This is a genomic window from Xanthomonas sp. PPL134, from assembly GCF_040595915.1.
Taxonomy (GTDB): domain Bacteria; phylum Pseudomonadota; class Gammaproteobacteria; order Xanthomonadales; family Xanthomonadaceae; genus Xanthomonas_A; species Xanthomonas_A indica.
The window spans coordinates 1-47226 of sequence record NZ_JAMDLL010000022.1 but is presented as its reverse complement, the minus strand read 5'-3'; the positions used below and the strand labels follow the sequence as shown (position 1 = coordinate 47226).

Below are 47226 nucleotides of genomic sequence, written 5' to 3'. Positions count from 1 at the left end.
GGCGAGTCACTTTTCTTTGCTTGTGCAAAGAAAAGTAACCAAAAGAAAGCACACCCTGCCTCGCGCCCTCCGCGCTAACGCGCTCCGGGTCCGCGTCCAGCCCGGGGATTCGCGGAAGGGGCATCCTGCCCCTGCCGCGAACGGCGCACGTCCTTGTGCGCCGCCCCTTCGGGGTTTTTCCCCGGGCTGGCCGCCGCTTCGGAAGGGAACCCGGCAAGTCAAAAGCGACAGCAACAGCCAAAGCCAAAGCCAAAGCAACAGCCGGAGCAACGGCGACGGCATGGGTCGTCTTGCCCGGTTTCGGAACCAGGCCATCACGCGACAAGACTGCTCGCACCGACCATGCGTCCTCAGCACGCACATCACTGCCAACCACTTCATCGGTCGAGCAGTCGGCCGAGATGGCGGCACCAGCGCACGCCATCCGCCTCGCAACTGCGCTACCTTGCACCCAAGGCGCGCCCTCGCGCCCATGCCGCCACCGGAGATGCCCATGCCCCTGCTCCATCGGTCCCCTGCCACGCCACTGCATGCCGGCCACCACCGCGCCTGGCGCATCGGCCTGGCCCTGCTGTGCGTCCTGATCGCCGCACCGAGCATAGCCGCCGACAGCGCCGCCGTGCCCGCCTTGCAGCGCGCGCAGCAGCTGATCCTGGTGCTGGCGCCGGACTGGGACAGCCCGCAGGGGCAGCTGCAGGCGTTCGAGCGCGACACGCAGGGGTGGCGCGCGCATGGCAAGGCCTTCGACGTGAGCCTCGGCCGCCACGGCAGTGCCTGGGGCCTGGGCCTGCATCCGGCACAAGACGACGGCCCGCAGAAACGCGAAGGCGACGGCCGTAGCCCGGCGGGCGTGTTCACCATCGGCGAGGCCTTCGGCTATGCGCCGCGCATCGACAGCGCCATGCCCTACCAGGCGATGCAGGAAAGCAACTACTGCATCGACGTGCCCACCTCGCCGCTGTACAACCGCATCGTCGATGCCAAGGAGGTCGGCAGCGCCGCGGTGGCCGGGTCCACCGAGCCGATGCGCCTGGACCTGCGCCACGCCGGCGACACGCGCTACCGCGAGGGCTTCGTCATCCAGCACAACGCGCAGGGCACGCCGGGGGCCGGCAGCTGCATCTTCGCCCACCTGTGGCGTGCGCCGGGCGCGCCCACCGCCGGCTGCACCGCGATGCAGCCGGCCGACATGCAGGGGCTGCTGGCATGGCTGCGGCCATCGGCCGCGCCGCTGTTCGTGCTGCTGCCGCGCGACGCCTACCGGCGCCTGCAGGCCGACTGGGCGCTGCCGGCCTTGGAGCCGGCATCGTGAGCCAGGCGCCCGCGCCCGGGCTGGTCCGTGCGGTCAGCCGCTGGCAGATCGTCGGGCTGTCGATCAACGACGTGATCGGCAGCGGCATCTACCTGCTGCCGGCGGCCACCGCCGCCCTGCTCGGGCCGCTGAGCCTGTGGGCGGTGCTGCTGGCCGGCGTCGCGGTGGCCCTGCTGGTGCTGTGCTACGCGCAGGCGGCCAGCTACTTCGACGAGCCCGGCGGCAGTTATCTGTATGCGCGCGAGGCGTTCGGCCGCTTCGCCGGTTTCGAGATCGGCTGGATGATCTGGCTGACCCGGATCAGTTCGGCGGCGGCGCTGAGCAACGGCCTGGCCGATGCGGTGGTGCGCTTCTGGCCGGCCGCGGCCGGTGGCGGCGCACGCCTGGGCATCGTGGTCGGCTCGCTCGGCCTGCTCACCGCGATCAACGTGATCGGCGTGAAGTCGGCCGCGCGCACCGGCGTGGCGCTGGTGATCGGCAAACTGGTGCCGCTGCTGCTGTTCGTGGCCATCGGCGTGTTCTACGTGGACTGGTCGTGGGCGTTCTCGGGCAGGACCCCGGACCCGCGCGATGTCGGCAACCTTGGCGAAGCGGCCTTGCTGCTGCTGTTCGCCTACGCCGGGTTCGAGAACATCCCGGCCGCTGCCGGCGAATACCGCAATCCGCGCCGCGACGTGCCGTTCGCGCTGATCACCATGATCGTCACCGTCACCCTGATCTATGCCGCGGTGCAGGTGGTGGCGCAGGGCACGCTGCCCAACGTGGCGCAATCGGCGACGCCGCTGGCCGACGCCGCCAGCGGCGTCGGCGGCGAGGCGCTGGCACTGATTCTGACCGTCGGCGCCACCATCTCCATCCTCGGCACCACCAGCAACACGGTGATGCTGGGGCCGCGCTTCCTGTTCGCGCTGGCCAAGGACGGCTATGGCCCGGCGTTCCTGGCACGGGTACATCCGCGCTTCCGCACGCCGGCCGCGGCGATCCTGCTGCAGGGCGTGCTGTCGCTGGCGCTGGCCCTGTCCGGCTCGTTCGTGCAGTTGGCCCTGCTGTCGATGGTCACCCGCCTGTTCGCCTACATCGGCACCGCCGCGGCGGTGCTGGTGCTGGCACGGCGCTACCGCGACCGGCCCGGTGCGCTGCGGCTGCCGGGCGGGCCGCTGATTCCGCTGGCGGCGCTGCTGCTGGCGCTGGCGCTGCTGCTCAGCGCCAGTTGGCAGAACCTGGCCGCCGCGGGCGTAGCGCTGCTGGTCGGCGCGCTGTTCTATCGCTTCCCGCGCAAGGACGCGGCCTGAACGCCTTCACGCCGCCTTGCGCGCAGGTCACGCGCGGATAACTCCAGCGCCCGGAGGCTGGACGCCCGCCAGCAAGGGCCGCCCGCCATGAAACGACGCCGCGTCTACAGTGCCCCGGATCTGCCCACCGCCACCCGTGCGCTGCAGGCCGCGCGCAGCGCCGGTGTCGACAACGACGACCTGTCGTTGGTCGCCCGCGGCGACATCGAACTGGAAGCCATCCCCGACGACCGCAAGGAAGGCAAGACCGACACCGTGCCGGCCGCCGCACGCGGCGCCCTGGGTGGTGGCGCGGCGGGCCTGCTGGCCGGGCTGGCGGCGATCGCGGTGCCGCCACTGGGCATCACCCTGGCCGGCGCCGGCGTGATGGCCATTGCCGGCGCGCTGGTCGGCAGTTGGTCCTCGGCCCTGGTCGGGTCGACTGTGCCGGACCCGGTGCGGCGCAACTTCGAAGAGGAAATCGAGGCCGGCCGCATCCTGGTGGTGATCGAAGGCGAGCCGGAACAACTGGACGCCGCCGACGCCCCGCTGCGCGCGGCCGGCACCACGGCCTTGCCGTACGAAGCGGCGGCAGCCGCGCACTGACGCGGCGCCACGGAGCGAACACCAGATCGGCTTGCGGCCGATCTCGCGCGCGAGGCGCGGCGCTCGATGGTCTGCGCAGCCTGGAGACCGACCACGACGGCGCCGCAACCGGCGCGCGCTGGCCATCAGGCGGTCGTCGACGCCCGCATGCGCACGAGCAGCCCAGCGGCGTACACCAGCCCATAGGCGATCAACGCCGCGGCGATGCTCATGGTCAGCGGGCTGGCGTTCTGCAGGGTCTGCGCACTGCCGCCGGCAAACGCCCCGCTGGCCCAGCGCCAGGCCAGGCGGCCCAGCAACAGCACGCTCAGCGCGGCGCCGATCCAGGGATTGGGTGTATACCAGCGCGCGCCGTCCTGCACCTCGATGCGGGTGTGGTGCAGGGCGAAGGCGCCCAGCGCGGCACCGCCCACGGCACCCAGCGCCATGCCCAGGCGCACGGCGGGCAATTGCGCAGCCAGCCAAGTCAGCAGGACCGCGACCAGCAGCAGGAACCCGAGCCGCACGCCGGTGCGCCGCGGTTGCCAGGGCTGGCGGCCGAAGTAGCGGCGGATCCGCCGGTAATACAACCAGCCGACGCCGGCCGTGGCCAGGTACGGGGTCAGCAAGGCGATGCCGTTGGCGGCCATGGGGTCTGCCGGAAAGCGAGGGTGTAGCGGCGGATCGTAAGCCACCGCGCGCGCGGGCGCAGCCTGCCAGAAGGCATGAATGTTTCATACCGCGATCACGCCGCGCAGGGACAGGATTAACGAGCGCCTGACTAGCGTGGAGCGTATTCACCGCAACGGAGACCCACGATGAGCGTTCCGTATCAGATTCCCGGCCGCGCCCCCAACGACGAGGACCGCAGCAGCGTCTCGCAGTATTGGCGCGATCGCTTCGCGGACGAGCCCTACTACAGCGAAGGCGAGCGCTTCGAAGACTACGAGCCCGCCTACCACGCCGGCCACGAGGCACGCATCCGCGACTTCAACCGCGCCTACGAGCAGGTGGAAGCGGAGTTGCACCGCGACTGGGACAACAACAAAGGCTCGCAGACCCTGAGCTGGAGCAAGGCCCGCCACGCGGTGCGCCGCGCCTGGGAGCGTGCCGGCAACGGCGACTGAGGCGGACGCGCCACATCCCGATCGTAGGAGCGGCTTCAGCCGCGACGGGCTTTACCGAGCAAGCGCGTCGCGGCTGAAGCCGCTCCTACGAGGGAAGCACGGCGTTGTTCCTAACGGCACTACGCGCCGGCGAAACCGACGCATCGCCAGCGCACGCTCATGCCGCTCACCCGGCAGCGGCGCAACCGCCACTGCCGGGTGCGTGCTTCAACTCTCCAGCGGCTGCAACTTCAGCAAGCGCCCGCCGGCGCCGTCTTCCAGCAGCCACAGCGCGCCGTCCGGGCCCTGCTCCACTTCGCGGATGCGCTTGCCCATGTCGTAGCGCGCGGCCTCGCGTGCCGTCTCGCCGTTGAACTCGATCCGCACCAGCGACTGCGAGGACAGGCCGCCGATGAAGCCGTTGCCGCGCCACTGGGGGAAGCGGCTGCCGTTGTAGATGACGAAGCCGGCCGGCGAGATCACCGGCGTCCAGCTCACCTTGGGCGCGGCGAATTCCGGCCGCGTGCTGTGGTCGGGGATCGGGCGACCGTCGTAATGGTCGCCATTGGATACGATCGGGTAGCCGTAGTTGGCGCCGCGCTGGATCAGGTTGAGTTCGTCGCCGCCGGCCGGGCCCATTTCGTGCTCCCACAGCCGGCCGTTGGCGTCGAAGGCCAGGCCGAGCACGTTGCGGTGGCCGAGCGACCACACCTGCGCGGCGACGCCGCCGCGGTTGGCGAACGGGTTGTCGGCCGGCACGCTGCCGTCGTCGTTGAGGCGCACGATCTTGCCCAGGTTGCCGCTCATGTCCTGCGCCGGGTCGAACTTCTGCCGCTCGCTGGAACTGATCCACAGCTTGCCGTCCGGGCCGAACGCCAGGCGGTGGCCAAAGTGGCCGTTGCCGGACACCTTCGGTTGCTGCCGCCAGATCACCTGCTGCTGCGACAGAGCGCCGCCGCCGTTGCTGTCCAGCGTCAGCTTGGCCCGCATGACCGCGCCACCGCGGGTATCGCCGCTGCCGGGTTCGGCGTAGCTCAGGTAGACCCAGCCGTTCTTGGCGAAGCCCGAATGCGGCAGCACATCGCCCAGGCCGCCCTGGCCGCCGTACGCCACGGTGGGTACGCCGGTCACCGCGCCGGTGTGGCCGCTGACCGGGTCGATGCGCTTGAGCGTGCCACCCTTCTCGCTGACCAGCGCGCTGCCATCGGGCAGGAAACTCATCGCCCAGGGTTCGTTGAAGGTGGCGACCGGCGTCGCCGAGAACGGCCAGTCGCCGCGCCGCTCGGCCGCCTTGTCGGCGGGCGCGGCGTGTGCCGCGGACATCGCCAGGCCCATGGCCAGCGCGCAAGCCAAACCCAGGGGAGTACGTTGCATGACGTGCACCTATCGGTTGGGGTCGAATCCCGAACCTAGCAGACCCCATGTGCACGGCAAGCATGCCGCGGCCAGGGCGTGGCCGCGGTCACGCCACGGCGACGGGTCCGGTAGACACGTCGCCTATTCAAGAACGTCGCCGCGGCGGCGGCAGGCCCTGCCGCGACGCCGCGACGCCGCAATCAGCCCTGCGGCAGCAGCTCGAAGGCCACGGGCTCGCCACTGGCCGAGGACGCGCACACCCAGAGGTCGAACATGCCCGGCTCGGCCGTGCACTGTCCGTCGCGGCCGGTGAAGGCCAGCGCGTGGCGGTCGAGGGTGAAGCTGACCTCCATGCCCTCGCCCGCCGCCAGCCGCACCTTGCGGAACGCCTTCAGCTCGCGCACCGGGCGCACCCGGCTGGCGACACGGTCGTGGATGTACAGCTGCACCACTTCCTCGCCCTCGCGCTCGCCGACGTTGTCGATGCGCGTGGTCACGGTCAGGGTGTCGTCCCAACCGACCTGGGTGCGGTCGAGTTGCGGCGCGCCGTAGGCGAACTGGGTGTAGCCGAGGCCATGGCCGAACGGATACAGCGGCGCGTTCGGCACCTCGCGCCAGCGCGATTTGAACTCGCTCATCGTCGGCAATTCCGGCCGGCCGGTGCGCGGGTGGTTGTAGAAGTACGGCTGCTGCCCGGCATCGAGCGGGAAGCTCACCGGCAGGCGCGCGGACGGGTTGTAGTCGCCGAACAGCACGTCGGCCACCGCCGGACCGGTCTGCGTGCCCAGGTACCAGGTCACCGCGATCGCCGCGGCGTCGCGCACCGCGCCCTGCAGGGCCAGCGCGCGGCCGTTGCGCAGCAGCACCACCAGCGGCGTGCCGGTGGCGGCCACCGCTTCGGCCAGCGCCTGCTGCGCCGGCGGCAGCACGATCTGCGTGCGCGACTGCGCCTCGCCGCTGTAGCGCTGCGGCTCGCCCAGCGCCAGCACCACCACGTCGGCGGCGCGCGCAGCGGCCACCGCCGCCTCGATGCCGCCGTCCAGCGGCGCTTCCAGCGCGCAACCGGGCACCACGGTCAGCGCCTGCGCGTCGTCCAGCGCGGCGCGTACGCCGGCCTCGAGGGTCACGTAGCGGCTCTTGTCGCCGAACAGGGTCCAGCAGCCCTCGATGTTGTCGCGGTCCTGCACGAACGGGCCGATCAGCGCGATCTTCTGTCCCTGCTTGCGCAGCGGCAGCACCGGGCCGTCGTTCTTCAGCAGCACGATCGAGCGCCGCGCCGCGTCGCGCGCCAGCGCATCGTGCGCGGCGATGTGCGACTGGTCGGCCTCGCGCGCCGGGTCCAGCGAGCGGTACGGATCGTCCAGCAGGCCAATGGCCTCCTTCAGTTCCAGCACGCGGCGCACCGCCGCATCCAGCAGCGCCATCGGCACCTCGCCGTCCTCCACCAGCGACGGCAGGTGCGCGGCGTAGAAGCCGCTCTGCATGCTCATGTCCATGCCGGCCAGGAACGCCTTCTTGGTCGCGTCGCGCTCGTCGGCGGCATAGCCGTGCGCGATCAGCTCCATGTCGGCGGTGTAGTCGGAGATCACCACGCCGGGGAACTTCCATTCGCCGCGCAGGATCTCGGTCAGCAACTCGTGGTTGGCGCTGGCCGGCACGCCGTTGATGTCGTTGAAGGAGGTCATCACGCTCAGCGCGCCGGCGCCGAGGGCGGCCTGGAACGGCGGCAGGTGCACGTCGCGCAGGGTCTGCGGGGCGATGTCGACGCTGGCGTACTCCATGCCGGCGGCGACCGCGCCATAGGCGGCGAAGTGCTTGGGCGTGGCCAGCAGCGCATCGTCGGCGCGCAGGTCCGGCCCGTGGAAGCCGCGCACGCGTGCGGCGGCGAAGGCGCAGCCCAGCACCACGTCTTCGCCGGCGCCCTCGGCGCCGCGGCCCCAGCGCTGGTCGCGGGCGATGTCCACCGCCGGCGCATAGGTCCAATGGATGCCGGCGGCGGTGGCCTCGACCGCGGTGGCGCGCGCGGTGCGCTCGGCCAGGTCCGGCTCGAAGCTGGCGGCCTCGCCCAGCGGGATCGGGAACACCGTGCGCATGCCATGGATCACGTCCGCGGCCAGGATCACCGGGATGCCCAGCCGGCTCTCCTCCAGCGCCACCTGCTGGATGCGCCGTCCCAGCTCCGCGCCGACGCCGTTGAACAGCGAGCCGACCCGGCCGGCGCGCACCTGCTGCAGCACCTCGTCGGCATTGCGGACGTTGGCTTCCGGATTCACGTCCGGGGCGAACGGGCGCACCATGTCGGCGAAGACGCCGAGCTGGCCGACCTTCTCCTCGACGGTCATGCGGGCGATGAGCGATTCGATACGATCCGAAGCCATGGGGTCCTTTGAGAAAACGTTTACATAGCCGCCAATTCTAGCTCTGCGGCCAGTCGATGGGGCAAGTTCCGGCGCCGGAATCGCCTATTCAGAAAACTGTCTACCGACCGGGTGCGCCCCGGCCGCCGCGCACCATACGCCTGCGGACGGATGCCGCATAGGGGGAGCAACGGGATGGCACGGCCGAGATGCCCCGCCTCACAAGGGCCGCATCGCGGCCGCCGGCCACAGGCACGGCGGCGCCCGCGGCGACTCAGGAGCTGAAGTAGGCCTCGGCGATGGCGTTGTGCAGGTGGCCGAGGTGGGTCTGGATCTCGTCCATGAACCCGGCCGGGTTGTGCGCGGCCAGGTAGGCCGGGTCGGCATTGCGCACCAGCCCGCTGATCCGCATCAGCGCGCGCTCCACCGGCGGCCGCGGCGGCATGGTCGGCAGGATGTGCTGGGCGCGGACCAGGCAGAACTGCACGCTGCGCGGGAAATCGTTGTTCTGCAGCAGGAAGCGCAGCGCCTGCTCGCCGGTGACGCGCTGCCGCACGTGGCGGCGGTACATCTGGTAGGCGGCCTGGGCGCGCAGCACGCTCATCCACTGCATGGCCTGGTAGGCCTCGCGGTCGTCGGCCTGGCGCGGGGTGATCAGGCCCGAGGCGCCGGCATCGATGATGCGCGTGGTCATGTCGGCCTGCTCGATCGCCGTGCCCAGGCGCAGGAACTGGAAGCCGATGTCGCGGCTGACGTTGGCGGTCAGCAGCCCGGACACCTTCAGGCAGGCATCGGTGACATGGGACAGGAACTCCATGCGGTAGCGGCGGCCGACGCTGCGCTCGCCGTTGGCGTCGATGTGCAGGTGCAGGTCGTTGACCGCTTCCCAGATCTCCTGCGGCAGCGTGTCGCGGATGCTGCGCAGCAGTTCGCGGGCGTAGCGCACCGAGCTGCGCAGCGAGGACGGATTGCGCTCGTCCAGCAGCAGGAAGCGCACCACGTCGGCATCGCCGACGTCGTCGCCGGCATTGGGGAACCACAGCGCGAAGATCTCGCCGGCGCCGACCGTGTCGATCATCGGCCGCCAGGCGAAACGCACCGAGCGCGGCAGGTCCAGCTGCAGCAGGCTGCCCACCCCGACCAGCCGCGCGGTGGTCTCGGCGCGGCGCACGTAGCGGCTGAACCAGTAGAGGTTGTCGGCGACGCGCGAGAGCATCAGTCCAGCTCCTCGTCCAGGTCCACCACCCAGGTGTCCTTGGCGCCGCCGCCCTGCGAGGAATTGACCACCAGCGAGCCCTCCTCCATCGCCACCCGGGTCAGCCCGCCGGTGGTCACGTAGACGTCCTCGCGGGAGAGGATGAACGGGCGCAGGTCCAGGTGCCGCGGCGCCGGCCCGGCCTCGGTCACGATCGGCGCGGTGGACAGGCCCAGGGTCGGCTGCGCCATGTAGTTGCGCGGGTCGGCCAGGATCAGCTTGCGGAACTGCTCGCGCTGGCGCGTGGTCGAGCGCGGGCCGATCAGCATGCCGTAGCCGCCGGACTCGTTGGCCGGCTTCACCACCAGTTCGTCCAGGTGCTCGAGCACGTACTGGCGGTCCTTGTCGTCGTGGCACAGGTAGCTGGGCACGTTGGGCAGGATCGGCTCCTCGTCCAGGTAGTAGCGGATCATCTTCGGCACGTAGGCGAACACCACCTTGTCGTCGGCCACGCCGGCGCCCGGCGCATTGGCCAGCGCCACCTTGCCGGCGCGCCAGCTGCGGATCAGCCCGGCCACGCCCAGCACCGAATCGGCGCGGAACGCCTCCGGGTCCAGGAACAGGTCGTCGACCCGGCGGTAGATCACGTCGACCCGGCGCGGCCCGTACACGGTGCGCATGTAGGTGCAGTCGTCGTCGGCCACGAACAGGTCGTCGCCCTCGACCAGTTCGATGCCCATCGCCTGCGCCAGGTAGGCGTGCTCGAAGTAGGCGCTGTTGAAGATGCCCGGGGTCAGCAACGCGATCACCGGCTGGTCGCCGGGGCGCGGCGACAGCGCCGCCAGGGTGTCGTAGAGCTGCGCCGGGTAGTCGTCCACCGGCAGGATCGCGCTGGTCTCGAACAGCTCCGGGAACACCCGCTTGGCGACCATGCGGTTCTCGAGCATGTACGACACGCCGCTGGGGATGCGCAGGTTGTCCTCCAGCGCGTACAGGGTGCCGTCGGCGTCGCGCACCAGGTCCGAGCCGCATACGTGCGCCCACACGCTCAGTGCCGGGGTGATGCCCACGCATTGCGGGCGGAAGTTGACCGAGTGCTCCAGCAGCATCGCCGGGAACACCTTGTCCTTGACGATGCGCTGGGCGCCGTAGATGTCGCCGATGAACAGGTTGAGCGCGCGCATGCGCTGCTTCAGCCCGGCCTCGGTGCGCTGCCATTCGTGCAGCGGGATCACCCGCGGGATCAGGTCGAACGGCAGCGTGCGGTCGACGTTGCGGCCGTCGGAGTAGACGGTGAAGGTGATGCCCATGACCCGCGCGGCGACATCGGCGGCGAGCTGGCGTTCGGACAATTCGCGTCCACTGAGGCTGGACAGGTACTCGATGACCCGGCGCGCGGCCGGACGTGGCTGCCCATCGGACTGGATCAGCTCGTCGAAGGTGGCCGTGCGGTACTTGCTCCAGTCCATCGCGCCCCTTGTTGCTGTGGGCCGGCGGCGAAAGGCGCCGGCATGTTGTCCCGCAACATGCCCGCAGTCGTGACGGCCGTCAAGCCGCCGGCGGCGGGACGGTGTCCGGGGCGCGGCGGATGCGCGCGCTGTCCATGAACATCGCGTCGCTGGAGGCCTGGAACACGCGCAGGTCGAAGTTGGGCAGGATCGCCAGCAGGTGGTCGAACAGGTCCGCCTGGATCTGCTCGTACATCGCCCAGCGGGTGTCGTTGGCGAAGCAGTACACCTCCAGCGGCAGGCCGTTGGCGCCCGGCTCCAGTTGCCGCACCAGCAGGGTCATGTCCTGGCGCACGTGCGGGCTGGCGCGCAGGTAGTGCTCGACGTAGGCGCGGAAGGTGCCGAGGTTGGTGATCCGGCGGCCGTTGATCGGCGCCACCCCGCGCTCGGCCAGCGCGCCGTTCCAGGCGTCGAGCTCGGTGCGCTTGCGGTCGATGTACTCGCGCAGCACGGTCAACTGCCGCATCTGCTCGATCTCGGCGGCGTCGAGGAAGCGCACGCTGTGCTGGTCCAGGTACAGCGCGCGCTTGATCCGGCGCCCGCCGGCCTCGCTCATCCCGCGCCAGTTCTTGAACGAGTCGCTGATCAGTTTCTTGGTCGGGATGGTGGTGATGGTCTTGTCCCAGTTCTGGACCTTGACCGTATGCAGCGCGATGTCGATCACGTCGCCGTCGGCGTTCTGCTGCGGCATCTCGATCCAGTCGCCGACGCGGACCATGTCGTTGGAACTGATGGTGACGCTGGCCACCAGCGACAGCAGGGTGTCCTGGAACACCAGGATCAGCACCGCCATCATCGCGCCCACACCCGACAGCAGGATCACCGGCGACTTGTCCACCAGCACCGACACCATCAGCACCGCCGCGACCACGCCCAGCACGATCTTGAGCAACTGCATGTAGCCCTTGATCGGCTTGTTGTGCGCGTCCGGGCGCCGCTCGTACACGTGGTTGAGCAGGTCCAGCACGCGCGACAAGGCCAATGCCACGGTCAGCACGATGAAGGCGGCGCAGACGTTGCGCACCACGCTGACCATCGCCGCCGGCAGATGCGGCACCGCGCCGATGCCCAACGACAGCACCAGCGCCGGGATCACGTTGGCCAGGCGCGGGATCACGCTCAGCTTCACTTCCTTGTCGCTGAGCACGGTGGCGCGCAGTGCCCGCCGCAGCCCGCGCAGCAGGATCCGCTTGGTCACCCAGTTGGCCAGCCACGCCGCCAGCAGCAGCGCCACGATCACCATCGCGTCGTAGGCCCAGGGATACGGCGCCAGGGTGTGCTGCAGGTCGGCGAAGAACGCCGCGTCAGGCAGCAGCGCCGCCGAGGCGCTGGCGAACGGCAGCAACGCCTGCACACTCATGCGCGGCTGCGCTCGATGATGACCCCCACCGCCTGCGCCCCGCGCACCGCGCCCGGCTTGCTCAGCTTCAGCCGCAACCAGCGCACGTCGAATTCTTTCAGCACCGCTTCCGCGCAGCGCTCGGCCAGCGTCTCCACCAGCCCGTAGCCGGACTGCTCGACCAGTTCCACCAGGCGCTTGCTCACCGCCTTGTAGTTGAGCGTATCGGCGATGTCGTCGCTGGCCGCGGGCTTGCGGTTGTCGAAGCCCATTTCCAGATCGAAGCGCAGCGTCTGCCGGATCCGCCGCTCCCAATCGTAGATGCCGATCAGCGCGTCGATTTCCAGACCTTCGATGAAGACTTTATCCATGAGGAGCCGGGATTGGGGAATGGGGATTCGGGAATGGTAAGAGCAAAGGCAAAAGCTGATGCAACCGCGGAGCCGCTTTACGAATCCCCAATCCCGACTCCCGACTCCCGCGTTGCCGCCGCCAGCGGCGGCAACGTCGCCATGTCCCAGCGCGGCGTCACCTGCACCGCGGACGCGGCATCGTGCAACCCGGCCTGCAGGCGCAGGGCGCCGGCGAAGGCGATCATCGCGCCGTTGTCGGTGCACAGCGCCGGGCGCGGGAAGCAGGCGCGGCCGCCGCGCGCCTGCGCCATCGCCTGCAGCTTGGCGCGCAGGCGCAGATTGGCGCCGACGCCGCCGGCGACCACGATGGTGTCGCTGCCGGCCGCCTCCAGCGCGCGCTCGCACTTGATCGCCAGCGTGTCCACCACCGCATCCTCGAAGCCGCGGGCGATGTCGGCGCGCACCGTCTCGGACTGGTCGCTGTCGCGCCAGGCCAGCAGCACCTGGGTCTTGAGTCCGGAAAAGCTGAAGTCCAGGCCGGGCCGGTCGGTCATCGGCCGGGCGAAGCGGAACCGCCCCGAGGTGCCCTGCGTGGCCAGCGCCGCCAGTTGCGGGCCGCCCGGATACGGCAACCCCATCAGCTTGGCGGTCTTGTCGAAGGCCTCGCCGGCGGCATCGTCCAGGGTCTCGCCAAGCAGGCGATAGCGGCCGATGGCCTCCACCGCGATCAGCTGGGTGTGGCCGCCGGAGACCAGCAGCGCCACGAACGGCGGCGCCGGCGCCCCGTGCACCGGGTCCGGATCCTCCATCAGCGGCGCCAGCAGGTGGCCTTCCATGTGGTGCACGCCGATCGCCGGCACGTCCAGCGCCCAGGCCAGGGCCCGGGCCACGCCGGCACCGACCAGCAGCGCGCCGACCAGGCCCGGCCCGGCGGTGTAGGCCACCCCGTCCAGGTCGCGCACCCGCAGGCCGGCCTCGGCCAAGGTCTGGCGGATCAGCGGCAGCAGCTTGCGCACGTGGTCGCGGCTGGCCAGCTCCGGCACCACCCCGCCGTACTCGGCGTGCAGGGCGATCTGGCTGTACAGCGCGTGCGCGCGCAGCGCGGCCGCGCCGGAGCGCGTGGTGTCGTAGACGGCGACGCCGGTTTCGTCGCAACTGGATTCGATGCCGAGAACGTTCATGGGTGCATTGTGGGGCCGAATCGGCGGCAGGCCAAACGCGGCGCTTGCAGCCGCGAAATCTGCCGCTATAATGTGCGGCTCGCCGGGCCTGACCCGGTCACCATTGTGTCCCGGAGATTCCATGCCCAGCGTTAAAGTCCGCGAGAACGAGCCCTTCGAGTTTGCGCTCCGTCGCTTCAAGCGCACCTGCGAAAAGGCCGGCGTGCTGGCCGAAACCCGCAAGCGCGAGTTCTACGAAAAGCCGACCCAGGAACGCAAGCGCAAGGCCGCTGCCGCGGTGAAGCGCCAGCTGCGTCGCACCTCGCGCGACGTCACCAAGCGCCAGCGTCTGTACTGAGGATCGCGGCCTGCGGTAGCGGGATGTGCCGGTTTCGGCACCCGCTACGGTAAGCCCACGAAGCCGGCACGCGCAAGCGTCGCCGGCTTTTTGTGCATCTCCTGCTTGGACCAGGCGATCCGCCCGCGCGGAGCATCGGCCCCGTCCCTGATCCCTCGGCACCCGCGTGCCGCCTCGGCCGCACGGCCTGCGCCAGCGCGCTTGCCTAGAATGCCCTTCCCCCCTTTTCTCTTCCCTGTGGAGTCCCTCATGACCCTCAAGCAGCAGCTCACCGACGACATGAAGGCCGCGATGAAGTCCGGCGACAAGCACAGCCTGGGCGTGATCCGGCTGATCAACGCCGCGATCAAGCAGAAGGAAGTGGACGAGCGCGTGGAGATGGACGACGCCGCGGTGATCGCGGTGATGGACAAGATGGTCAAGCAGCGCAAGGACTCGGTAAGCCAGTACGAGGCCGCCGGCCGCGACGACCTGGCCCAGGTGGAGCGCGAGGAGATCGTGGTGATCGAGCGCTACCTGCCGAGCAAGATGGGCGAGGCCGAGATCGTCGCTGCGATCCAGGCGGCGATGGCGCAGACCGGCGCCGCCAGCCCGACCGACATGGGCAAGCTGATGGGCGTACTCAAGCCGATGCTGGCCGGCAAGGCCGACATGGGCCAGGTCTCGGTGCTGGTCAAGCAGCAACTGGCCGGCTGACGCTCCCGAGGAGCGCGTGGGCGGCGGGCTTCACCCGCCTTTCGATGCCGGGCTGCTACAACGCCCGGCAAGCCCGCACCCTCCTTCAGCGCGCAGTGCGGGACCGGCGTTGCGACGCCGCGCGCCGAAGGTCCCGCGCCCATGTCCCTGCCCCTGTCGTCCGATCGCCTGCACAAACACCTCGACCGCCTGCAGCAGAGCCTGCCGGCCGCGCTGGTGCGGCGCTTCGTCGAGATCGACGTGATGACCCAGTCGGCCTCGCTGTCGTTCTACGCCCTGCTGTCGCTGGCGCCGCTGCTGGTGCTGCTGCTGTGGCTCACCGCCTCGCTGTACCCGCAGGCCCAGGAGGCGCTGATCGCGCAGATCGGGCAGCTGGCCGGGCACGGCGCGCGCGAGGTCGCGCAGACGGTGATCGACAACGCCAAGAACCAGCCCAACATCGGCTCGCTGGCCGGGCTGTGGAGCACCCTGCTGCTGTTCGTCGGCGCCACCGCGGTGTTCGCGCAGCTGCAGAACGCGCTGAACCTGATCTTCCGCACCGACAAGCAGCGCCTGGACGGCATCATGGCCTGGCTGAAGAAGCGCGTGTTCTCCTTCGGCGTGGTGCTGGGGCTGGGCTTCCTGCTGCTGATCTCGATGATCCTGACCACTGTGCTGCAGGTGGTGTTCGCGCGGATGCCGTCGCTGCTGCCGGCGGTCGGCTACGTCTCGACCCTGGCGATCTACGTGCTGGCCTTCGCCGTGCTCTACCACTACCTCCCCGACCGCCGGGTGCAATGGCGCCAGGCGATCATCGGCGGCGCCATTACCGCCTGCCTGTTCGTGGCCGGGCGCTATGCGATCGGCCTGTACATCGCCACCGCCGCGCCGGGCAGCGCCTACGGCTCGATGGGCGCGCTGGTGATCCTGCTGGTGTGGATCTACTACGCCACCGTGGTGTTCTTCGTCGGCGCGCTGATCACCGCGGTGATCGACGAGCGCCTGCGCTCGCACAGCAAGCTCGTCGCCGCCGGGATCGACCCGCGCAACGCCGCACAGGCACCGCCCACGCCCTGACCGCACGGCGCTGAACCACACAGGCAGCGCGCCCAGCGTGACGGCGCACGCGCGTGGCATCCTATGCGGATGGCCCGCATCCCCGACGCATTCATCGACGACCTGCTCGCCCGCACCGACATCGTCGAGGTGGTCGGCACGCGCGTGCCGCTGAAGCGCCAGGGCAAGGAGTACGCGGCGCGCTGCCCGTTCCACGACGAGCGCTCGGCCTCGTTCACGGTGTCCCCGACCAAGCAGTTCTACCACTGCTTCGGCTGCGGCGCGCACGGCACCGCGATCAGCTTCCTGATGAACTACGACCGCCTCGAATTCCTCGACGCGGTCGACGAGCTGGCCAAGCGCGCCGGCATGGAAGTGCCGCGCGACGCCCAGCAGCGCGGCGCCGCCCAGGCCGCCGGCGACGACCACCGCGACCTGTACTCGGCGCTGGAAGCGGCGGCCAAGTTCTTCCAGCGCCAGTTCGACGGCAGCGACAAGGCGCGTGCCTACCTGGACGGCCGCGGCGTGGATGCGGAGAACCGCGCGCGCTTCCAGATCGGCTATGCCCCGGACGGCTACAGCGCGCTCAAGGACGCGCTGGGCACCGACGAGCGCCGGCTCAAGCTGCTGGACCGTGCCGGGTTGTTCTCCAAGAACGACCGCGGCCACGTCTACGATAAGTTCCGCGACCGGGTGATGTTCCCGATTTTCGACCGCCGCGGCCGGGTCATCGCCTTCGGCGGCCGCGTGCTCGACAAGGACGACGGCCCCAAGTACCTGAACTCGCCCGAGACCGCGCTGTTCCACAAGGGCCGCGAACTGTACGGCCTATGGCAGGTGCGCCAGGCCAACCAGAAGATCGAGCGGCTGATCGTGGTCGAGGGCTACATGGACGTGGTCTCGCTGTTCCAGTTCGGCGTCACCCAGGCGGTGGCGACGCTGGGCACCGCGACCACGCCGGACCACGCCGAACTGCTGTTCCGCAACGCGCCGGACGTGTTCTTCTGCTTCGACGGCGACGCCGCCGGCCGCCGCGCCGGCTGGAAGGCGCTGGAATCGGTGCTGCCGCGGATGAAGGACGGCCGCCAGGCGTTCTTCCTGTTCCTGCCCGATGGCGAGGACCCGGACACCATCGTGCGCAAGGAAGGCGCCGCGGCCTTCGATGCGCGCCTGGTCCAGGCCACGCCGCTGTCGCAGTTCTTCTTCGACGAACTCTCGCGCGAGATCAACCTCGGCACGCTCGACGGCAAGGCACGCCTGGCCGAACGCGCGCGGCCGATGCTGGCGCAGATTCCCGACGGCGCCTTCGGCGACCTGATGCGCCAGCGCCTGGCCGAACTCACCGGCATCGGCGCCGCCGCACCGGCGGCCGCCACGGCGGCGGCGAGCCGGCCGCCGCCGCGCGTGCCGCGCCCCGCGCACAAGCGCAGCCTGGTGCGCGAGGCGATCGTGCGCCTGCTGCAGGCGCCGTCGCTGGCGCTGGACCTGCCGCCGCCCTACCCGTTCGCCGGCCTGCGCCTGCCGGGCATCGAGCTGATGATCGAGTTGCTGCAGATCGTGCATGCGCGTCCGGAAATCACCACCGGCGCCCTGCTCGAACACTTCCACGAACGCGAGGAACTGGCCGCGCTGCAGAAGCTGGCGGTGCAGGAGATCGCCGGCGAGACCGCCAGCTGGCGCCAGGAGCTGCACGACGTGGTCGTGCAGCTGGAAAAGCAGACGCTGCAGCAGCGCCTGGAAGAACTGACCGCCAAGCAACGCGCGCAGGGGTTGGACGAGACCGACAAGTACGAGCAGCGCGAACTGCTTAAGGTACTGGCGTCGTTACGCTGAGTCTGGCCCGGCGCGACCGCTAGCTCAATGGCATGTACCGAAACGTTGGGAACAGGCGGTCCTGCAAGTGCGCAGGAGAAAGGAACTCGTAGATCCATGTCCGCGAAGCCGCCAGCGCGCATTCGGTGGCGAACATAAGGATGTGCAGAGCGTCGTCGCTCGCCGGAAGCCAGCGCCATCCGCAGTCCACGCCCTCCCGACATGGGAATGGATAGGGCAGATTGCACGGCTGACCATCGTCGCCGAGACCGGAGGTGTAGTACGAAAGCAGGCCGTCCTGCAGGCTCAGCAGCAGATTGTGGCGGAGGTAGTAGGAATCGCACGAGCGGGGATAGAGCTTGGCAAGCGCCTTGTGAAAGCTGGGACTGTTCGGATCTTCGCCGCTGGGCCACTCAATCTTTTCGCAGACCAAAAACGTCATCAGATTCTGTTGCTCGACCTGCTGCGGTTGAAACAGACTTTGCCGATGTCTATCCAACTGATCAGAAGTCGCGCCCTCCCGAACCATCTGGCCCCATAAGCTGAACACCGCATCGGTCGGCGCCACCGGCAGGCTGGGCGGGCAATGCGCCGCCCTCAAGCGTTTGGTCTCGACAAGTTTATGCAAGGCTTCGCAAAGTGCGGAGAAGGTCAATGTCGACTTCACTTCGCCGACTGCCGCGCAGGTTTCCGTGGGGAAGAACACACGTCCGCCCGCCACATCGAGACTGGGCGTCGCATCGCGGTCGTAGAGGACGATATCGCACTGCGTACTGCTGGGTTGCTGCACCGTACTCAGGAAGCCGCTGCCGATGGCCAGGCGCGCCGGCAGATGCGATACCAGCAGCGTGCGCAGCAGTCGTTCGCGATAGACGCCAAACTCCCCGGAATGGAGAAGACCATTACGCTTCTCCTCGTCGCGAAAAATATACCGACTCATCGCCAGATAGTCCTCGCGAAACTTCTTTGCGGTGTTCAAGGCCAGCGCCTGCACGGCGAAAGAAGCATTCGTCTCCATCTACTACCTGCGAGCGCCTGTGTGTATGTGTGTGAGAATATATTCTTGACTTGCAGCCTTTTGTCCCATTCATCACATCATGAAACATCTTCTCGCGCGCCTGCGCATCGAACCGTTCACGCTGGCGCTGCTGTGCACGGTGCTGCTCGCCTCGCTGCTGCCGGTACAGGGGCGCGCGGCGTCGGTGATGGACGTGGTCACCGACCTGGCGATCGCCGCGCTGTTCTTCCTGCACGGCGCGCGGCTGTCGCGCGAGGCCATCGTCGCCGGCGCGCTGCACTGGCGCCTGCACCTGACCATCTTCGCCGCCACCTTCATCCTGTTCCCGTTGCTGGGCCTGCTGTTCAAGCCGCTGTCGCACTGGCTGCTGACCCCGGACCTGTACATCGGCGTGCTGTTCCTGTGCACGCTGCCGTCCACGGTGCAGTCGTCGATCGCCTTCACCTCGATGGCCGGCGGCAACGTGCCGGCGGCGGTGTGCAGCGCCTCGCTGTCGAGCCTGCTCGGGGTGTTCCTGACGCCGCTATTGATGGGCCTGCTGGCCGGCGCGCAGAGCGCCATGGCCAACCCGCTGGAGGCGATGGGCAAGATCATGCTGCAACTGCTGGTGCCGTTCGTCGCCGGCCACCTGCTGCAGCGCTGGATCGGCGGTTGGGTCGAACGCCGCCGCGCGGTGCTGCGCTACACCGACCAGAGCACCATCCTGCTGGTGGTGTACACCGCCTTCAGTGCCGCGGTGGTCGAAGGCCTGTGGCGCAAGACGCCGCTGCCGGCGCTGCTCGGCGTCGCCGCGGTCGGCGTGGTGCTGCTGGCGCTGGCGATGACGCTGATCACCTTCGGCGCGCGGCGCCTGGGCTTTTCCCGCGAGGACGAGATCCCGATCGTGTTCTGCGGCTCCAAGAAGAGCCTGGCCACCGGCGTGCCGATGGCCAAGGTGCTGTTCGCCAGCGGCAGCCTCGGCGCGATCGTGTTGCCGGTGATGATCTACCACCAGATCCAGTTGATCGTCTGCGCAGTCATCGCGCAACGCTACGCGCGCGCGGCGAAGGCGGAAGCCAAGCCCTAGCGCGCGACCGGCATCGCGCCGGCACGACCGCGGCGCGCCGCCCTGCGCGGCACCGGGACTCGCGGCATATGCAGATGCGTCGCCGGCATGTGCAAGCACGGCGGCGGCTGCGTACAGTAGACGGCCGGCACGGCCGGCGCCGTGTCTCCCTCCCCATCCGGTGCCCCCCCATGAGCCGCATGTTCCGCCGTTCCGCGACGATCTCCGCCAGCCTGGCCACGCTGCTGGCGCTGGGCGCCTGCCAGAAACCGCCAACACCCGCCGCGCCCAAGGCCACCACGCCGGCGCCTGCCGCCGACAGCGCCGGCATCGCCTGGCGTGAGGGCGACGTCGACGACGCCTTCGCCGAAGCGCGCGAACACAACAAGCCGGTGCTGCTGTACTGGGGCGCGGCCTGGTGCCCACCCTGCAACCGGCTCAAGGCCACGCTGTTCAAGGACCCGGCGTTCATCGCCCGCACCCGCGCCTTCGTCGCGGTGCACCTGGACGGCGATTCGGAGGGCGCGCAGGCCTGGGGCGAACGCTTCGGCATCAAGGGCTATCCGACCATCATCGTGCTGCGCCCGGACCACAGCGAGATCACCCGCCTGGCCGGCGACAGCGACACGCAGCGTCTGGCCGAGGCGCTACGCGTCGCCGCGACCCGCACCACCACCTCGGCGCAGTTGCTACAGCAAGCACTGAAGGCGCCGGCCACGCTCGGCGCCGACGACTGGACCCTGCTCGGCGAATACGGCTGGGAGGTGGATGCCGCCCAGTTGGTCAAGCCAGGGCAGGCGCCGGAGGTGCTCGCGCGCCTGGCCGCGGCCGCGCCGCAGCCGGCGTTGCAGCGCCGTTTCGCATTGCTGGCGCTGGCCGCGCAGGATCCGGCCAAGGCCACCACCGTGGACGCCAAGCACCGCGCCGCCGACCGCGCGCTGCTGCAGGCGGTGCTGGCCGATCCGGCCGAAGTGCGCGCCAACCGCAGCACGCTGACCTATGCGGCACGCGAGCTGGTCCAGGCCGCGGCCGGCGATGCCGCCGAGCGCAGCACGCTGTCCAGCGCGCTGACCCATGCACTGGACCAGGTCTATGCCGACGGCAGCCTGCCGATCAGCGATCGCCTGGACACCGCCACCGCGGACATCGCGTTGGCGCGCCTGGCGCAAGGCCAGCCGGCCGAGGCCGGCGACGGGCCCCAGCCGCCGTTGCCGCCCGCGGTGGTCGCCAAGGTGCAGCAGCGCGTGCAATGGGCCGAGCAGGCCGCCAAGACCGACTACGAACGCCAGTCCACGATCAGCACCGCCGCCGACCTGCTCGACGAGGCCGGCGACAGCGCCGGCGCCGAACAACTGCTGCTGGCCGAGCTCCAGCGCAGCAAGACCCCGTATTACTACATGCCGGAACTGGCCGGCCTGGCCGAGGCGCGCGGCGACAAGCAGACGGCGCTGTTCTGGTTGAAGAAGGCCTACGAGAGCGCCCAAGGGCCCGCCACCCGCGTGCAATGGGGCGTGCTCTATGTCGACGGCCTGATCCGGCTGCAGCCAGACAATGCGGCCGCGATCGAGGCGGCCGCCGGACAGGTCATCGGGGAACTGGCCGGCCAGCCCGACGGCTATCACCAGCGCACCCGGCAGCGCTTCGACACCCTGGCCAAGACCCTGCAGGCCTGGAGCAAGGGTCATGACGGCAGCGCGGTGCTGGCGCGGCTGCAGCAGAAGATGCAGCAAAGCTGCGGCAGCCAGGCGCGCGACGGCTGCCAGCATTGGCTGGGGTGAGGGCGCAAGCCGTGTAACACACGGCGGCCGTGCAGCGGGCCAGCGGCAACCGCCGGCGCGCTGCACGGCCGTCGCGCTTCAGAGAGATCCGGTCCGCGCGTCGCTGCAGCGCGGTCGCCCCGCGCCGCGCACCACGCCGGTTGCGCGCCTCGCGCAGCGGCGCGCGCCGATGCGCCGTGCGCTCACGTGCCCCCGATCAGGCCGCCACGCGGACCGGCGCCGCCGACTGAGCGCCTGCCTGGCCGCCGGCGCGGCGGCCGCTGCTGGTATGCGCGCTGAGGCCCTGCGCCTGCCCTTCCAGCGCGCGTGCGGCCTCGGCCATCTTTTCGACCAGCGCCGCGTTCTGCTGCGTGGCGGTGTCCATCTGCACCACGATCTGGTTGACCTGGCCGATGCCGGCGCTCTGCTCGCGGCTGGCGCCGGCGATGTCGGTCATGATGCGCTGCACCTCGCGCACCGAGCCGAGCAGTTCTTCCATCGTGGCGCCGGCGCGCGCGACCAGCGCCGAACCGCGATCGACCTGCTCGCTGGACCCGGCGATCAGGCCGCGCACTTCCTTGGCCGCATCGGCGCAACGCTGGGCCAGGCTGCGCACTTCGGTGGCGACCACGGCGAAGCCGCGGCCCTGCTCGCCGGCACGCGCCGCTTCCACCGCCGCGTTCAGGGCGAGGATATTGGTCTGGAAGGCGATGCCGTCGATCACGCTGATGATGTCGGCGATCTTGCGCGAGGCGCTCTCGATGCCGGCCATGGTCTGCACCACGTCGCGCACCACCTCGCCGCCACGCTGGGCGACGTCGCTGGCGCCGTCCACCAGGCGGTTGGCATGGCCGACGTGCTCGACGTTGCGCTGCACGGTGCCGGTGATCTCTTCCATCGAGCTGGCCGCTTCTTCCAGCGCCGCCGCCTGCTGCTCGGTGCGGCGGGCCAGGTCGCTGTTGTCGTCGACCATTTCCGCGGCCGCGGTCTGCAGGGTGTGTGCGGCCTCGCCGAGCTGGCGCGCGGCATGGATGTCCAGCAGGGCGCCGACCGCGCGCAGCGGGGTGCCGTCGGCGGCGCGCTTGGTCAGGCCGCGCGCGCGGAACCAGCGGTACTCGCCGTTCTTCAACTGCAGGCGGTACTCGATGTCGAAGCCGGTGCGGCCGGTACGGTCGTTGAGGTGCGCGGCGAACGCGCTGAGCGCGGCCTGCGCGTCCTCCGGGTGCAGGCGCGAGGACCAACTGTCGAGCACGTTGGGGAACTCGGCCTCGGAGGCGAATCCCAGCAGCGAGCGGAACTGCGGCGACCACCAGAACTCGTTGGACGGATTGATCGGGTCACCGGCGATCACGCTCATGTCCCACAGGCCGTCGTTGAGCATGTCCTGGCCCAGTTCGAACCGCGTCAGCACGATGTCCAGGAAGGCCTCGCGTTCGCGCCGCTCGGTGATGTCGGTGAGCGCGCCGGCCACGCGCAAAGGCGTGCCCTGGGCATCACGCTGGGTGGTGCCGATCGCGCGGAACCAGCGGTACTGGCCGTTCTTCAGCTGCAGGCGGTAGTCCACGTCGTACGGGGTCTGGCCGCTGCGGTCGCCCAGGTGCGCGGCGAACGCGTCCAGCGTGGCCTGCTTGTCCTCCGGATGCAGGCGCGAGGCCCAACTGTCCAGCACGTTGGGAAAGTCGAGCTCGGAGGAGAAACCCAGCATCGCGCGGAACTGCGAGGACCACCAGAATTCATTGGCGGGGTTGATCGGATCGCCGGCGATCACGCTCATTTCCCAGAGGCCGTCGGTGGTTGCCTTGGTGACCAGGTCGAAACGGACGCGCATCTCGTCCAGATTGGCGAGGGCGCCGTCGCCCTGCGCACGCGCGCGGTCGCGCTCGGCCTCGGCCTCACGCAGGCGCTCCGTCAGTGCCTGCAGCTTCGCCGCGTCTTGCTTGCTCTTGCCCCACATGGATGTCTCCGCGGCTTTGCCGATTTTGGTCGTTCGTCCGATAACGACTGCGGCCGGCAACACTTGAGCGGGGGGCTGAACGGGCGGTTCAGGCAATCCAGTGGTCGACCAGCAGGAACGCGAACAACGCCATCAGGTACACAATGGAGTAACCGAACATGCGCATCGAGAACATCTCGTCCGGCGGGTCGAGCATGCGCCAGGCGTACCAGAGAAACACCGCGTCCAGCACCAGGGTGCCGCCGAGATAGAACACCCCGCTCATGCCCACCGCCACCGGCAGCAGGGTCACCACCACCAGCAGCACCGTGTACACCAGGATCTGCCGGCGGGTATGCGCCACGCCGTGGGTGACCGGCAGCATCGGGATCGAGGCCTTGGCGTAGTCGGCGCGGCGGAAGATCGCCAGCGCCCAGAAGTGCGGCGGCGTCCACACGAAGATGATCAGCACCAGCAGCGAGGCGTAGGCCCAGTCCCATTGGCCCTGCATGCCGGTGATCGCGGCCCAGCCCAGCAGCGGCGGCGCCGCGCCGGCCAGGCCGCCGATGACGATGTTCTGCGGCGTGGTGCGCTTGAGGAACACCGTGTAGATCACTGCATAGCCGATCAGCGAGGCGAAGGTCAGCACCGCGGTGATCCAGTTGACCCACACCACCAGCACGGTCATCGACAGTGCGGTGAGCAAGGCCGCGAATAGCAGCACCTGCCACGGCAGCACCTTGCCCACCACCAGCGGGCGCCAGGAGGTGCGCGCCATCTGCGCGTCGATCCGCGCATCCAGCAGTTGGTTGATCGCCGCCGCCGCCGAGGCCGCCAGCCAGATGCCGAAGAAGCCGAGCAGGCCGGTGCGCACCTGCGCCCAGGTCGGCAGCCCCGGGATCGCCAGGCACATGCCGACCAGGGCGGTGAACACGATCAACGCCACCACCTTGGGCTTGGTCAGGTCCCAGTAGTCGCGCCAGTGGACGCCGCGCGCGCTCATTGCGGTGCCCGCAATCGCGCCAGCAACGACACCAGCACGAACAGCAGCGCCACCGCGCCGGCGTTGTGCAGCACCGCCACCGGCAGGGGCAGCGCCAGCTTGACGTTGAGGATGCCCAGGCACACCTGCGCGACCAGCAGCAGCGCCAGCGCCGCGGCCCAGCCGCGCATGCCCGGCGTGCGGCTCAGGCGCCAGCCCAGCCACAGCAGGTAGGCCGCCACCACCATCGCCATCATCCGGTGCGCCATCTGGATGGCGATGCGCGCCGCGCCATCGAGCACGCCGCCTTCGTAGTCCACGCCGATGCCGCGCCACAGGGTGAAGCCCTCGCGGAAATCGTGCGGCGGCCACCACTGGCTGACGCAGCGCGGGAAGTTGTCGGCCGACCAGCTGCCGCCGCCGCAGGCCAGCGCCGCGTAGTTGGCGCTGACCCAGCCGCCCAGCGCGATCTGCAGCACCAGCACCGCCACGCCCAGGCGCAGCAGCCATTTCAGGCGCGGCGCATCGGCCAGGGTGATCGGCAGGTGGGTGGCGCGCCAGGCCATCCACACCAGCAGCGAGAACATCAGCAGGCCGCCCAGCAGGTGCCCCATCACCACGATCGGCTTGAGCAGCAGGGTCACCGTCCACATGCCCAGCAGGGCCTGGAAGATCACCACCGACAGGGTCAGCACCGCCGCGCGGGCCAGATCGTCGTTGGACCAGCGCAGCGCCGCCAGCAGCAGGATCGCCTCGCCACCGACCGCCACCAGCATCGCCAGCCCCGGCCAGCCGGACATGTACAGCGGGATCGACAGCGCCACCAACGCCGCGGCCGTGACGATCTGGGCGATGCCGAGCCGGCGCCGCCGCGCCGCCAGCAGCGACAGCACCAGTACCTCCACGCCCAGCGCACCGGCCAGGAAGCGGTGGATCTGCTCGCGCCAGGCCTTGTGCGTCTCCAGCGGCCGGATCTTGCTGGCGGCGTGGGTGTCGGCTTCGGCACTGGTCTGCGGCCAGGTGATGCGGCCGTAGCAGGTCGGCCAGTCCGGGCAGCTCATGCCCGCGTCGGACAGGCGCACGAACGAACCGAACATGATGGTGCTGGCGGTGAACAGCGCCGCCAGCCAGGCCATGCGGTGGAAATGCCGGAACAGCGCCGGGCGCGCGAACAGGGTCATAGGAAGCGGCTCACAGGAGTTTCAGCAGTTTCGCCAGGTCCGCGCGCAGCCCGGCCGGGTCGAACCCGGGGGCATAGCGCAGCACCACGAAACCGTTCGGATCGATGACGTAGACCGGCACGCCGGCCGCATCGCGCACCCGCGGCAACGCCGCCAGCAGCGCCGGATCCGCGCGCAGCGCCTGCACCTGCGGCAGGGCCTGGGCGGCGGCCGGCGGCGTGCCGATCCACAGGATCTGCACGTGGTCGGCGTCGTGGCCGAACAGTTGCCAGACCTTGTCCAGGTCGCGCGCCAGCGCATCGCAGGCGCTGCCGCAGTCCGCCGGCGGCGCCAGCGCGATGCGCCACAGGCGCCGCTGCGGTTCCCAGGCGTAGCCGCGGCCGTCGGCCAACCGCGGCTGCAGCGCGCGCAGGTCGGCCGGCGGCTGCAGCAGCTCGCCATGGTTGCGGCTGGCAGCCGGCTGCCAGCCGGAGAAGCGCAACGCGCCGGCGACCAGCATCGAGCCGAAGAACAGGACGAACAACACGATCAGCGGCCAACGGCCGCGTGCGGCCGCCGGGCGCGGGGCCGGGGTGGGAGCATTCATGCCGGGGATTTTCTCATGCGCGCGCGCTCAGCGCCCGCCCCGTCCCCTGCGCGCGCGCCAGCTGAGCAGCGCCGCGGTGACCAGCACCGCCAGCGCCAGGCCGAACCATTGCACCGCGTAACCCAAGTGGCGCTCGGGCGGCAGCGTGTTCGGCAGCAGGTCCAGGTCGCGCGGATAGCCCAGCGGCAGGGCCGGATCCAGGCGCAGCACCTGCGTCAAAATGTCGCGGCGGCCGAGCGCTTCGCCGATCGCCGCCGGCTCGATGCGCATCGCCAGCCAGCGCTGCGGCGAGGGTGCCGCCACCAGCGCCGGACCCAACGCCAGCCCATGCGACGGCGCCGGCCCGAGCAGGCCGACCAGCGTGTAGCGGCCCTGCAGCGGCGCCGGCGCCGGCAGCGCGCGGTCGGCCGGCAGCGGCAACCAGCCCAACTCCACCAGCAGCGGCGCTGCGACGCCGTCGGCCAGGAACGGCTGGTACACCTTCACCCCGCTGCGCCCCTGCCGCAGTTGGTTGTCGAGCAGGATCTGCCCGGGCAGGAAGCGGCCGGCGCCATGCACCCAGCGCAAGTGTCCGGGCGGGCTCGCACGCAGCGCATCGGCCAGCGTCTGCGGGCGATCGCGCACATGCGCCGCCTGCGCCAGCAGCGCCTGTTTCTCGTGCATGCGCTGCAACTGCCAGCGGCCAAGCAGGCAGAAGGCCAGCGCCACCGCGAGCGCGACGCTCCAGCCCAGCCACAACGGCATGCGCCGGCGCGCGCCCACGCGCGAGGCAGCGGCGAGGGTCATAATGCGGACACACCATGTGCCGAGACGCCCATGAACGACTCGCTGAAGACCTTGCTGATCGTCGCGTTCCTGCTGCTCATCCTGTGGAACCTGGGCGCCGGCCTGTACTACCTGTTGGTGGACCGCGGCCAGAGCAAGCGCACGGTGAACGCATTGACCTGGCGCATCGGCCTATCGGTGTGCCTGATCCTGCTGGTGATCCTGGGCATCTACACGGGAGTGATCAAGCCCCACGGGCTCGGGCGCTGAGAAGCCGGGAATGGGGAATCGGGAAAAGAGACTCGGCAAAGCAGAAGCGCAAGCGAAACGAAAGCCGCTCTTGCGATTCCCCATTCCCGATTCCCTATTCCCCGCCCTCAAAGCACATAGACGAACAGGAACAGCGCCAGCCACACCACGTCGACGAAGTGCCAGTACCACGCCGCTGCTTCGAAGGCGAAGTGGTTGTCGCGGCTGAAGTGTCCGCGCGTGATCCGCAGCAGCATCACCAGCAGCATGATCGTGCCCAGCAGCACGTGCGCGCCGTGGAAGCCGGTGAGCATGAAGAAGGTGGAGCCGTAGATGCCCGAGCCCAGGGTCAGGTTGAGCTCCTTGTAGGCATGCATGTACTCCTCGGCCTGGAAGTACAGGAAGGTGCAGCCGAGCACCACGGTCAGCGCCTGGAACACCATCAGCCGGGTGCGCTGACCGGCCTTGAGCGCATGGTGGGCGATGGTCAGGGTCACGCCGGAGCTGAGCAGGATCAGCGTGTTGATCAGCGGCAGGCCCCAGGCCGGGATGGTCTGGAACTGGCCGCCGATGCCGCCCGGGCCGTTGGTCGGCCAGGCGGCGGAGTAGCCGTCCCACAGAAGCGCGTTGGTCATCACCCCGTCGCCCTCGCCGCCCAGCCACGGCAGGATGAAGGTGCGGGTGTAGAACAGCGCGCCGAAGAAGGCGCCGAAGAACATCACCTCGGAGAAGATGAACCACACCATGCCCATGCGGAACGACACATCGACCTGGCGGTTGTAGTGCCCGGCGATCGATTCGCGGATCACGTCGCCGAACCACATGAACAAGGTCGCCACCAGCATCGCGATGCCGGTGAAGAAGGTCCACTTGCCCCAGGACGCGTCGTTGAGCCAACTGGCCACGCCGATCATGGTCACGAACATCGCGATCGAGCCGATGAACGGCCAGCGGCTCTGGCTGGGCACGTAGTAGGCGTTGGCGGTGGCGTCGGTGCTGGGCTGGGCCATGGCAGGCATTCCGGTCGGGTCAGGGAGCCGCGCGCGCGGAACCGGCCAGTTTCGGCGATCCCAGTTCCGCGCTCAGCGCATCGTTCTTGTAGAAGGTGTAGGACAGGGTGATGGTGGAGATGTCGCGGGGCAGGTTGGGATCGACGATGAAACGCACCGGCATGTCGCGTTTCTCGCCGGCCTGCAGGGTCTGCGCGGTGAAACAGAAGCACTCGGTCTTGGTGAAGTAGCCGGAGGCGCGTGCAGGCGCCACCGATGGCACCGCGCTGCCGACGATGGCATGCGCGCCGTCGTTGTGCGCGTAGTACAGCGCCTCGTTGAGTTCGCCCGGCACCACCTGCATGGTCAGTTGCTCCGGATGGAACGACCACGGCAGCTTGGAGTTCACCCCTCCGTCGAATTGCACCGTCACCGTGCGCTTGCCCGCGAGCGGCTTGCCGGCTTGCGGGCCTTCGCCGGGGCCCCGCTCCAGGCGCACGCCGAACACCTTCTCGCAGGCGATGCGGTACAGCGGCACCAGCGAGAAGGTCAGCACGAACACCGCCAGCGCCACGCCGACCAGCTTGAACAGCCCGGCGCTGCTGTGCACCTGCGGCGCCGGCGCGTTCATCGGCCCAGCACCCCGGTGAGGATGAAGCCGACGTAGATCGCCAGCGCCACCGCGCCGACCACCAGCGCGGTGCGCGCCGCACGCTTGCGGCGCAGGACCAGGTCGTCGAGCGGCGGTTGCGCGGTCATCAGTGGCTGATGTCGTCGTGAGCCAGGTCGCCGGGCTTGAGCACCGGCGGCAGGGTGAAGGTATGCGCCGGCGCCGGCGACGGCACCGTCCACTCCAGGCCGCGCGCGCCTTCCCACGAGCGCGCTTCGGCGCGCGCGCCGTTGCGCAGCGAGGCGAGCAGGATGCCGGCCATCAGGAACGGGGTGACGAACATGCCGAACGCACCGATCGAGCTGACCAGGTTCCAGTCGGCGAACACCACGTTGTAGTCGGGGATGCGCCGCGGCATGCCGGCCAGGCCGAGGAAGTGCTGCGGGAAGAACAGCAGGTTGACGAACAGCATCGTCCACCAGAAATGGAACTTGGCCCAGGCCTCGTTGTACATGCGCCCGGTCCACTTCGGCCACCAGTAGTACACCGCGGCGATCAGCGCGAACACCGCGCCGGTGACCAGCACGTAGTGGAAGTGCGCGACCACGAAATAGGTGTCGTGGTACTGGAAGTCGGCCGGCACGATCGCCAGCATCAGCCCGGAGAAGCCGCCGATGGTGAACAGGATGACGAAGGCGATGGCCCACAGCATCGGCGACTCGAAGGTCATCGAGCCCTGCCACATGGTGCTGACCCAGTTGAACACCTTCACCCCGGTGGGGATGGAGATCAGCATGGTGGCGAACATGAAGTAGATCTCGCCGCCCAGCGGCATGCCCACGGTGAACATGTGGTGGGCCCAGACGATGAAGCTCAGGAACGCGATCGCCGCGATCGCGTAGACCATCGCCTGGTAGCCGAACAGCGGCTTGCGGCTGAAGGTCGGGATGATTTCGCTGATCACGCCGAACGCCGGCAGGATCATGATGTAGACCTCGGGGTGCCCGAAGAACCAGAAGATGTGCTGGTACATCACCGGGTCGCCGCCACCGGCGGCGTTGAAGAACGAGGTGCCGAAAAACTTGTCGGTGAGCAGCATGGTCACCGCGCCGGCCAGCACCGGCATCACCGCGATCAGCAGGAACGCGGTGATCAGCCAGGCCCAGCAGAAGATCGGCATCTTCAGCAGGTCGATGCCCGGCGCGCGCATGTTGAGCACGGTGGCGATGATGTTGATCGCGCCCATGATCGAACTGATGCCGGCGACGTGGATGGCGAACACCGAGAACGCGACGTTGTAGCCGCCCTGCAGCATCAGCGGCGGATACATGGTCCAGCCGCCGGCCGGCGCGCCGCCGGGAAGAAAGAAGGTCAGCAGCAGCAGGGTGAAGGCGACAGGCAGCAGCCAGAACGACCAGTTGTTCATGCGCGGCAGCGCCATGTCCGGCGCGCCGATCTGCAGCGGGATCATCCAGTTGGCCAGGCCGACGAAGGCCGGCATCACCCCGCCGAAGATCATCACCAGCGCGTGCACGGTGGTCATCTGGTTGAACTGCTCGGGCTTGATGTATTGCAGGCCCGGCTGCGCGAGTTCAAGGCGGATCATCACGCTCATCGCCGCACCGACGATGAACATGGTGAAGCTGAAGAGCAGGTACAGCGTGCCGATGTCCTTGTGGTTGGTGGAGAAGAACCAACGCTCGACGAAGCTCTGCTGATGCCCGTGCTCGTCGTGGTGATCGACTGCCGAATGGGCCATGGCGGCTACCTCAGGAAAGGAATGCTGGAGATCAGGCGGCTTGCACGATCAGGTGCGAGTCGGAACGAGGACGCGACAGCCGCGCCTACGGCGGCGCCGCCGGCGCCTGGGCATCGGCGGGCGCGGCAGCGGGTACGGCCGTGGCCGGCGCGGCCGCCGGAGCCGCCGTCGGCGTAGCAGCCGGCGCAGGCGCAGCGGCGGGCGCCGGCTTGCGCGATGCCAGCCACTTCTGGAAGTCCTGCTTGCTCACCGCCTCGACCACGATCGGCATGAAGCCATGATCCTTGCCGCACAGCTCGGCGCACTGGCCGCGGTACACCCCGGGGGTGTCGATGCTGGTCCAGGCCTCGTTGATGATCCCGGGGATGGCGTCCTGCTTCCAGCCCAGCGCCGGCACCCACCAGGCGTGGATGACGTCGTCGGCGGTGATGACGAAGCGCACCTTGGTGTTCACCGGCAGCACCAGCCGGTTGTCCACGTCCAACAGATAGTGCGGGTCGTGCTCGACCGTGGGCACCGCGCCGCTCTGCCGCAGGCGGTCGGAACTGCGCGCCAGGCGGCTGGTGAACGCCACGTTCTCGCCCAGGTATTCGTAGCGCCACATCCACTGGTAGCCGGTGACCTTCACCGTCATCTCGGCATCGCGGGTGTCGTACATCGCGATCAGCTTGGCCGTGGCCGGCCACGCCATCACGATCAGGATCAGCACCGGGATCACCGTCCACACGATCTCGGCCTTGGTGTTGTGGCTGAACTGCGCCGGCACCGCGCCCTTGGACTTGCGGAACTTGAAGATCGCATAGGCCATCGCGCCGAACACCAGCACGCCGATGACCACGCAGACCCACAACGCGACCATGTGCGCGTCGTAGGCGTTGCGCGCGCTCTGGGTGACGCCCCTGCCCATGTTGAGCTGCCACGGCTTGGGATCGGCCGACTGCGCCCACGCCAGCGGTGCGGCCATCGCCGCCGCCAACGCCATCCCGCCCCTGACCGCCTGTTGCACCCACCCGCCGCGTTGCTTCATTGCCTAGACCCCTTGGAGCGTCATCGGTTGCGGCCGGTCACGGCCGCGAGCAAGCCTTCCAGGGTCTGCGCCAGTTGCCGGCGTTCGTCGGGGCCGAGGAACTCGCCGACCCGGACCTGCTTGCCGCTGGATGCCAGCACCACCCTGTCGTCGCCTTCGATCCGCAACCGCACCCAATGCGGATGGGCACGGAACGCCGGCGTTCCTGCATTCGGACGGGTCACTTCCACGCAGGCCGGACCCACCCGGATATCCTCTTCGCGCTCGCCGCCGCGCCATGACCAATGCAGCGCGAGCGCCACCACGATGCTGTGCAACAGAGCGAACGCAGGCGCGAACACGTTGCCGGCGAGCCACCCCAGCCCAGCCACGGCCCACATCGCCCCGGCCAGTGCGACGAACAACAGAACGAATTGCCGGGCGTTCAACGCCCGCGGCGGTCGCAGCCGCAGCTGCGTGCCCGCCCCCTCCGGAGAAAACGGAAACATTTCGATCATGTCGAACCGCGCTTCCGAACCGCTCGCGCCCGAGCCGCGAGCACGCCTGGATGGTAGCCCCGGGCCTGCGCGGCGGCAAGCGCGCGTTCACCACAAAAAATGCTGCAGCGCAACCAGATTCGCGTTCAGCCTGGACGCTGCCGCCGGCATCGCGACGATGCCGGCGACGCCCTGCGCGTGCAGGCGCTGACATAAAATGGTGGGCTCTGTCCCTGGCCTTTCCCGCATGAACGCTCTGCCTGGCGCCGGCTCTGTTCCGGCGATGCCGTCCGCGTCTCCTTCGCCCTTGCTGTCCCCCGAACTCCCGCCCGCGCCGCAGGCCCTGCGCGCGGCGATCACCGCCGCCTGGCTCAAGGACGAGGCCGAACACGTGCGCGAACTGCTCGAGCAGGCGCGTCTGCCCGCGGCCGACCAGGCCAAGGTGCAGGCGCTGGCCGCCGACCTGGTCACCCGGGTGCGCGCCCGCGCCCAGGACCAGGGCGCGATCGAAGCTTTCATGCGCCAGTACGACCTCGGCAGCGAGGAGGGCGTGCTGCTGATGTGCGTGGCCGAAGCGCTGCTGCGCATCCCCGACCAGGACACCGCCGACAAGCTGATCCGCGACAAGCTCGGCGATGCGGACTGGAAGAAGCACATGGGCGAGAGCGACTCGATTCTCGTCAATGCCTCGACCTGGGGCCTGATGCTCACCGGCAAGCTGGTGCAGATCAACGATCTCACCCGCGCCGACGTGTCCGGCGCGTTCAAGCGCCTGATCGGCCGCGTCGGCGAGCCGGTGATCCGCCTGGCGGTGCGCCAGGCGATGAAGATCATGGGCCACCAGTTCGTGATGGGCCGAACCATCGGCGAGGCGCTGACCCGCTCGAAGAAGGGCGACAACGCCCACTACCGCTATTCGTTCGACATGCTCGGCGAAGGCGCGCTGACCATGAAGGACGCGCAGCGCTACCTCGATGCCTACCGCCAGGCGATCCACGCCATCGGCAAGCATTTCGCCGCGCAGCGCCAGCAGGGCGGCAAGGACGCGGTGTTCGCCGCGCCCAGCATCTCGATCAAGCTCTCGGCGCTGTACCCGCGCTACGAGCACGCCAAGCGCGCGCGGGTGATGGCCGAACTGGTGCCGGGCGTGCTGGAACTGGCGCAGCTGGCCAAGTCCTACGGCATCGGCTACACGGTCGATGCCGAAGAAGCCGACCGCCTGGAACTGTCGCTAGACATCATCGAGGCCACCTTCTCCGATCCCTCGCTGGACGGCTGGGAGGGCTACGGCCTGGCGGTGCAGGCGTACCAGAAGCGCACCCCGTACACGATCGATTTCCTCGCCGACCTGGCGCGCCGCGTCGGCCGCCGCATCCCGGTGCGCCTGGTCAAGGGCGCGTACTGGGACGCGGAGATCAAGCGCGCGCAGGTCGAGGGTCACCCGGGCTATCCGGTGTTCACCCGCAAGCAGAACACCGACGTGTCCTACCTGGCCTGCGCCAAGCGCCTGTTCGCGCACAGCGACGCGCTGTATCCGATGTTCGCCACCCACAACGCGCAGACCATCGCCGCGGTGCGCGCCATCGCCGGCGGCCGCGACTACGAGCACCAGAAGCTGCACGGCATGGGCGACGACCTCTATGCCGAAGTGATCCCCGCCGACCGCCTCGGCGTGCCCTGCCGCGTATACGCGCCGGTGGGCTCGCACGAGGACCTGCTGCCGTACCTGGTGCGGCGCCTGCTGGAGAACGGCGCCAACTCCAGCTTCGTCAACCGCATCACCGACGAAGACGTGGCCATCGAAGACCTGATCCGCGACCCGGTCGAGGCCGTGTCCGCATTCGCCTCCATCCCGCATCCGAAGATTCCGCTGCCGGTCGATCTGCTGCGCAGCCAGAACCACAACAGGAAGAACTCCATGGGCGCCAACCTCGCCAACGACAACGATCTGCGCGCGCTGGCCGACCAGCTCAACACCGCGCTCAAGCCCTGGCACGCCGCGCCGCTGGTGCCCGGCGCGGTGATCGCCGGCGATGCGCTGCCGGTCGCCAACCCGGCCGACCGCCGCCAGGTCGTCGGCCACTGGAAGCCGGCCGATGCCGCCACCGTGGAGAAGGCGCTCAGCAATGCCGCAGCCGCCTATCCGGCCTGGAACCGCACGCCGGCCGCCAGCCGCGCCACCATCCTCGAACACGCCGCCGACCTGCTGGAAGCGCGCATGCCCGAGTTCATGGCGCTGTGCGTCAAGGAAGCCGGCAAGACCCTGCCCGACGGCGTGGCCGAAGTGCGCGAGGCGGTGGACTTCCTGCGCTACTACGCCGGCCAGGCGCGCGCGCAGTTCGGTGCGCCCGAGCGCCTGCCCGGGCCGACCGGCGAATCCAACGAACTGCAGCTGCACGGCCGCGGCGTGTTCGTGTGCATCAGCCCGTGGAATTTCCCGCTGGCCATCTTCCTCGGCCAGGTCGCCGCGGCGCTGGCCGCCGGCAACAGCGTCATCGCCAAGCCGGCCGAGCAGACCAACCTGGTCGGCCATGCCGCGGTGAAGCTGCTGCACGAAGCCGGCGTGCCGGAGGCGGTGGTGCAGTTCCTGCCCGGCGACGGCGCCACCGTCGGCGCCGCGCTGACCCGCGACGCGCGCGTGGCCGGCGTCGCCTTCACCGGCTCCACCGAGACCGCCCGCGCGATCAACCGCGCGCTGGCCGCGCGCGATGCCGCCATCGGCGTGCTGATCGCCGAGACCGGCGGCCAGAATGCCTTCATCGCCGATTCCTCGTCGCTGCCCGAGGCGGTGGTCAAGGACGCGATCTCCAGCGCCTTCATCTCCGCCGGCCAGCGCTGCTCGGCCGCGCGCGTGCTGTTCGTGCAGGACGACATCGCCGACAAGGTGATGACCATGCTGGCCGGCGCCATGGCCGAACTGAAGGTCGGCGACCCGGGCCTGCTGTCCACCGACGTCGGCCCGGTGATCGATGCCGACGCGCTGCAGATCCTCACCGATCACGCCGCACGCATGGACCGCGAAGCGCGCGCCATCGCCGTCGCCGCCACCGACGCCACCACCGCGCACGGCAGCTTCTTCGCCCCGCGCGCCTACGAGCTGCAGTCGCTGGCGCAGTTGCAGCGCGAGATCTTCGGCCCGGTACTGCACGTGATCCGCTGGAAGGCCGACCAGCTCGATGCGGTGATCGACCAGATCAACGCCACCGGCTACGGCCTGACCCTGGGCGTGCATTCGCGCATCGACCAGACCATCGAGCGCATCGCCTCGCGCGTGGCGGTGGGCAACGTCTACGTCAACCGCAACCAGATCGGCGCGGTGGTCGGCGTGCAGCCGTTCGGCGGCCAGGGCCTGTCCGGCACCGGCCCCAAGGCCGGCGGCCCGCACTACCTGCTGCGCTTCGCCACCGAAAAGGTGGTGACGGTCAACACCACCGCCGCCGGCGGCAACGCCTCGCTGCTGACCCTGGGCGACTGACCGGCCCACCTCGGCGCAGCGTTCCACCCGGAACCTGCGCCGACCGCTCGGCCTGCCGCGGTGCGCACCGCACGCCGCCGACAGGCACAAAAAAGCCCCGCCGAAGCGGGGCTTTTTCGTGAGCCGTGAAGCGCCTGCGATCAGAACTTGTAGTTGACCGAAGCCGCCAGCACGTTGCCGCTCACGTCGTAGTCGCCGACCAGGGTGTTGCCGGTGGCGCTGGTGGTGGCGATGCTCGGATCGCTGGTGAACAGGTGGGTGTAGCCGAAGCTGTACTCGGCCTGCTCGGACGGCTTCCAGGTCAGACCCAGCGAGACCCACTTGCGGCTCGCGTCCGGCACGCGCACGTCGCGGTGCTGGTCGGTGGTCGGGGTCTGGTCGTAGGCCACGCCGCCACGCAGGGTCAGCGTGTCGCTCATGCGGTAGTCGGCACCCAGCGAGACGAAGGTGGTGTCGCGGTACGAGAAGTCCAGCACGCTGTCGGGCTGGTTGGAGGCGAAGTCGACGGTGACCTTGTCGAACTTGCTCCAGGCGGTGCGGGTGACGTCGGCCATCACCGTCCACTGCTCGTTGATGTCGTGGGTGAAGCTGGCGGTGGCGCTGGCCGGCAGCTTGACCGTGGCGCGGCCCTTGGTGTCGACGAAGGTACCCGGCGCGGCGATGGCCAGCACGGTGGCGGCATTGCCCGGCACGGTGAAGTCGGCGTCGCCGTCGGTGATCTTGTGCTCGACCTGCGAGCGGTAGCTGAAGCCGATGTGGGTGTGCTCGTCGATGCTGAACAGGCCGCCCAGGGTGAAGCCGACCTCGGTGTTGTCGCCCTTGATGCGCGAGAAACCATCGGCGCTGCCCGGTGCGAAGCCCGGCACGCGACGCGAGGCCAGGATGGTGCCGAAGTCGATGGCGTTGCTCAGGTCGATGTCCAGGCGCTCGGCGAACACCGACGCGCCGAACGACACGTACGGGTTGACGTCGTAGGAGAAGGCGAAGTTCAGGTCGATCGCCTGCAGTTCGGTCTTCACGCCGTTGTAGCGGCCGACCCAGTCGCGGTCGTATTCGGTCTTGAAGCCGAACGGCACGGTCAGCGAGGTGCCGAAGTGCATGTTGTTGTTTTCGCCGAACGGCATGTGGAAGTACACCGCCGGGACCGGCGCGATCATGCCGGCGTCGCCGCCGCGGCCGCCGGAGATCGGCGCGCCGGTGGCGTAGGTGCCGCCGTCGCCCTGGTACTTGGCCGAGAACTGGATGGCGCTGACGTCGGCCTGGAACACCTTGCCGTCGAGCTGGCGCATGCCGGCCGGGTTGGTGGCGATGATGGAGGCGTCGCCCGGGGCGCTACCGGAGCCGGCAAAGGCGCGGCCCAGGCCCTTGGCGCTGTTCTCCTTGAGCTGGAACGCGGCGCCGTGCGCCTGGCCCATGGCCAGCGCGCCGACGATGCCGACGGCCAGAGCGGTGAAACGGACGAACTGGGTTGCGTTTTGCATGACTAGTTTTTCTCCGGAAGACGAATTGTCTGTGTTCGCGCCTGCGCAAGCCCGGGCCGCAAAGGCCCAGGAATGCGCGCCGGAGTCCCCTCCCGACATACGACGCCGTATGCGAGTATACGCCTCCGCGTTAACTCAACAATAACGACATGATACGTTCAGGTTCGTGTGGAGTCGGCGTGCGTTCAGCCGGATGAAGCCGTTATCGTGGCGTCCCTGGCGGTCTTCGGCTCCCCCTTCCCTCGCATGTTCGTTTCCATCCCCTCCCGCGAGCGCACCACGTTGCGCTGGGCCACCCCGCTGCTGTTCGCGGCAATGTGGCTGGCCTTCCTGTGGTCGATCAGCCGCCCCGACGAGGCGCGCGCGACCCTGTGGCTGGACTGGGGCGCGCTCTCGGCCGGGGTCGGCAGCCCGCGCGACTGGCTGGCCACGGTGCAGGACGGCAGTGTGCTGCGCCTGTTCACCGCGCTGTTCCTGCACGCCGACTGGTCGCACCTGCTCGGCAACCTGGTGTTCCTGCTGATCTTCGGCCTGCCGGCCGAGCGCGTGCTGGGGCCGTGGCGGTTCCTGCTGCTGTTCCTGGGCGGCGGGGCGATCTCCAACCTGGCCGCGGTGTTCGCGATCGGCACACCGGACCGGGTGATCATCGGCGCCAGCGGTGCGGTCTCGGCCCTGATCGGCACCTACCTGGCGCTGTTCCCGCGGGCCAAGCTCGGCGTGGTGCTGCCGCTGGGGCTGTTCCTGGAATTCGTGCGCGCCCCGGCCTCGCTGCTGATCGGCACCTGGGCGGCGCTGCAGGTGGTGTTCGCCTACATCGGCCCGGCGTTCGGCATGGTGGCGTGGTCGGCGCACCTGGCCGGCTTCGCCTTCGGCATGGTCTACGGGCTCTACGTGCGCGCGGCGATCGCACGGCGGCTGCGCAAGCGCAAGGGGTTCTGAGCCGCGTGCAGGGATGGCCGCGCCTTATACTGCGGGCATGTTCAAGCACCTGTACAAAGTGACCTTCCTCAACCACGGCAAGGTCTACGAGCTGTACTGCCAGCACGTCGGCAGCAGCCACCTGTGGGGCTTCACCGAGATCGGCACCCTGGTGTTCGACGTGCACGACGGGCTGGTGATCGATCCCACCGAGGAACGCCTGCGCGAGGAGTTCGGCGCCACCAAGACGTTGCACCTGCCGATGCAGAGCATCGTGCGCATCGAGGAAGTGGAGAAGAAGGGTCAATCGACGATCCGCGACGCGGCCACCGGCGAAAAGGTGGTCACGCCGTTCCCGATGCCCGGCAAGCCGCGCTGAGCGCATGCGTATCCTGGTCGCCGACGACTATCAGGATGCGGTGCGTCACCTGCCCTGCTTCGCGCGCCTGCAGGCGCACAGCGTGCAGGTGCTGACCGCGTTGGCGCCCGACCGCGCGACCTTCGTTCGCCACGCCGCCGAGGCCGAGGCGCTGGTGCTGATCCGCGAGCGCACCCGCATCGACGCCGCGCTGCTGGCGCAACTGCCGACGCTGCGCCTGATCAGCCAGACCGGCCGGATCGGCGAGCACATCGACCTGGCCGCCTGCACCGCGCGCGGTGTGGCCGTGGCCGAAGGTGTCGGTTCGCCGGTGGCGCCGGCGGAACTGACCTGGGCGCTGCTGATGGCCGCCAGCCGGCGCTTGCCCGCCTACCGCGATGCGCTGCTGGCCGGACACTGGCAGGTCACAGGCGATGCGCAGCTCGGCCGCAGCCTGGACGGCCTGACGCTGGGCATCTGGAGCTACGGCAAGATCGGCCGTCGCGTCGCCGCCTATGGGCGTGCCTTCGGCATGCAGGTGCAGGTATGGGGCAGCGAAGACAGTTGTGCGCAGGCACGCGCCGACGGCTTTGCGGTCGCCGCCAGCCGCGAGGCGCTGTTCGCCGAGAGCGATGTCCTCAGCTTGCATCGCCGCCTGGTCGCGGCCACCCGCCACCAGATCGGGCTGGACGATTTGTTGCGAATGAAGCCGGATGCGCTGCTGGTCAATACCAGCCGCGCCGAACTGCTCGCCCCCGGCGCGCTGCTGGCGGCGCTGGACGCCGGCCGGCCGGGACAGGCGGCGCTGGACGTGTTCGAACAGGAGCCGGTGCTGGATCCGCGGCATCCGCTCCTGCGGCATCCGCGGGTACTGGCGACGCCGCACCTGGGCTACGTCGAACAGGCCAGCTACGACCTGTATTTCGGCACGGCCTTCGACAACGTGCTGGCCTTCGCCGCCGGCACGCCACAGCGCCTGGCCAATCCCGAGGTGCTGAGCGCCCGCGGCTGAGCGGCGGACCGCCTTCGTACAAGCGGGCGCGCGCGGCGCGCCAGACGACGGCGCGCCGCGACCGGCTCAGGAACCGGACGCCGGGGCCGGTTCGGGCGTGTTGGTTGCCGGCTTGGCCGCGTCGGGCTTGGCCGGTTCCGCTGCCGGCGGCTTCGCCGGAGCCTGCTTCGGCGCCGCGCCCGCCGGCTTGTGCGCCGGCTTGGCCTTGGCCTTGCCGGCCGGGGCCGCCGCAGCGGCCCGCGCCACGGCGCCGGGCTGCTTCAGTTCGGCCAGCGCCTGCGCGATCGGGCCATCGCCCGGCAGCACGTCGCCGGCGGTGTAGCCCTCGGCGCCCTCGTCGTCGCCATGCAGGTGGCCCGGCAGGGTCGCTTCGCTGTAGTCGGCGATCGCCGCCGGCTTGTCGGCGTCGTCCGCGCTCGCCTCCGGGTGCAGCACCACGTCGGGCACGATGCCGCTGGCCTGGATCGACTTGCCGCTCGGCGTGTAGTAGCGCGCCGTGGTCAGCTTGACCGAGTCGCCGTTGTCCAGCGGCAGCACGGTCTGCACCGAGCCCTTGCCGAAGGTGCGGCTGCCGACGATGCGCGCGCGCTTGTTGTCGCGCAGCGCGCCGGCCAGCACTTCCGAGGCGCTGGCCGAACCGGCGTCCACCAGCACCACCATCGGCGCGCCGTTGAGCAGATCGCCGGGGGTGGCGTCGAACTTGGAATCGCTGACCGAGATGCGCCCGCGGGTGCTGACGATGGTGCCCTTGTCGAGCACGTCGTCGGCCACCTGCACCGCCGCGGTCAGCAGGCCGCCCGGGTTGCTGCGCAGGTCCAGCACCAACCCGCGCAGCTTGCCGCCGGCCTGCGCCTGCAACTGCTGCAACTGCTTGTGGAAATCGGCGCCGGTGTCGGCCTGGAAGGTGCTGATGCGGATGTAGCCGTAGCCCGGCTCGAGCATGCGGCTGCGCACGCTGGCCACGCGGATGGTCTGCCGGGTCAGGGTCACGTCGAACGGCTTGTCGACCTTGTCGCGGGCGATGGTCAGCACGACCTTGCTGCCCGACTCGCCGCGCAGCGGCTCCATCGCCTTGACCGCGCTGATCGGCTTGCCGTCGATGGCGATGATGATGTCGCCCGAGCGCAGGCCGGCGCGCGCGGCAGGCGTGTCGTCGATCGGCGACACCACCTTGAGGGTGTTGTCCGGCAACTGCAGCAACTCCACGCCGATGCCGTCGTAGGCACCGCTGGTCTGCTCGTCGAAGGCCTCGGCGTCTTCCTTGCTGAAATAGGTGCTGTGCGGATCCAGGTCCAGCAGCAGACCGCGGATCGCGGACTGCATCAGCTTCTTGTCGTCGACCGGATCGACGTAGGCTTCCTTCACCGCGTTGTAGACCGCGACGTAGCGGCGGATCTCGTCCAGCGGCACCTTGGTGCTGGCCGATTCGGTGGCATCGGGATCGTCGGCGCTAGCCGCCGGGGCCGTGGGCGTCTGCGTCTCGGCGCGTTGCGCCATCGACGGCAGCGGCGCCAGGGCGAGCAACAGGGCTGCGGACAGGACTACGCGCATGAAGCACTCCGATTGGGGAAGACCCGCACCGTGCACGGCGCGGTTGTCCGGATTATGCGCGAAGCCGAGCTAAATTCGCGTTGAACGCACCGCGTTGGCGTGGCTCAGCGGCGCTGCAGCCACGACGATGGGTCCACCGGCTGACCATTGCGGCGCAGTTCGAAGTACAGCGCCGGACGGCCCTGGCCGCCGGAATTGCCGACCTTGGCCACCGCATCGCCGCGCTTGACCTTGGCGCCGGCGTCGCGCAGCAAGGTGTCGTTGTGCGCGTACAGGCTCATGTAGCCGTTGCCGTGGTCCACGATCAGGATCATGCCGTAGCCGGTCATCCAGTCGGAGAACACCACGGTGCCGTCGGCGACCGCGGTGACGGTGCTGCCGGCGGGGGCGGCGATCAGCACGCCGCTGCTGGTGCGCCCGTCGGGCAGCCGGCCGCCGTAACGCGCGATCAGGTCGCCCGACAGCGGCCAGCCCAGGCCGCCGACCTTCAATGGCGGCGCCGAAGCGACCACCTTGGGCGGCACCTTGCCGCCACCACGCCCGGCCTTCGCCGCGGCCTTGGCCTGCGCCGCCTGCTCGGCGGCTTCGCGCCTGGCCGCGGCACGGCGCTCGGCTTCGGCACGGGCCGCCGCGGCGCGCAGGTTGGCGAGCAGGGTTTCCAGCGCCTTGGCGTCCTGGCCCAGCGCCTTCTCGCGTTCGCTGCGGTCCTGGTAGCGCTGGTCCAGTTCCGAGACCACGCTGGCGCGCTGCTTGCGGTCGCGCTGCAGGGCCTGCGCCTGTTCCTGCTGGCGGCGCTGGGCCTCGCTCAGTTGCTGCTTCTGTTCGACGACCTCGCGCTGCACCTGTTCCAGCGCCTGCAGCTCGTGGGTCAAGGTGGCAATGCGCTGCGCGCGCTCGCGCTGCAGGTAGCGGTGATAGGCCAGCAGGCGGTTGGCGTCGGCCACGCGGTCCTGCGCCAGCAACAGCTTCAGCGGCGCATTGCCGCCGATGGCGTAGGCCGCGCGCAGCAGTTGCGCCAGTTCGGCGCGCTGGCGCGTCAGGCCGCTGCGCAGGCCATCACGCTTGCGTTCGAGCTCGGCCAGGGTCTGCTGGTGCCGCTGCAGCGCCTGCTGCGTCTGCGCCAGGCTGCGGCCGGTGGCGGCGACCTTTTCGTCGGCCTCGCGCAACTGGCGTGCGGCGTCGCCGCGCTTGCCCTCCAGTTGCCGGCGCTCCTCGGCCACGCTCTTCAGCTCGCCGCGCACCTTCTCCAGGCGCTTCTCGGCCTCGCGCGGATTCTGCGCCGCGGCCAACCCGGCGGTCAGCAGCCACGCCGCCGCCAGCAGGCAGCGCAACGGCCCGCGCCAGTCGCCGGGCGCACGCCGCTCGGCCGCGCGGGGCGCGGCGGAATGCGATGGGACAGGCGCGGCTGCGGGCAAGCGGGGGTCCAGTGACTTCAGGCAGGTGTGGATTGTAGCGAAGCGTGTTGTGATCGCCTCACGATTGATTGCCGCCGCATCGTCGGCGCCCGGGAGGTGAGGGATGAAACGCATGCATCTGGCGATTGTGCTGGCCCTGGCCCTGGCCGGCCCGGCGTTCGCGAGCGAGGGCATCAGCAAGGTCAACGGCAGCATCACCGCCGACGCCGGCAAGCAGTACGGGGATCTGGAAACCGTCAACGGCAGCATCAACGTCCAGTCCGGTGCCCAGGTGGGCAGCGTGGAAACGGTCAACGGCAGCGTCAAGGTCGCCGACGGCGCGCAGACCAAGGGCCTGTCCACGGTCAACGGCGGCATCACCCTCGGCGAGCGCGCGCAGGTCGCCGGTTCCATCGAAACCGTCAACGGCGGCATCTTCGTCGACCGCGGCGGCCGCGTCGACGGCGGCATCGAGAGCGTCAACGGCAGCATCGGCCTGGTCGCCACGCAACTGGACAAGGGCATCGAGACGGTCAACGGCGACATCACCGTCGGCCACGATTCGCATGTCGGCGGCGGCATCTCGATCAACAAGCCCAGCTTCAGCATGTCGTTCAAGCCGGCGCGCAAGCCGCGGGTCATCGTCGGCCCGCGTGCGGTGATCGACGGCCCGCTGCGCTTCGAGCGCGAAGTCACCCTGTACGTGCACCGCAGCGCCAAGATCGGGCCGATCACCGGTGCCACCGCGTTGCCCTTCGACGGCGACACCGCGCCGAACAACTGAGCCGCGTTGCCGTGCGCGCCCGGGCGCGCCCGGGCGCGCGCGGCTTGCCTATAGAATCCAGGGTTCCCTCGCCACCAGGAGCCCCCCATGTCCCGCAAGCTCGTGCTGTGCCTGGCCGCAGCGGCGGCGCTGACCGCGTGCAAGCGCGAAGCCCCCGCCCCGGCCGCCGACGCCGCGCCACCGGCCGCAGCGCCCGCGCCTGCTGCGGCGCCCGCGCATGCGTTTTCCACCGGAATCGCGCCGGCCGACTTCGCCGAACTGGTCAAGACGCTGTCCTCCGACGCTTTCGAAGGCCGCGGACCCGGCATGCCGGGCGAGGACAAGACCGTGGCCTACATCCGCGACCAGATGCAGCGCATCGGCCTGCAACCGGGCAATGGCGACAGCTGGTTTCAGGACGTGGCGATGACCGAGACCACCGCGGCGCCCGGCACCACGCTCACCATCGCCCACGACGGCGCAGCGCGGCAACTCGCCTTCGGTACCGACATGGTGGTGGGCACGCGCACCGGCCAGCCCGAGGTCAAGCTCGATGGCAGCGACATGGTCTTCGTCGGCTACGGCGTGGACGCGCCGGAGCAGAAGTGGAACGACTATGCCGGCCAGGACTGGAAGGGCAAGACCGTGGTGATGTTCGTCAACGACCCCGGCTTCCACAGCGGCGACGGCAGCCTGTTCGAAGGCAAGCGCATGACCTACTACGGGCGCTGGACCTACAAGTTCGAGGAAGCCGCGCGCAAGGGTGCCGCCGCCGCGTTGATCGTGCATGACACGCCCGGCGCCAGCTACGGCTGGGACGTGGTCAAGAACTCCTGGTCCGGCGCGCAGTACGACCTGCCGGCGAAGGATGATCCGGAGCCGCGCATCCCGGTGCAGGGCTGGCTTACCGCCGAGGCGGCCAAGCAACTGTTCGCCGACGCCGGCCTGGATCTGGCACAGGCCTACAAGGACGCCAGCAAGCGCGGCTTCAAGCCGGTCCCGCTGAAGGCCAAGCTCTCGGTGGACCTGAAGAGCACCATCGCCGAGAAGACCTCGCGCAACGTGGTCGGCGTGCTGCCCGGTAGCAGCCGCGCCGACGAAGCCGTGCTGTACATGGCGCACTGGGATCACCTGGGCAAGCACGAGGGCGAATCGGGCGACAACATCTACAACGGCGCGGTCGACAACGCCACCGGCGTGGCCGGCATCCTGGAAATCGCCGAGGCGTTCGCGCACCAGCAGCCCAAGCCCGAGCGCTCGGTGGTGTTCCTTGCAGTGACGCTGGAGGAGTCGGGACTGCTCGGTTCCAAGTACTACGTGGCGCATCCGACCTTCCCACTGAACAAGATCGCCGGCGTCATCAACCTGGATGCGATGCCGGTGGCCGGGCGCGCCAAGGATTTGGTGGTCAACGGGTTCGGCAGCTCGCAGCTGGAAGACCTGCTCAAGCCCATCGCCGCCGCGCAAGGCCGCGTGTTGCACTCTGAAGACGCGCCGCAGAGCGGCTTCTACTTCCGCTCCGATCACTTCAACTTCGCCAAGGCCGGCGTGCCCGCGCTGTACATCGACGGCGGCGAGGACCTGGTCGACGGCGGCATCGAGGCCGGACGCCATGCCGCGGCGGACTACGCCAAGCGCTACCACACGCCGGCCGACGAGTACGACCCGGCGACCTGGAAGCTCGATGGCGTGATGGACGACCTGCAGGCGGTGTACGGGGTCGGCAAGGAACTGGCCGCCGGCGATAGCTGGCCGAACTGGTATCCGGACAACCCGTTCAAGGCCGCACGCGACAAGATGATGGGCCGGCCGACGTCGCTGCCGGCAGCGGCGCCTGCCGCCGCCAAGTAGGCGGCTGCGTTCTGCGGTGTCATGGCAACGGCGCTTCGGCGCCGTTGTCGTTTGTGGGCGTCGGTCATGCGACGGGCGGCATGGGGCGCGCGGAACACGACGGCATGCGTTGCCATCATCGCGGTGCCAGCTTCCATCCGATCATGTTCAACGCCGCATTGCGGGTGCAATGTTCTGGGGGCCTCTTCGAGATGCCTCGAATCACGACAGAAAGCGCACCTGTAGGAGCGGCTTCAGCCGCGACGGGCGTTCCCGTCACTCTGGTCGCGGCTGAAGCCGCTCCTACAGCGGTGGATCGCGCGCCGGTCGCTTGGATGTCCGCGCCCCATTGGCGTACAACGCGCAGCCGTAGGCAGTCGGTCGGTATGCCTATCTGCCGGTCTGCCGGTCTGCCGTAGCGTCGCGACTCGAACTGGCGTTTCTCACGGTCTTCTTCGACCGCAGCAACCCGGATTCGCTGCCGTCACGGAGCATTGTCCCTAACCCGGGTAGCTCGCTCTGCGCCCATGCACTGCTCTGCGCATCGGTCGCCTCGATCATCCGGTGCATCGTGACTGCGTCCCTCAGATGCCGCGATCCGTCGCCTGGAGGCAATGAATCCGTTGCCCTTGCGGCACCCTAAGCGGCACGCTCTCCAAAAGAAAAGCCCGGGCATGCCTGCCCGGGCTTCCATGGTCGCGCGGTGACGCGTGATGTATCCGTGGTAACCGGCCGCTACCGCGGACAATTGCCTCAGGCCGCCTGCTTAGTTTGTGCCAGACTGGCCATGTCGATGACGAAGCGGTACTTCACGTCGCCCTTGAGCATGCGCTCGTAGGCCTCGTTGATCTGCGCCATCTCGATCGTCTCGATGTCGGACACGATGCCGTGCTTGGCGCAGAAATCCAGCATTTCCTGGGTCTCGCGGATGCCGCCGATCAGCGAGCCGGCCAGCTGGCGCCGCTTCATAATCAGGTTGAACACCGTCGGCGACGGATGCGGTTCGGCCGGTGCGCCGACCAGGGTCATGGTGCCATCGCGCTTGAGCAGGGTCAGGAACGCATCCAGATCGTGCGGCGCCGCCACGGTGTTGAGAATGAAATCGAAGCTGTTGGTATGCGCCGCCATCTCCTCGGCGTTCTTCGACACCACCACCTCGTTCGCGCCCAGGCGCAGCGCGTCCTCGCGCTTGCCAGCGGACGTGGTGAACAGCACCACGTGCGCGCCCATGGCGTGGGCGATCTTCACGCCCATGTGGCCGAGGCCACCCAGGCCGACGATGCCGACCTTCTTGCCAGGACCTACCTTCCAGTGGTTCAGCGGCGAATAGGTGGTGATGCCGGCGCACAGCAGTGGCGCCACCGCGGCCAGCTTGTCGGCATCGTGGCGGATGTGCAGCACGTACTTCTCGTCGACCACGATATGGTCGGAGTAGCCGCCATAAGTGTTCTCGCCACCGAACATCGGGCCGTTGTACGTCCCGACGAACCCGTTCTCGCAATACTGCTCTTCGCCATCGGCGCAGGACGCGCAATGCCGGCAGCTGTCGACCATGCAGCCGACGCCGGCCAGATCACCGACCTTGAAGGCACCGACCTGGTTGCCCACCGCGGTGACGCGGCCGACGATTTCATGGCCCGGGACCGACGGGTACTGGGTGTTGTGCCACTCGTTGCGGGCGGTGTGCAGATCGGAGTGGCAGACGCCACAGTAGAGGATCTCGATGCTGACATCGTTGGCCCCGAGCGCGCGGCGCTCGAAGGTGAAGGGGGTCAGCGGCTGATCGGATGCCTGAGCGGCGTATCCATTGGCTTGGCTCATGGGGGAAGGCCTCGTGGTGGGTGAAAGGGGGCCGAGAGCGATGCGTGAAGCAGGCAGCGAATGCCCTCGCGATCGCCGGAATCGAAAAAAAGTCTAAGCGCCATGGCATGAAAGGCACGCATCGCTCCATGGAACGGTGCGATGCGCTCGTTCAAACCCGCTGTCGAAGTGGCCAGTAGTGGGCTGACGCTCGTGTTCGGCTGAACCTGGATGTACTTCACCGATGGCATGCGAACCCGGTAACGCGCGCCGCAGGAGACACGCGGCAATCAGTGAGAAGCACGACGCTTGCAAGGTTCGACGGGAGCCTCATGCAGCCAAGCCGCAGGCGCATGTTCCCGTTGCCTTGGGTGTAGAGGCGATTCTTCCGCACAAGCACGGCAAGTAGCCAAGCCGGGCGCGTGATCGGCACGCCGTACGCGGCGGAGGGCGCGGCGCTGCCTGTACTTGCGGCGGCCGACCATCATCCGGCGGCATTCGCCTAGCCCAACAACTCAGCCGTTGGATGCCTTCTGGCGCTCGGGAATCCGTTTGGTGCGCGCGCGGTAGCGCATCTCACCGGGCGGCGCAGCGGCGCGGGAGGTGGTAGAGCGGTTTGGCCTCATCCGCCCCATCGGGGCACCTTCTTCCGGGGGAGAAGGAAGGAACCGAGCCCCTCCCGGCGGGAGAGGGGTTGGGGTGAGGGTACGGCACGCGCAGCGCCTCGCCGATCCGCCATTGCGAGGTTTCGGCCGCACTTCCAACGCCAGCTCGCGTCGCGCTGTTTTTTCACGCGCAATAAAAAATCCCCGTCCTTTCGGACG

Annotated in this window: 41 protein-coding genes; 17 read left to right on the top strand and 24 right to left on the bottom strand. The window is 69.3% G+C overall.

The window, feature by feature from the left end:
• Positions 1 to 493 precede the first annotated feature (493 nt).
• From M3U25_RS20190 to M3U25_RS20180, 3 genes are all read left to right on the top strand, one after another.
• Complete coding sequence (locus M3U25_RS20190; protein WP_355503651.1) at positions 494 to 1312, top strand: L,D-transpeptidase family protein; 819 nt, start codon at positions 494 to 496, stop codon at positions 1310 to 1312.
• Entirely contained in the window at positions 1306 to 2604 is a 1299-nt protein-coding gene (locus M3U25_RS20185) for an APC family permease (RefSeq protein WP_355503708.1), read from the top strand. The genes M3U25_RS20190 and M3U25_RS20185 overlap by 7 nt, the downstream gene beginning before the upstream one ends.
• Before the next feature lie 87 nt (positions 2605 to 2691).
• The gene (locus M3U25_RS20180; protein ID WP_160945701.1) at positions 2692 to 3189 is read left to right on the top strand and encodes a hypothetical protein; all 498 of its coding nucleotides are present in this window, start codon (positions 2692 to 2694) and stop codon (positions 3187 to 3189) included.
• 125 nt (positions 3190 to 3314) lie between these two features.
• On the opposite strand, the gene M3U25_RS20175 is transcribed toward M3U25_RS20180, so the two are convergent.
• The gene (locus M3U25_RS20175) at positions 3315 to 3818 is read right to left on the bottom strand and encodes a hypothetical protein (protein ID WP_355503653.1); all 504 of its coding nucleotides are present in this window, start codon (positions 3816 to 3818) and stop codon (positions 3315 to 3317) included.
• Between the two features lie 168 nt (positions 3819 to 3986).
• Here M3U25_RS20175 and M3U25_RS20170 point away from each other — a divergent pair, with 168 nt between their 5' ends.
• Positions 3987 to 4295 (top strand): hypothetical protein, encoded by a 309-nt coding sequence (locus M3U25_RS20170; protein WP_242081352.1) that lies wholly within the window; start codon positions 3987 to 3989, stop codon positions 4293 to 4295.
• Between the two features lie 207 nt (positions 4296 to 4502).
• On the opposite strand, the gene M3U25_RS20165 is transcribed toward M3U25_RS20170, so the two are convergent.
• The 7 genes from M3U25_RS20165 to tsaD form a co-directional block, all read right to left on the bottom strand.
• Positions 4503 to 5648: a PQQ-dependent sugar dehydrogenase gene (locus tag M3U25_RS20165; RefSeq protein ID WP_355503655.1), complete on the bottom strand. Its 1146-nt coding sequence runs from the start codon at positions 5646 to 5648 to the stop codon at positions 4503 to 4505.
• 182 nt (positions 5649 to 5830) lie between these two features.
• A complete protein-coding gene (locus tag M3U25_RS20160; protein WP_355503657.1) occupies positions 5831 to 8008 on the bottom strand; it encodes a glycoside hydrolase family 3 N-terminal domain-containing protein in 2178 nt (725 codons plus the stop codon).
• Between the two features lie 253 nt (positions 8009 to 8261).
• On the bottom strand, positions 8262 to 9203 hold the full coding sequence (locus M3U25_RS20155; protein ID WP_010341632.1) for an alpha-E domain-containing protein: 942 nt from the start codon (positions 9201 to 9203) through the stop codon (positions 8262 to 8264).
• On the bottom strand, positions 9203 to 10651 hold the full coding sequence (locus M3U25_RS20150) for a circularly permuted type 2 ATP-grasp protein (protein ID WP_355503659.1): 1449 nt from the start codon (positions 10649 to 10651) through the stop codon (positions 9203 to 9205). Before M3U25_RS20150 ends, M3U25_RS20155 begins: the two co-directional genes overlap by 1 nt.
• Positions 10652 to 10730: 79 nt before the next feature.
• Positions 10731 to 12050 (bottom strand): mechanosensitive ion channel domain-containing protein, encoded by a 1320-nt coding sequence (locus tag M3U25_RS20145; RefSeq protein ID WP_355503661.1) that lies wholly within the window; start codon positions 12048 to 12050, stop codon positions 10731 to 10733.
• A complete protein-coding gene (gene folB, locus M3U25_RS20140; protein ID WP_355503663.1) occupies positions 12047 to 12400 on the bottom strand; it encodes a dihydroneopterin aldolase in 354 nt (117 codons plus the stop codon). The genes M3U25_RS20145 and folB overlap by 4 nt, the downstream gene beginning before the upstream one ends.
• A 77-nt stretch (positions 12401 to 12477) precedes the next feature.
• Entirely contained in the window at positions 12478 to 13563 is a 1086-nt protein-coding gene (gene tsaD, locus M3U25_RS20135) for a tRNA (adenosine(37)-N6)-threonylcarbamoyltransferase complex transferase subunit TsaD (protein ID WP_355503665.1), read from the bottom strand.
• A 121-nt stretch (positions 13564 to 13684) separates the two neighbouring features.
• On the opposite strand from tsaD, the gene rpsU reads away from it, so the two are divergent.
• From rpsU to dnaG, 4 genes are all read left to right on the top strand, one after another.
• Positions 13685 to 13900 carry a 30S ribosomal protein S21 gene (gene rpsU, locus M3U25_RS20130; RefSeq protein WP_003465342.1) on the top strand — a complete coding sequence of 72 codons (216 nt, stop codon included), beginning with the start codon at positions 13685 to 13687 and terminating at the stop codon, positions 13898 to 13900.
• A 249-nt stretch (positions 13901 to 14149) separates the two neighbouring features.
• Positions 14150 to 14596 (top strand): GatB/YqeY domain-containing protein, encoded by a 447-nt coding sequence (locus M3U25_RS20125; protein ID WP_355503669.1) that lies wholly within the window; start codon positions 14150 to 14152, stop codon positions 14594 to 14596.
• A 141-nt stretch (positions 14597 to 14737) separates the two neighbouring features.
• Entirely contained in the window at positions 14738 to 15652 is a 915-nt protein-coding gene (locus tag M3U25_RS20120; protein WP_242161173.1) for a YihY/virulence factor BrkB family protein, read from the top strand.
• Positions 15653 to 15721: 69 nt separating this feature from the next.
• Entirely contained in the window at positions 15722 to 17464 is a 1743-nt protein-coding gene (dnaG, locus tag M3U25_RS20115) for a DNA primase (protein WP_355503671.1), read from the top strand.
• 19 nt (positions 17465 to 17483) lie between these two features.
• Here dnaG and M3U25_RS20110 read toward each other — a convergent pair whose 3' ends face one another.
• The gene (locus M3U25_RS20110; protein WP_355503673.1) at positions 17484 to 18461 is read right to left on the bottom strand and encodes a DUF6602 domain-containing protein; all 978 of its coding nucleotides are present in this window, start codon (positions 18459 to 18461) and stop codon (positions 17484 to 17486) included.
• Between the two features lie 79 nt (positions 18462 to 18540).
• On the opposite strand from M3U25_RS20110, the gene M3U25_RS20105 reads away from it, so the two are divergent.
• Both M3U25_RS20105 and M3U25_RS20100 read left to right on the top strand, forming a co-directional pair.
• Entirely contained in the window at positions 18541 to 19527 is a 987-nt protein-coding gene (locus M3U25_RS20105) for a bile acid:sodium symporter family protein (RefSeq protein ID WP_355503675.1), read from the top strand.
• Positions 19528 to 19697: 170 nt separating this feature from the next.
• Positions 19698 to 21284: a thioredoxin family protein gene (locus tag M3U25_RS20100; RefSeq protein ID WP_355503677.1), complete on the top strand. Its 1587-nt coding sequence runs from the start codon at positions 19698 to 19700 to the stop codon at positions 21282 to 21284.
• Positions 21285 to 21480: 196 nt separating this feature from the next.
• On the opposite strand, the gene M3U25_RS20095 is transcribed toward M3U25_RS20100, so the two are convergent.
• The 5 genes from M3U25_RS20095 to M3U25_RS20075 all read right to left on the bottom strand — a co-directional run bounded on the left by M3U25_RS20095 (position 21481) and on the right by M3U25_RS20075 (position 26731).
• A complete protein-coding gene (locus M3U25_RS20095; RefSeq protein ID WP_355503679.1) occupies positions 21481 to 23217 on the bottom strand; it encodes a methyl-accepting chemotaxis protein in 1737 nt (578 codons plus the stop codon).
• 88 nt (positions 23218 to 23305) lie between these two features.
• A complete protein-coding gene (gene cyoE / locus M3U25_RS20090; RefSeq protein WP_242161167.1) occupies positions 23306 to 24199 on the bottom strand; it encodes a heme o synthase in 894 nt (297 codons plus the stop codon).
• Positions 24196 to 25359, bottom strand: a complete 1164-nt coding sequence (locus M3U25_RS20085; protein ID WP_355503682.1) for a COX15/CtaA family protein — start codon at positions 25357 to 25359, stop codon at positions 24196 to 24198. The genes cyoE and M3U25_RS20085 overlap by 4 nt, the downstream gene beginning before the upstream one ends.
• Positions 25360 to 25369: 10 nt before the next feature.
• Positions 25370 to 25945 (bottom strand): hypothetical protein, encoded by a 576-nt coding sequence (locus M3U25_RS20080; RefSeq protein ID WP_242161166.1) that lies wholly within the window; start codon positions 25943 to 25945, stop codon positions 25370 to 25372.
• A gap of 27 nt (positions 25946 to 25972) precedes the next feature.
• Positions 25973 to 26731 (bottom strand): SURF1 family protein, encoded by a 759-nt coding sequence (locus M3U25_RS20075; RefSeq protein WP_355503684.1) that lies wholly within the window; start codon positions 26729 to 26731, stop codon positions 25973 to 25975.
• Between the two features lie 30 nt (positions 26732 to 26761).
• Here M3U25_RS20075 and M3U25_RS20070 point away from each other — a divergent pair, with 30 nt between their 5' ends.
• Complete coding sequence (locus M3U25_RS20070; RefSeq protein WP_010341612.1) at positions 26762 to 26980, top strand: twin transmembrane helix small protein; 219 nt, start codon at positions 26762 to 26764, stop codon at positions 26978 to 26980.
• A 107-nt stretch (positions 26981 to 27087) separates the two neighbouring features.
• Here the strand turns inward: M3U25_RS20070 and M3U25_RS20065 are convergent, their stop codons facing one another.
• From M3U25_RS20065 to M3U25_RS20040, 6 genes are all read right to left on the bottom strand, one after another.
• On the bottom strand, positions 27088 to 27969 hold the full coding sequence (locus M3U25_RS20065) for a cytochrome c oxidase subunit 3 (RefSeq protein ID WP_355503686.1): 882 nt from the start codon (positions 27967 to 27969) through the stop codon (positions 27088 to 27090).
• Positions 27970 to 27988: 19 nt separating this feature from the next.
• On the bottom strand, positions 27989 to 28579 hold the full coding sequence (locus M3U25_RS20060; RefSeq protein ID WP_355503688.1) for a cytochrome c oxidase assembly protein: 591 nt from the start codon (positions 28577 to 28579) through the stop codon (positions 27989 to 27991).
• On the bottom strand, positions 28576 to 28707 hold the full coding sequence (locus tag M3U25_RS20055) for a hypothetical protein (RefSeq protein ID WP_255421423.1): 132 nt from the start codon (positions 28705 to 28707) through the stop codon (positions 28576 to 28578). The genes M3U25_RS20060 and M3U25_RS20055 overlap by 4 nt, the downstream gene beginning before the upstream one ends.
• Positions 28707 to 30317: a cytochrome c oxidase subunit I gene (gene ctaD, locus M3U25_RS20050; RefSeq protein WP_355503691.1), complete on the bottom strand. Its 1611-nt coding sequence runs from the start codon at positions 30315 to 30317 to the stop codon at positions 28707 to 28709. The genes M3U25_RS20055 and ctaD overlap by 1 nt, the downstream gene beginning before the upstream one ends.
• Positions 30318 to 30402: 85 nt before the next feature.
• Positions 30403 to 31344, bottom strand: a complete 942-nt coding sequence (gene coxB, locus M3U25_RS20045) for a cytochrome c oxidase subunit II (protein WP_355503693.1) — start codon at positions 31342 to 31344, stop codon at positions 30403 to 30405.
• Positions 31345 to 31364: 20 nt separating this feature from the next.
• Positions 31365 to 31841 carry a DUF2244 domain-containing protein gene (locus M3U25_RS20040; RefSeq protein ID WP_267114648.1) on the bottom strand — a complete coding sequence of 159 codons (477 nt, stop codon included), beginning with the start codon at positions 31839 to 31841 and terminating at the stop codon, positions 31365 to 31367.
• Between the two features lie 262 nt (positions 31842 to 32103).
• Here M3U25_RS20040 and putA point away from each other — a divergent pair, with 262 nt between their 5' ends.
• Positions 32104 to 35295: a bifunctional proline dehydrogenase/L-glutamate gamma-semialdehyde dehydrogenase PutA gene (gene putA / locus M3U25_RS20035; RefSeq protein WP_355503709.1), complete on the top strand. Its 3192-nt coding sequence runs from the start codon at positions 32104 to 32106 to the stop codon at positions 35293 to 35295.
• Between the two features lie 140 nt (positions 35296 to 35435).
• On the opposite strand, the gene M3U25_RS20030 is transcribed toward putA, so the two are convergent.
• Positions 35436 to 36776 carry an outer membrane protein transport protein gene (locus tag M3U25_RS20030; RefSeq protein ID WP_355503696.1) on the bottom strand — a complete coding sequence of 447 codons (1341 nt, stop codon included), beginning with the start codon at positions 36774 to 36776 and terminating at the stop codon, positions 35436 to 35438.
• A gap of 246 nt (positions 36777 to 37022) precedes the next feature.
• Here M3U25_RS20030 and M3U25_RS20025 point away from each other — a divergent pair, with 246 nt between their 5' ends.
• Genes M3U25_RS20025 through M3U25_RS20015 form a run of 3 tightly spaced genes read left to right on the top strand, consistent with a single transcriptional unit; the run spans position 37023 to position 39064 of the window.
• The gene (locus tag M3U25_RS20025; protein ID WP_010340917.1) at positions 37023 to 37715 is read left to right on the top strand and encodes a rhomboid family intramembrane serine protease; all 693 of its coding nucleotides are present in this window, start codon (positions 37023 to 37025) and stop codon (positions 37713 to 37715) included.
• Positions 37716 to 37752: 37 nt separating this feature from the next.
• Positions 37753 to 38073 (top strand): DUF1820 family protein, encoded by a 321-nt coding sequence (locus M3U25_RS20020; protein WP_263392184.1) that lies wholly within the window; start codon positions 37753 to 37755, stop codon positions 38071 to 38073.
• Positions 38074 to 38077: 4 nt separating this feature from the next.
• A complete protein-coding gene (locus tag M3U25_RS20015) occupies positions 38078 to 39064 on the top strand; it encodes a D-2-hydroxyacid dehydrogenase family protein (RefSeq protein ID WP_355503699.1) in 987 nt (328 codons plus the stop codon).
• Between the two features lie 66 nt (positions 39065 to 39130).
• Here the strand turns inward: M3U25_RS20015 and M3U25_RS20010 are convergent, their stop codons facing one another.
• Together M3U25_RS20010 and M3U25_RS20005 are read right to left on the bottom strand one after the other, a co-directional pair.
• Entirely contained in the window at positions 39131 to 40615 is a 1485-nt protein-coding gene (locus M3U25_RS20010; RefSeq protein ID WP_263392181.1) for a S41 family peptidase, read from the bottom strand.
• A gap of 104 nt (positions 40616 to 40719) precedes the next feature.
• Entirely contained in the window at positions 40720 to 41946 is a 1227-nt protein-coding gene (locus M3U25_RS20005) for a peptidoglycan DD-metalloendopeptidase family protein (RefSeq protein WP_355503701.1), read from the bottom strand.
• A 187-nt stretch (positions 41947 to 42133) separates the two neighbouring features.
• Between M3U25_RS20005 and M3U25_RS20000 the strand changes: the two genes are divergently transcribed.
• The gene (locus M3U25_RS20000) at positions 42134 to 42793 is read left to right on the top strand and encodes a hypothetical protein (protein ID WP_242161160.1); all 660 of its coding nucleotides are present in this window, start codon (positions 42134 to 42136) and stop codon (positions 42791 to 42793) included.
• Between the two features lie 87 nt (positions 42794 to 42880).
• Positions 42881 to 44623 carry a M28 family metallopeptidase gene (locus tag M3U25_RS19995; protein ID WP_355503704.1) on the top strand — a complete coding sequence of 581 codons (1743 nt, stop codon included), beginning with the start codon at positions 42881 to 42883 and terminating at the stop codon, positions 44621 to 44623.
• 732 nt (positions 44624 to 45355) lie between these two features.
• Here M3U25_RS19995 and M3U25_RS19990 read toward each other — a convergent pair.
• Positions 45356 to 46423: an NAD(P)-dependent alcohol dehydrogenase gene (locus tag M3U25_RS19990; RefSeq protein WP_355503706.1), complete on the bottom strand. Its 1068-nt coding sequence runs from the start codon at positions 46421 to 46423 to the stop codon at positions 45356 to 45358.
• Positions 46424 to 47226 lie beyond the last annotated feature (803 nt).

Coding starts and splice junctions, on each gene's coding strand:
- M3U25_RS20190 (WP_355503651.1), top strand. CDS start 494: ATGCCCCTGCTCCATCGGTCCCCTGCCACGCCACTGCATGCCGGCCAC.
- M3U25_RS20180 (WP_160945701.1), top strand. CDS start 2,692: ATGAAACGACGCCGCGTCTACAGTGCCCCGGATCTGCCCACCGCCACC.
- M3U25_RS20175 (WP_355503653.1), bottom strand. CDS start 3,818: ATGGCCGCCAACGGCATCGCCTTGCTGACCCCGTACCTGGCCACGGCC.
- M3U25_RS20170 (WP_242081352.1), top strand. CDS start 3,987: ATGAGCGTTCCGTATCAGATTCCCGGCCGCGCCCCCAACGACGAGGAC.
- M3U25_RS20165 (WP_355503655.1), bottom strand. CDS start 5,648: ATGCAACGTACTCCCCTGGGTTTGGCTTGCGCGCTGGCCATGGGCCTG.
- M3U25_RS20160 (WP_355503657.1), bottom strand. CDS start 8,008: ATGGCTTCGGATCGTATCGAATCGCTCATCGCCCGCATGACCGTCGAG.
- M3U25_RS20155 (WP_010341632.1), bottom strand. CDS start 9,203: ATGCTCTCGCGCGTCGCCGACAACCTCTACTGGTTCAGCCGCTACGTG.
- M3U25_RS20150 (WP_355503659.1), bottom strand. CDS start 10,651: ATGGACTGGAGCAAGTACCGCACGGCCACCTTCGACGAGCTGATCCAG.
- M3U25_RS20145 (WP_355503661.1), bottom strand. CDS start 12,050: ATGAGTGTGCAGGCGTTGCTGCCGTTCGCCAGCGCCTCGGCGGCGCTG.
- folB (WP_355503663.1), bottom strand. CDS start 12,400: ATGGATAAAGTCTTCATCGAAGGTCTGGAAATCGACGCGCTGATCGGC.
- tsaD (WP_355503665.1), bottom strand. CDS start 13,563: ATGAACGTTCTCGGCATCGAATCCAGTTGCGACGAAACCGGCGTCGCC.
- rpsU (WP_003465342.1), top strand. CDS start 13,685: ATGCCCAGCGTTAAAGTCCGCGAGAACGAGCCCTTCGAGTTTGCGCTC.
- M3U25_RS20125 (WP_355503669.1), top strand. CDS start 14,150: ATGACCCTCAAGCAGCAGCTCACCGACGACATGAAGGCCGCGATGAAG.
- M3U25_RS20120 (WP_242161173.1), top strand. CDS start 14,738: ATGTCCCTGCCCCTGTCGTCCGATCGCCTGCACAAACACCTCGACCGC.
- dnaG (WP_355503671.1), top strand. CDS start 15,722: ATGGCCCGCATCCCCGACGCATTCATCGACGACCTGCTCGCCCGCACC.
- M3U25_RS20110 (WP_355503673.1), bottom strand. CDS start 18,461: ATGGAGACGAATGCTTCTTTCGCCGTGCAGGCGCTGGCCTTGAACACC.
- M3U25_RS20105 (WP_355503675.1), top strand. CDS start 18,541: ATGAAACATCTTCTCGCGCGCCTGCGCATCGAACCGTTCACGCTGGCG.
- M3U25_RS20100 (WP_355503677.1), top strand. CDS start 19,698: ATGAGCCGCATGTTCCGCCGTTCCGCGACGATCTCCGCCAGCCTGGCC.
- M3U25_RS20095 (WP_355503679.1), bottom strand. CDS start 23,217: ATGTGGGGCAAGAGCAAGCAAGACGCGGCGAAGCTGCAGGCACTGACG.
- cyoE (WP_242161167.1), bottom strand. CDS start 24,199: ATGAGCGCGCGCGGCGTCCACTGGCGCGACTACTGGGACCTGACCAAG.
- M3U25_RS20085 (WP_355503682.1), bottom strand. CDS start 25,359: ATGACCCTGTTCGCGCGCCCGGCGCTGTTCCGGCATTTCCACCGCATG.
- M3U25_RS20080 (WP_242161166.1), bottom strand. CDS start 25,945: ATGAATGCTCCCACCCCGGCCCCGCGCCCGGCGGCCGCACGCGGCCGT.
- M3U25_RS20075 (WP_355503684.1), bottom strand. CDS start 26,731: ATGACCCTCGCCGCTGCCTCGCGCGTGGGCGCGCGCCGGCGCATGCCG.
- M3U25_RS20070 (WP_010341612.1), top strand. CDS start 26,762: ATGAACGACTCGCTGAAGACCTTGCTGATCGTCGCGTTCCTGCTGCTC.
- M3U25_RS20065 (WP_355503686.1), bottom strand. CDS start 27,969: ATGGCCCAGCCCAGCACCGACGCCACCGCCAACGCCTACTACGTGCCC.
- M3U25_RS20060 (WP_355503688.1), bottom strand. CDS start 28,579: ATGAACGCGCCGGCGCCGCAGGTGCACAGCAGCGCCGGGCTGTTCAAG.
- M3U25_RS20055 (WP_255421423.1), bottom strand. CDS start 28,707: ATGACCGCGCAACCGCCGCTCGACGACCTGGTCCTGCGCCGCAAGCGT.
- ctaD (WP_355503691.1), bottom strand. CDS start 30,317: ATGGCCCATTCGGCAGTCGATCACCACGACGAGCACGGGCATCAGCAG.
- coxB (WP_355503693.1), bottom strand. CDS start 31,344: ATGAAGCAACGCGGCGGGTGGGTGCAACAGGCGGTCAGGGGCGGGATG.
- M3U25_RS20040 (WP_267114648.1), bottom strand. CDS start 31,841: ATGATCGAAATGTTTCCGTTTTCTCCGGAGGGGGCGGGCACGCAGCTG.
- putA (WP_355503709.1), top strand. CDS start 32,104: ATGCCGTCCGCGTCTCCTTCGCCCTTGCTGTCCCCCGAACTCCCGCCC.
- M3U25_RS20030 (WP_355503696.1), bottom strand. CDS start 36,776: ATGCAAAACGCAACCCAGTTCGTCCGTTTCACCGCTCTGGCCGTCGGC.
- M3U25_RS20025 (WP_010340917.1), top strand. CDS start 37,023: ATGTTCGTTTCCATCCCCTCCCGCGAGCGCACCACGTTGCGCTGGGCC.
- M3U25_RS20020 (WP_263392184.1), top strand. CDS start 37,753: ATGTTCAAGCACCTGTACAAAGTGACCTTCCTCAACCACGGCAAGGTC.
- M3U25_RS20015 (WP_355503699.1), top strand. CDS start 38,078: ATGCGTATCCTGGTCGCCGACGACTATCAGGATGCGGTGCGTCACCTG.
- M3U25_RS20010 (WP_263392181.1), bottom strand. CDS start 40,615: ATGCGCGTAGTCCTGTCCGCAGCCCTGTTGCTCGCCCTGGCGCCGCTG.
- M3U25_RS20000 (WP_242161160.1), top strand. CDS start 42,134: ATGAAACGCATGCATCTGGCGATTGTGCTGGCCCTGGCCCTGGCCGGC.
- M3U25_RS19995 (WP_355503704.1), top strand. CDS start 42,881: ATGTCCCGCAAGCTCGTGCTGTGCCTGGCCGCAGCGGCGGCGCTGACC.
- M3U25_RS19990 (WP_355503706.1), bottom strand. CDS start 46,423: ATGAGCCAAGCCAATGGATACGCCGCTCAGGCATCCGATCAGCCGCTG.